37 protein-coding genes and 1 tRNA gene are annotated in these 43,339 nt (G+C 68.9%); 25 read left to right on the plus strand and 13 right to left on the minus strand.

Translation table 11 applies throughout. The annotated features are described in order from the left end of the window. Window positions 1-136: 136 nt before the first annotated feature. Both rpmA and rplU read right to left on the minus strand, forming a co-directional pair. Window positions 137-397, minus strand: a complete 261-nt coding sequence (gene rpmA, locus C996_RS0113010; RefSeq protein WP_018867867.1) for a 50S ribosomal protein L27 — start codon at window positions 395-397, stop codon at window positions 137-139. A 29-nt stretch (window positions 398-426) separates the two neighbouring features. Then, entirely contained in the window at window positions 427-738 is a 312-nt protein-coding gene (gene rplU, locus C996_RS0113015; protein WP_017941885.1) for a 50S ribosomal protein L21, read from the minus strand. A 348-nt stretch (window positions 739-1,086) separates the two neighbouring features. On the opposite strand from rplU, the gene ispB reads away from it, so the two are divergent. The 7 genes from ispB to C996_RS0113050 all read left to right on the plus strand — a co-directional run bounded on the left by ispB (window position 1,087) and on the right by C996_RS0113050 (window position 7,307). After that, window positions 1,087-2,055, plus strand: a complete 969-nt coding sequence (ispB, locus tag C996_RS0113020; RefSeq protein ID WP_018867868.1) for an octaprenyl diphosphate synthase — start codon at window positions 1,087-1,089, stop codon at window positions 2,053-2,055. A gap of 79 nt (window positions 2,056-2,134) precedes the next feature. Next, window positions 2,135-2,211: transfer RNA gene (locus C996_RS0113025), tRNA-Pro, on the plus strand. Window positions 2,212-2,314: 103 nt separating this feature from the next. Then, window positions 2,315-2,965: a guanylate kinase gene (gene gmk, locus C996_RS0113030; RefSeq protein ID WP_018867869.1), complete on the plus strand. Its 651-nt coding sequence runs from the start codon at window positions 2,315-2,317 to the stop codon at window positions 2,963-2,965. Window positions 2,966-3,026: 61 nt separating this feature from the next. Next, window positions 3,027-3,302 carry a DNA-directed RNA polymerase subunit omega gene (rpoZ, locus tag C996_RS0113035; RefSeq protein WP_018867870.1) on the plus strand — a complete coding sequence of 92 codons (276 nt, stop codon included), beginning with the start codon at window positions 3,027-3,029 and terminating at the stop codon, window positions 3,300-3,302. Window positions 3,303-3,315: 13 nt separating this feature from the next. Next, the gene (gene spoT / locus C996_RS0113040) at window positions 3,316-5,490 is read left to right on the plus strand and encodes a bifunctional GTP diphosphokinase/guanosine-3',5'-bis pyrophosphate 3'-pyrophosphohydrolase (protein WP_026279325.1); all 2,175 of its coding nucleotides are present in this window, start codon (window positions 3,316-3,318) and stop codon (window positions 5,488-5,490) included. Window positions 5,491-5,568: 78 nt separating this feature from the next. Then, window positions 5,569-6,645: an SO_0444 family Cu/Zn efflux transporter gene (locus tag C996_RS0113045; protein ID WP_018867872.1), complete on the plus strand. Its 1,077-nt coding sequence runs from the start codon at window positions 5,569-5,571 to the stop codon at window positions 6,643-6,645. After that, window positions 6,645-7,307, plus strand: a complete 663-nt coding sequence (locus tag C996_RS0113050; RefSeq protein WP_018867873.1) for a class I SAM-dependent methyltransferase — start codon at window positions 6,645-6,647, stop codon at window positions 7,305-7,307. The genes C996_RS0113045 and C996_RS0113050 overlap by 1 nt, the downstream gene beginning before the upstream one ends. A gap of 319 nt (window positions 7,308-7,626) precedes the next feature. On the opposite strand, the gene C996_RS14880 is transcribed toward C996_RS0113050, so the two are convergent. Further along, the gene (locus tag C996_RS14880) at window positions 7,627-8,031 is read right to left on the minus strand and encodes a hypothetical protein (protein ID WP_081619374.1); all 405 of its coding nucleotides are present in this window, start codon (window positions 8,029-8,031) and stop codon (window positions 7,627-7,629) included. Window positions 8,032-8,179: 148 nt separating this feature from the next. Here C996_RS14880 and C996_RS0113065 point away from each other — a divergent pair, with 148 nt between their 5' ends. The 3 genes from C996_RS0113065 (at window position 8,180) to C996_RS0113075 (ending at window position 11,647) form a co-directional block, all read left to right on the plus strand. Continuing rightward, window positions 8,180-8,761 (plus strand): hypothetical protein, encoded by a 582-nt coding sequence (locus C996_RS0113065; protein ID WP_018867876.1) that lies wholly within the window; start codon window positions 8,180-8,182, stop codon window positions 8,759-8,761. Then, on the plus strand, window positions 8,761-9,285 hold the full coding sequence (locus C996_RS0113070) for a cytochrome c (RefSeq protein WP_018867877.1): 525 nt from the start codon (window positions 8,761-8,763) through the stop codon (window positions 9,283-9,285). The genes C996_RS0113065 and C996_RS0113070 overlap by 1 nt, the downstream gene beginning before the upstream one ends. Window positions 9,286-9,568: 283 nt before the next feature. Beyond that, the gene (locus C996_RS0113075; RefSeq protein ID WP_196799354.1) at window positions 9,569-11,647 is read left to right on the plus strand and encodes a bifunctional diguanylate cyclase/phosphodiesterase; all 2,079 of its coding nucleotides are present in this window, start codon (window positions 9,569-9,571) and stop codon (window positions 11,645-11,647) included. 46 nt (window positions 11,648-11,693) lie between these two features. Here C996_RS0113075 and C996_RS0113080 read toward each other — a convergent pair whose 3' ends face one another. Together C996_RS0113080 and C996_RS0113085 are read right to left on the minus strand one after the other, a co-directional pair. Then, window positions 11,694-14,453, minus strand: a complete 2,760-nt coding sequence (locus C996_RS0113080) for a cation-transporting P-type ATPase (RefSeq protein ID WP_018867879.1) — start codon at window positions 14,451-14,453, stop codon at window positions 11,694-11,696. A gap of 88 nt (window positions 14,454-14,541) precedes the next feature. After that, window positions 14,542-15,084 (minus strand): outer membrane beta-barrel protein, encoded by a 543-nt coding sequence (locus C996_RS0113085; RefSeq protein ID WP_018875589.1) that lies wholly within the window; start codon window positions 15,082-15,084, stop codon window positions 14,542-14,544. 294 nt (window positions 15,085-15,378) lie between these two features. Here C996_RS0113085 and C996_RS0113090 point away from each other — a divergent pair, with 294 nt between their 5' ends. Together C996_RS0113090 and C996_RS0113095 are read left to right on the plus strand one after the other, a co-directional pair. Further along, a complete protein-coding gene (locus C996_RS0113090; RefSeq protein ID WP_018867881.1) occupies window positions 15,379-15,693 on the plus strand; it encodes a high-potential iron-sulfur protein in 315 nt (104 codons plus the stop codon). 235 nt (window positions 15,694-15,928) lie between these two features. Beyond that, window positions 15,929-19,150: an EAL domain-containing protein gene (locus C996_RS0113095; protein WP_018867882.1), complete on the plus strand. Its 3,222-nt coding sequence runs from the start codon at window positions 15,929-15,931 to the stop codon at window positions 19,148-19,150. Between the two features lie 27 nt (window positions 19,151-19,177). On the opposite strand, the gene C996_RS0113100 is transcribed toward C996_RS0113095, so the two are convergent. Next, a complete protein-coding gene (locus tag C996_RS0113100; protein WP_018867883.1) occupies window positions 19,178-19,891 on the minus strand; it encodes a hypothetical protein in 714 nt (237 codons plus the stop codon). A gap of 84 nt (window positions 19,892-19,975) precedes the next feature. Here C996_RS0113100 and C996_RS0113105 point away from each other — a divergent pair, with 84 nt between their 5' ends. The 3 genes from C996_RS0113105 (at window position 19,976) to C996_RS0113115 (ending at window position 22,359) form a co-directional block, all read left to right on the plus strand. Beyond that, window positions 19,976-20,629 carry a TetR/AcrR family transcriptional regulator gene (locus C996_RS0113105; RefSeq protein WP_018867884.1) on the plus strand — a complete coding sequence of 218 codons (654 nt, stop codon included), beginning with the start codon at window positions 19,976-19,978 and terminating at the stop codon, window positions 20,627-20,629. Continuing rightward, complete coding sequence (locus C996_RS0113110; RefSeq protein WP_018867885.1) at window positions 20,619-21,179, plus strand: carboxymuconolactone decarboxylase family protein; 561 nt, start codon at window positions 20,619-20,621, stop codon at window positions 21,177-21,179. The genes C996_RS0113105 and C996_RS0113110 overlap by 11 nt, the downstream gene beginning before the upstream one ends. A gap of 88 nt (window positions 21,180-21,267) precedes the next feature. Continuing rightward, window positions 21,268-22,359, plus strand: a complete 1,092-nt coding sequence (locus tag C996_RS0113115) for a DUF3524 domain-containing protein (RefSeq protein WP_018867886.1) — start codon at window positions 21,268-21,270, stop codon at window positions 22,357-22,359. Here C996_RS0113115 and mltF read toward each other — a convergent pair. Further along, a complete protein-coding gene (gene mltF / locus C996_RS0113120; protein WP_018867887.1) occupies window positions 22,346-23,812 on the minus strand; it encodes a membrane-bound lytic murein transglycosylase MltF in 1,467 nt (488 codons plus the stop codon). The two genes, C996_RS0113115 and mltF, sit on opposite strands and share 14 nt — an antisense overlap. A 270-nt stretch (window positions 23,813-24,082) precedes the next feature. Between mltF and C996_RS0113125 the strand changes: the two genes are divergently transcribed. From C996_RS0113125 to C996_RS0113135, 3 genes are all read left to right on the plus strand, one after another. Then, window positions 24,083-24,334, plus strand: coding sequence for a GlsB/YeaQ/YmgE family stress response membrane protein (locus tag C996_RS0113125; RefSeq protein ID WP_018867888.1), 252 nt, complete (start codon window positions 24,083-24,085; stop codon window positions 24,332-24,334). 3 nt (window positions 24,335-24,337) lie between these two features. Next, window positions 24,338-24,526: a DUF3185 family protein gene (locus C996_RS0113130; RefSeq protein WP_018867889.1), complete on the plus strand. Its 189-nt coding sequence runs from the start codon at window positions 24,338-24,340 to the stop codon at window positions 24,524-24,526. 131 nt (window positions 24,527-24,657) lie between these two features. Beyond that, window positions 24,658-25,956: an OmpP1/FadL family transporter gene (locus C996_RS0113135; RefSeq protein ID WP_018867890.1), complete on the plus strand. Its 1,299-nt coding sequence runs from the start codon at window positions 24,658-24,660 to the stop codon at window positions 25,954-25,956. 39 nt (window positions 25,957-25,995) lie between these two features. Here C996_RS0113135 and C996_RS0113140 read toward each other — a convergent pair whose 3' ends face one another. Beyond that, window positions 25,996-26,952, minus strand: coding sequence for a matrixin family metalloprotease (locus tag C996_RS0113140; protein ID WP_038035818.1), 957 nt, complete (start codon window positions 26,950-26,952; stop codon window positions 25,996-25,998). Between the two features lie 147 nt (window positions 26,953-27,099). Between C996_RS0113140 and C996_RS0113145 the strand changes: the two genes are divergently transcribed. Then, window positions 27,100-27,525, plus strand: a complete 426-nt coding sequence (locus tag C996_RS0113145; protein WP_018867892.1) for a DUF3617 family protein — start codon at window positions 27,100-27,102, stop codon at window positions 27,523-27,525. A gap of 190 nt (window positions 27,526-27,715) precedes the next feature. Here the strand turns inward: C996_RS0113145 and C996_RS0113150 are convergent, their stop codons facing one another. Then, on the minus strand, window positions 27,716-28,315 hold the full coding sequence (locus tag C996_RS0113150) for a DUF938 domain-containing protein (RefSeq protein WP_018867893.1): 600 nt from the start codon (window positions 28,313-28,315) through the stop codon (window positions 27,716-27,718). Between the two features lie 96 nt (window positions 28,316-28,411). Between C996_RS0113150 and C996_RS0113155 the strand changes: the two genes are divergently transcribed. After that, the gene (locus C996_RS0113155) at window positions 28,412-29,257 is read left to right on the plus strand and encodes a bifunctional nuclease domain-containing protein (RefSeq protein WP_018867894.1); all 846 of its coding nucleotides are present in this window, start codon (window positions 28,412-28,414) and stop codon (window positions 29,255-29,257) included. A 22-nt stretch (window positions 29,258-29,279) separates the two neighbouring features. Here C996_RS0113155 and pgi read toward each other — a convergent pair whose 3' ends face one another. Continuing rightward, window positions 29,280-30,923: a glucose-6-phosphate isomerase gene (gene pgi, locus C996_RS0113160; protein WP_018867895.1), complete on the minus strand. Its 1,644-nt coding sequence runs from the start codon at window positions 30,921-30,923 to the stop codon at window positions 29,280-29,282. A 129-nt stretch (window positions 30,924-31,052) separates the two neighbouring features. Here pgi and glgA point away from each other — a divergent pair, with 129 nt between their 5' ends. The 5 genes from glgA to C996_RS0113185 all read left to right on the plus strand — a co-directional run bounded on the left by glgA (window position 31,053) and on the right by C996_RS0113185 (window position 38,898). After that, entirely contained in the window at window positions 31,053-32,540 is a 1,488-nt protein-coding gene (gene glgA / locus C996_RS0113165) for a glycogen synthase GlgA (protein ID WP_018867896.1), read from the plus strand. An 81-nt stretch (window positions 32,541-32,621) separates the two neighbouring features. Further along, the gene (gene ppc, locus C996_RS0113170; RefSeq protein ID WP_018867897.1) at window positions 32,622-35,462 is read left to right on the plus strand and encodes a phosphoenolpyruvate carboxylase; all 2,841 of its coding nucleotides are present in this window, start codon (window positions 32,622-32,624) and stop codon (window positions 35,460-35,462) included. A gap of 108 nt (window positions 35,463-35,570) precedes the next feature. Beyond that, window positions 35,571-35,843 (plus strand): PP0621 family protein, encoded by a 273-nt coding sequence (locus C996_RS0113175; RefSeq protein WP_018867898.1) that lies wholly within the window; start codon window positions 35,571-35,573, stop codon window positions 35,841-35,843. A gap of 11 nt (window positions 35,844-35,854) precedes the next feature. Continuing rightward, window positions 35,855-37,492: a PAS domain-containing sensor histidine kinase gene (locus C996_RS0113180; RefSeq protein WP_018867899.1), complete on the plus strand. Its 1,638-nt coding sequence runs from the start codon at window positions 35,855-35,857 to the stop codon at window positions 37,490-37,492. Beyond that, the gene (locus C996_RS0113185; RefSeq protein WP_018867900.1) at window positions 37,489-38,898 is read left to right on the plus strand and encodes a sigma-54 dependent transcriptional regulator; all 1,410 of its coding nucleotides are present in this window, start codon (window positions 37,489-37,491) and stop codon (window positions 38,896-38,898) included. The genes C996_RS0113180 and C996_RS0113185 overlap by 4 nt, the downstream gene beginning before the upstream one ends. A 22-nt stretch (window positions 38,899-38,920) precedes the next feature. Here C996_RS0113185 and C996_RS0113190 read toward each other — a convergent pair whose 3' ends face one another. The 3 genes from C996_RS0113190 to C996_RS0113200 form a co-directional block, all read right to left on the minus strand. Further along, the gene (locus tag C996_RS0113190) at window positions 38,921-39,142 is read right to left on the minus strand and encodes a hypothetical protein (RefSeq protein ID WP_018867901.1); all 222 of its coding nucleotides are present in this window, start codon (window positions 39,140-39,142) and stop codon (window positions 38,921-38,923) included. Between the two features lie 162 nt (window positions 39,143-39,304). Beyond that, on the minus strand, window positions 39,305-41,830 hold the full coding sequence (hrpB, locus tag C996_RS0113195; RefSeq protein ID WP_018867902.1) for an ATP-dependent helicase HrpB: 2,526 nt from the start codon (window positions 41,828-41,830) through the stop codon (window positions 39,305-39,307). Window positions 41,831-41,839: 9 nt separating this feature from the next. After that, window positions 41,840-43,033, minus strand: a complete 1,194-nt coding sequence (locus tag C996_RS0113200) for an efflux RND transporter periplasmic adaptor subunit (protein ID WP_018867903.1) — start codon at window positions 43,031-43,033, stop codon at window positions 41,840-41,842. Window positions 43,034-43,339 lie beyond the last annotated feature (306 nt).

The raw sequence follows: 43,339 nt of genomic DNA on the forward strand, positions 1-43,339 counted from the left end.
GCCCCCTGTTCCCCGATCCTGCGTTGCGCCGCTTGCGGGTAGAACCACTACCCGCTGCACGACGCGCCTTGTCTCGGAAAACAGGGGGCACCAACGCGGACGTGCGATTCAATCAGCGTCTCCCTAGCCGGCCGGCTTACTGCTGCGGCTGGACGCTCACGAAACGACGGTTGTGCGGACCGCCCACCTTGAAGACGACCTGGCCGTCGACCTTGGCGAACAGCGTATGGTCCTTGCCGCAACCCACGCCCTCGCCGGGATGATACTGCGTCCCGCGCTGACGAACGAGGATGTTGCCGGCGCGCACGACCTGACCGCCAAAGCGCTTCACGCCAAGGCGTTTGCTCTCGGAATCGCGCCCGTTGCGGGTACTCCCGCCTGCCTTCTTATGTGCCATGGTTCAGTTCTCCTGAATGCCTGCGCCGATCAGCCGGCGATGCCGGTGATGCGCACGGTGGTGTAGTGCTGGCGGTGCCCCATCTGCTTCTGGGAATGCTTGCGCCGCCGGAATTTCATGATGTGGACCTTCTTGGCGCGGCCATGGTCTTCGACCTTGGCGGTGACCTTGCCACCGTCCACCAGCGGGGCCCCGACGCGGACATCGTCACCCGCACCGACCATCAGCACCTGGTCGAATTCGACCTCGGAACCGGCCTCGGCCTCGAGCTTTTCGATGCGAATCACGTCGCCTTCGGCGACGCGGTACTGTTTACCACCTGTTGCGATGATCGCGTACATTTCCCTGGGACTCCGTTGCGATACCTTGTGTGGACCAGCCGACGGGACTGGTCTCGCGAAAGGGCGGAAATGCTAGCAGCGCTTCGCTTGCGGGTCAATGCCGGGACAAGCCCATCACCGGCGCGCGCCGACGACCGCGACGCCGGGGAAACGCTGATGAATGTACACGGGCGCGCGCGCAGCGTTGCGGCTCCCCTGTGCAGAATGACTGCACGGCAGTCGCCGCGCATTAAACGCACGCAAGAGCGACTCGCGCGCGAGCTTGTACATTCGGTGGCGTTTCCCTAGCATGCCTTCGCCCCTCCCGACCACTCTACTTGTCCCGACAGAGCCCGCTTGCCTACCCCCATGTCCATTGACGCGATCCGAGAACTGGCGGCCGACGACATGCAGGCCGTCGATCAGTGCATCCGCGAGCGCCTGAGCTCGCCGGTGGTGCTGATCAACCAGCTCGGGCACTACATCATCCACTCGGGCGGCAAGCGCCTGCGGCCGCTGCTGGCCACGCTGTCCGCGCGCGCCTGCCACGTGCAGGGCCAGGACCCCGTGACGCTGGCGGCGGTGGTGGAGTTCATCCATACCGCGACCCTGCTGCACGACGACGTGGTCGACGCCTCCGAGATGCGCCGCGGGAACGAGACCGCCAACCACATCTTCGGCAACGAGGCCGCGGTGCTGGTGGGGGACTTTCTCTACTCGCGCGCGTTCGAAATGATGGTCGAGGTCGGCTCCATGCGGGTGATGGAGATCCTGTCCCACGCGACCAACGTGATCGCCGAGGGCGAGGTGATGCAGCTGATGAACTGCCACGACGCCGACGTCGACGAGCAGCGCTACATGCACGTGATCCAGTCGAAGACCGCCAAGCTGTTCGAGGCGGCCTGCCAGCTGGGCGCGATCCTGGGCGAACGCCCGCAGGCCGACGAACAGGCGCTGGCGCGCTACGGCATGCACCTGGGCACCGCCTTCCAGCTGATCGACGATGTCCTCGACTACTCCTCGGATGACGAAGTCACCGGCAAGCGCATGGGGGATGACCTCGCCGAGGGCAAGCCCACCCTGCCGCTGATCCACGCCCTGCGCGTCGGCACACCGGAGCAGCAGGCGATCGTGCGCCAGGCCATCGAGGACGGCGGGCGCGACCGGGTCGACACGGTGCTGCAGGTGGTGCACGGCACGGATGGCCTGGCCTATACCCGGTCCCGCGCGGAGGCGGAAACCGACGCCGCGATCGAGGCCATCTCCACCCTGCCCGACTCGCCGCACCGCCAGGCCCTGATCGACCTTGCCCGCTTCGCCGTCGGGCGCAACCACTGACGCCCGCGCCCGACCCGATTTTCATCCTGCGGGGGCATGGACACGCCCGGAGAGGCTCGGCATAATAGCGGGCTCGGTTCGGAGTGTAGCTCAGCTTGGTAGAGCACTGCCTTCGGGAGGCAGGGGTCGAAGGTTCGAATCCTTTCACTCCGACCAACCTTCTTCTTTGACCCTGGCGTACCCGCCTGTGGCTCGCCGCAAACGGCCCGCCCGGGAGACCGCCAGGACCCGATCACGTTCAGGTTCCGCGGACACGTCCATGACCGCCAGCACCCCGGCCGCTCGCGGCACCCTCTATATCGTTTCCGCCCCGTCCGGCGCCGGCAAGACCAGCCTGGTCGCGGCGCTCCTGGAGACGGTGGAGGCCGTGGAGGTCTCGGTCTCTCACACCACGCGCAAGCCGCGCGCCAGCGAGGTGGACGGGCAGCACTACCACTTCGTCTCCGCCGAGACCTTCCTCGGCATGATCGAGGACGGGCAGCTACTGGAACACGCCAAGGTCTTCGACAACTTCTACGGCACCGCGCGCGCCAGCGTCGACGAGCGCCTGGACGCTGGCGTCGACGTGATCCTGGAGATCGACTGGCAGGGCGCGCGCCAGGTGCGCGCGGCGGTACCGGACGCCCACTCCATCTTCATCTTGCCCCCCTCGCGCGACGAGCTGGAGCGCCGCCTGCGCGGCCGCGGCCAGGACGAGGAGGACGTGATCCAGCGCCGCCTGCGCGACGCCGAATCCGACTGCACGCATTTCCGCGAGTACGACTACACCGTGGTCAATGCCGATTTCGACGAGGCCGTGCGCGACCTGGCCTGTATCTTCCGCGCCAATCGTCTGCGCACCGTGGAACAGGAGACCCGAGCCGCACCCACGATCGGGAACCTGTTGGCGGCGGCGCCGGGGTCGGCGTAACATGCTAGTGAACTGCGGCTGTGCCGCATGGATTTCAAGAATTTACTGACCGGAGTATCCGATGGCACGCGTTACCGTCGAGGACTGCCTCGAAAATGTCGAAAACCGCTTTCAGCTGGTGCTGATGGCCGCCCGCCGGGCCCGCCACATCGCCCACGGCAAGGAAGCGCGTGTACCCGAGGACAACGACAAGCCCACGGTGATCGCCCTGCGCGAGATCGCCGCCGGCGTGGTCGGTCCGGAGGTGTTCGACGAACACGACGAACGGCCCCAGAACCAGATGCTGGACTTCAGCACCATCCGTCATCTGGAACAGCTGGAAGCCGACGAACGCTAGGCGAGGGTTTTCAATGGCCGCTGGGCAGCCAGCCGCGCCCGGGGCCGTTTCGGCGGCAACGGGTGATTCGACCCGATTCCTGATCAGCGATTTGTGTTCCGAGCTCGAGGCCTATCTCGAGCCGGAAGAGGTCGAGGAGGTCTATCGCGCCTATCTCCTGGGCGCGGAATCCCACGAAGGCCAGACCCGCAAGACCGGCGAACCCTACATCTATCACCCCCTGGCCGTGGCCCGCACCATGGCCGAGATGCGGATGGACCACCAGGCGATCTGCGCCGCCATCCTGCATGACGTGATGGAGGACACCGCTACCAGCAAGGACCGCATCCACGCCGAGTTCGGCGAAGAGGTCGCGGAGCTGGTGGACGGCGTCTCCAAGCTCACCCACCTGCAGTTCCAGACCAAGGCCGAGGCGCAGGCGGAGAACTTCCGCAAGATGATGCTGGCGATCACCCGTGATATTCGGGTGATCCTGATCAAGCTGGCCGACCGCCTGCACAACATGCGCACCCTGGGCGTGATGCGCCCGGACAAGCGCCGGCGCATCGCCAAGGAAACCCTGGAGATCTACGCCCCCATCGCGCAGCGCCTGGGCATGAACGCCATGCGCCGCGAGCTGGAGGCCCTCGGCTTTTCCGCCAAACACCCGTGGCGCGCGGCCGTACTGGAACGCGCGGTGCACCGTGCCGGCGGCAACCGCCGCGAGCCCATGCGCAATATCGAGCAGGCGATCTGCTCGCGCATGGAGGCCGCCGGCATCGTCGGGCGCATCTCCGGACGCGAGAAGGGGCTGTACAGCATCTACCGCAAGATGCGCGACAAGCACCACTCGTTCGAGGAGGTGTTCGACGTCTTCGCCATCCGCATCATCGTCGACGACGTCGATACGTGCTACCGCTCCCTGGGCGTGGTGCACAACCTCTACAAGCCGGTACCGGGGCGCTTCAAGGACTACATCGCGATCCCCAAATCCAACGGCTACCAGTCGCTGCATACCATCCTGTTCGGCCCGCAGGGCGTGCCCATCGAGATCCAGATCCGTTCCACCGAGATGGATCGCGTGGCCGAGAGTGGTATCGCCGCGCACTGGCAGTACAAGGCCGGGGGCGAATCCACCCGGACCGCCCAGAGCCGCGCGCGCGAATGGCTGAAGGATGTCCTCGAGATCCAGAACAGCGTGGGCAACTCGATCGAGTTCCTGGAGAACGTGAAGGTCGACCTGTTCCCCGACGAGGTCTACACCTTTACCCCCGGTGGCGACATCATGGTCCTGCCGCGCGACGCGACCCCGATCGACTTCGCCTACGCAGTGCACTCCGACGTCGGCAACCGCTGTGTGGCGGCCAAGATCGACCGTCAGTTGGCACCGCTGTCGGTGCGCCTGCAAAGCGGCCAGACGGTGGAGATCGTCACCTCCCCCGGCGCGCGCCCCAACCCGGCCTGGTTGTCCTTCGTGGTCACCGGCAAGGCCCGTACCGGCATCCGCCACTGCCTGAAGTCGATGCAGTCCGAGGAGGCCCGCACCCTGGGCGAACGCCTGCTGGAGAAGGCGCTGGAGTCGCTGGACACCAGCCTGCCGCGGATCTCGCCGGCACGCCTGGACCAGATGCTGGACGCGATGCAGCTGAAGGACCTGGACGCACTGCTGGTCGACATCGGCCTGGGCAACCGCATGGCCTCGCTGGTCGCCCGCCAGATGGCCGGCAGGGACGCCCCCGAGCCCGCGGCCGACGAGGCACCCACCACCCTCGCGGTCAGCGGTACCGAGGGCCTGGTGCTGAACTACGCCCGGTGCTGCCACCCGATCCCGGGTGACCCGATCATCGGCCAGCTGAGCGCCGGCCGCGGCCTGGTGGTCCACCGGGAAAACTGCCGCAACGTCCTGCACGAAAGCCGCGACCGCAGCGACCGCACCATCACGCTGGAATGGTCGCACGAGCCCTCGCTGCAGTTCACCGCCGCGGTGCGCACCCGCACGGCCAACCGCCGCGGGGCCCTGGCCGACATGGCTGCGGTCATCGCCGACCATGGCTCCAACATCGAGCACATCTCCTTCAACGAGCAGGATGGCCACTCCACCGCGATGACCTTCCTGCTGACCGTGCGCGATCGCCAGCACCTGGCCCAGATCATGCGCGGTCTGCGCCGCCTGACCGACGTCCTGCGCATCTCGCGCCAGCGCGGCTGACGCCCGAGACCTCGGCCGCACCGCCCGCCGGAGCGCGGGCTTCTTGCAGTTGCCCCCGCCGCGACGGAACATCGGGCCATGATCCTCGACATCCTCAGGCAGACGCTGAGTGTCGCGTTGACGGCGGCGCCCTGGCTGCTGCTGGGCCTGCTCGCGGCCGGCGGCGTCAAGGCACTGATTCCGGAGGCTGCCCTGCAGCGCTGGCTGGGCGGCTCGGGCATTCCCGCCACCGCGCGGGCCGCCGTGGTCGGCGCCCCCCTGCCCCTTTGCTCCTGCGGGGCCATCCCGACCGCACTGGCCCTGCACCGCGGCGGGGCCGGGCGGGGCCCCACCACCGCCTTCCTGATCGGCACGCCGGGCGTCGGCGTCGACTCGCTCGCCATCAGCTATGCCCTGCTGGGCCCCATGATGGCCGTGGCCCGGGCCCTGGGCGCCATTGTCACGGCCATCACCACAGGCCTGCTGGTGGGCCGCACCCGCGCCGCGACCGAGCGTCCGGACCCACCGCGGGGCGAACCGGACAGCTGCGGCGGATGCTGCGGGACCGCCGACGGCTGCGCCACACCCGAGGCCCCGGAGCGTTTGTCCGCACGGCTGCGCGCGGGCCTCGCCTATGCCTTTGGCGGCGTGCTCGACGATATCCGCCTGTGGCTGGTGATCGGCCTGCTGGTCGCCGGCGCCCTGCTCGCCCTGGTCCCGCCGGCCACGCTGGCCGCCTGGGGATCGGGCCTGCCGGCCATGCTCGTAATGGCCGTCATCGGCATCCCCATGTACCTCTGCGCGACCGCCGCAACACCGATCGCCGTGGGCCTGATCGCGGCCGGGGTCTCCCCCGGCACCGTGCTGGTGTTCCTGCTGGCCGCACCGATCACCAGCCTGGCGACCCTGGGCGTGTTTCGCCGCGAACTTGGCACGCCGGCGCTATTGCTCTACCTGACCGGTATCGCGGTCACCACCATCGCGCTGGGGCTCGCCCTGGACGCCGGACTCGCCCACACCGGGGTCGACGTCGCCACGCAGATGGGCACCGCCGGCGAGATGCTGCCCGCCTGGCTCGAGTGGAGCACCCTGGTCATCCTGATCGTCCTGGCCACACCGGTCCTGCGCCGATGGCTGGACCGTCTGATCCCTCACCCACAACCCCGGAGCGCGTGATGTCCAATCGTTCCATCGGACTCGATGGCCCCCTGTATGACTACCTCCTGGAGCACTCGCTGCGCGAGCAGGAGATACTCGCCGAGCTGCGTGCCGAGACCGCGAACCTGCCCGAGGCCAACATGCAGATCGCCCCGGAGCAGGGCCAGTTCATGGCGCTACTGGCGCGGCTCATGGGGGCGCGGCGCTATCTGGAGATCGGGACCTTCACCGGCTACAGCGCGCTGGCCATCGCGCTGGCCCTGCCGGAGGACGGCACGGTCGTTACCCTGGACAAGAGCGCGCAGTGGACCACCACGGCCCGGCGCTACTGGGAACGCGCCGGGGTCAGCGGTCGCATCCGGCTCGAGCTGGGCGAGGCCGGCAACACGCTGCAGGCACTGGAGGCCGAAGGCGAGACTGGCCGCTTCGACCTGGCCTTCATCGACGCGGACAAGACCGGCTACCCCGACTACTTCGAGCACTGCCTGCGCCTGGTCCGTGCCGGCGGCCTGATCCTGGTCGACAACACCTTGTGGCATGGCAGCGTCGCCGACCCGGACGACACGCGCGAAGACACCCGCGCGATCCGCGCCTTCAACGATGCCCTGCACCACGACGAACGCATCGACCTCTCGCTGGCCCCCATCGGCGACGGCCTGACCCTCGCCCGCCGCCGCTGAACCAGCCGCAAGTCTCGATTCACCACAGAGAACACGGAGGACTCAGAGAAGGGCTTCAAGGCTCAAAAATCAAGGGCCTGTTGATTCACCACGAAGCGCACGAAGGCACGAAGAAAATCCTTTTGTTGTAAGCGTTCCTGGTGGCGAACGGCTTTGTTCCAGCCCGCGGGTCATCCTGAACAATTATCCCGCCCCCCTTGTCCTTCTCCGTGATCTCTGTGCCCTCTGTGGTCGAACCGCTGTTGCCCTCGCCCTTCTTCGTGCCTTCGTGCACTTCGTGGTGAATATTCTTTTCCCTGCGCATATCCTCCACGAAGCGTTACAGGCAGAGGCCGCTGTCGGCGAGGCCGCGGCGGCAGATGGCCCGGCGTTCCACCGTGCGCACCACCCAGCCGGCCTCCGCCTGCTCCAGCTCCAGGCGGAATTCGTAGGCCTCGACGGCATCATCACGCAGCCCGGTCAGGCGGACCTCCGCGCGTTCCGGGCGCGGCTGGTCGATCTCCAGCCCCGCGTAGTCGACGGCCAGGCCGGATTTCCAGCCACTGGCCGCGAACCACTCCATCACCGCGGAACCCGGCATCACCCTCGGCTCAAGCGATGGCACCGCCTGGGCCTCGAAGGCCGTCGGCGCGGGTTCCCATCCTTCGGGCAACCCCGAGGACGTGCCGTCATCGCCCGGATCCGGGGTCGACGTGGCGCAACCCGCCAGAAGCAGCGCCAGCACACCCCCTGCAACCTGCCTTCTCCAGTACATCACGTGGACTGCCTCGCAAATCATCCGCTCCCTGGAAACATACCGGAGCGCGAAACGTCCTACCATGAGAGATCAACATCATTGGTCAGCCGCCCCGCGGCACCCCGGAGGACCCGACATGAACCTGCTCGAACTGCGCCCCATCCTGCTCGCCGGGCTGTGCGGTCTGATGCTGGCCGCAAGCCCCCTGTATGCCGCCGATCACGACACCCACGCAGGGGACGAACCCACGGCCAGCGACGAATCGGATGCCGCCATGGAGGACGATGCCACCGCCAGCGAGATGGAGGAACTGCGCGAGTCCTGGGCCGAGACCCGCGAGGAACTCCAGGAGGAAGGCGAGGAGGCCGGCGAGGCCACCCGCTCCCGTACCCGCGAGACCCTGGACGCGATGGACCGCGAACTGAGCCGCCTGGGCAACAACATCCGCGAGGGCTGGGACGACCTGAGCGACGCCACCCGCGAGCGCCGCGAACGGGCCTATGACGGCCTGGTCGAGGAACGGGACCGCCTGGCCGAATGGTCGGGCGAGATGCGCGAGCGCTCCTCCGGCGCCTGGGGCGGGGTGCGCGATGGCGCCCGCGACGCCTGGGGCGGCATCCGTGACGGCTCGCGCAAGGCCTGGGGCTCGGTACGCGACGCCTTCCGCGGGGACGACGCGCCGGCCGACGGCACCGGCGAGCCGGACGTTCAGGACTGATGCCGGACCCGCGTACCCTCCGCGCCGGTTTCGCCGGTGCGGTGCTGCTCCTGTCCGCTGCCACGCTGGCGGGCTGCGACGGCTTCGGCGGGGCCTCCGGCACCCCCGACCACCTCGAACGCACCACCGACCCGGAGATCCTGCAGCGCGGGGAACGGCTCTATCAGGAGCACTGCATCGCCTGCCACGGGGCCCAGCGCGAGGGCGCCGAGAACTGGCGCCAGCGCAACCCGGACGGCACCTTGCCACCGCCCCCGCTGGATGGCAGCGCCCACACCTGGCACCACCCCTATTGGCAGCTGAAGGACATGATCCGTTATGGCGCCGAGGCGCGTGGCGGCGCCATGCCCAGCTTCGAGGACACCCTGTCGGAGGCGGACGTCGAGGCGATCATCGCCTGGCTGCAGTCACACTGGCCGGACGAGATCTTCGAGGCCTGGAAACGCTACGACCGCAACCATCCCACCCAGGCGGACTGGGAGGAGGCCATGGGCGAACCCTGGGTCACCCACCCCGCCGACTGATGCGCCGCATGCGCCGGGGCCCTACAATGCGCACGGAATGGCACGGGACTCGGAGGCGTCTTCCGGATGAGACGCCTCCGCGTGTACCGGCTGGCAAGGGAAACACTGGTTAATGTCCACACTCGCGTTGGCACCCCAGATTTCCCGAGGCTAGGCGCGGTACGCAGCCGGGAGTGGTTCTACCGGCAAGGGACGCAGCGCACCATAACGGCCGGGAGTGGCCCATGCAGTACACCCAGACGCGCAGGCCTCGGACGCGCACAATTTGCCTCGCCCACGGGGGGTGCGCGTGAACCGACGCGCGCGCGACTTCGCGACGGATAGCGAACGGGATCGCCTGCAGACCCTGGTCGAGCAGGAACGCGCGGCTCGCCGCCGCGCCGAGACGCTGGCCGAGACCCGGCTGCAGGACGTTTACGCGAAGCAGCAGCAGATCGAGCTGCTCAACACCATTGCCTCCACCGCGAACCAGTCCGACTCCATCGCGCATGTACTGCGCGCGGCGCTGGCCGCGATCGGACGCTACCTGGACTGGCCGGTGGGGCATGCCTACCTGGCCCGACCGAACCAACACAGTGGCCACAGCCAGCTAGACCCCACCGGCATCTGGCATCTCGCCTCTGCTGAGCCCTTCACCGCCTTTCGCGACAGCACCGAGAACACGAGCTTCGGCCCCGGCGAGGGGCTGCCCGGCCGTGTGCTGGACCACGGCGAGCCCGCGTGGATCGAGGATCTCGCGGCGGACGACAACTTCCCGCGCGCGCCTCAGGCAACGGCCAGCGGCCTGCGCTCCGGCTTCGCCTTCCCGGTCATGGTCGGCCACGAGGTGGCCTGTGTCCTCGAATTTTTCGCCACCGAGCCCACCACCACCGACCCCGACCTGCTCTGGCTGATGTGGCAGATCGGCGTGCAGCTCGGCCGCGTGATCGAGCGCAACCGCCACGAGGAACGCCTGCTCCACAACGCCTCCCACGACCAGCTGACCGGCCTCCCCAACCGGCGCTTGTTCCACGACCGGCTGGCGCACGCGATCGCCCGTGCCACGCGAGAGCCCTTCAACCTGTTCGCGGTGCTGTTCGTGGACATCGACCGCTTCAAGGTCGTCAACGACAGCCTGGGCCATCCGGCCGGCGACGAGCTGCTGGTACGCGTGGGCCAGCGCCTGCTGACCGCGCTGCGCCAGAACGACACCGTCTCGCGCCCCAAGGGGGACGAGACCAATCGCCCGGACGATACCCTTGCGCGGCTGGGTGGCGACGAGTTCACCATCCTGCTGGAGGGCCTGCACGAGCCGGTGGATGCCCTGCGCGTGGCCGAGCGCCTGCAGGCCGTGCTGCACGAGCCGTTCTCCCTCGCCGGGCAGGACGTCTACGTCACCGTCAGCATCGGCATCGCGACCCGGCCCTACGGCCAGAGCTGCCCGGTCCAGGGGCCCGGCGAACCCGACGACCCGGCCCGTCCGGCCACCCCGGATGACCTGATGCGCGAGGCGGACATGGCGATGTACCGCGCGAAGTCACTTGGCAAGGCCCGGTGCGAGTTCTGCGACCCGGGCATGCAGACGCAGGCCCTGCAAAGCCTGGCGCTGGAGACCGACCTGCGCCTGGCGGTGGAACGCGGCGACTTCCGCGTCCACTTCCAGCCCATCATGTCGCTCGGCGAGGAGCGGATCACCGGCTTCGAGGCCCTGGTACGCTGGGAGCGCAACGGGGAACTGGTGCCGCCCGATCATTTCATCCCGATCGCGGAGGACACCGGGCAGGTGCACCTGATCGACATGCAGGTCCTCTACACTGCCTGCCGCCAGCTGGTGGAGTGGAACGCGGACGGGGCGAGAACGCCCCTGACCATCAGCACCAACCTCTCCGCCCGTCAGCTCACCCGCCCGGAACTCGTGGGGGACGTGCAGACCATCCTGGAAGGCACCGGCGCCCCGGCCGCGCAGGTGCGCCTGGAGATTACCGAGACGGCCACCCTCGGCAACCTGGACGAACTGATCGAGACCCTGCACCGGCTGAAGGCCCTGGGCATCAGCCTGGCGATGGACGACTTCGGCACCGGCTACTCCTCGCTCAGCTACCTGCACCGCCTGCCACTGGATATCCTCAAGATCGACCGCAGCTTCGTGGCCGGCCTGGATCGCGACGAATACAGCCAGCGCCTGGTGCAGACCGTGATCCACATGGCCCGCAATCTCGGGCTCGAGGCCGTGGCCGAGGGCGTGGAAAGCCACACCCACGCCGCCACGCTGCGCGCCCTCGGCTGCTCGCTGGCGCAGGGCTATTACTACTCGCCCCCGGTGGACGCGACACAGGCAACCGCCCTGCTCGGCGGGAAACTGCCGGCCCGGCCCGCCCACTGAGCCGGGGCTCCGGGAAACGCGCTCTGCCCGACCCGCGCGCGTTCGGTCAGACGGCGCGCGGCAACACGCCGCGCCGGCGTGCCAGCACCTGGCGCACCACCAGCTTTTCCAGTTCCACGATCACGAACACCGCCAGGCCAAAGGCCAGGATGCGCGCCCAGTCGTCCGCGCCGATGGCGGTGGTCCCGAACAGGGTGTGCATTACGGGCACGTAGGTGAACGCCAGCTGCAGCAGCACCAGGACCCCGATGGCCAGCCACATCGCGCGCGAGCGGAACAGCTCGCCGCCCGGCAGCACCGGTTGATGGATCAGACGCAGATTCAGCAGGTAAAAGGCCTGCCCGGCCACCAGGGTATTGATCGCCACGGTACGCGCGACCTCGTCGGCCACCCCGGCCAGGGTCTCCATGTAGACGAAATGCCCGAAGGTCCCGGCCCACAGCAGCAACGCCACGAACGGGATGCGCCAGAGCAGGAACCCGGACAACAGGGGCGTGTCCGGCGCCCGTGGCGGGCGCTGCATCACGCCCGGCTCGGCCTTCTCGAAGGCCAGCGCCATGGCCAGGGTCACCGAGGTCACCATGTTGACCCACAGCACCTGCACCGGGGTCAGCGGCAACGCCAGCCCCATCAGGATCGCCATCATGATGGTCAGCGACTGCCCGGCATTGGTCGGCAGCATATGCAGGATGGCCTTGCGGATGTTGTCGTAGACCGTCCGGCCCTCCTCCACCGCATGCGCGATGGAGGCGAAATTGTCGTCCGCCAGGACCATCTCGGAGGCCTCCTTGGCCGCCTCGGTCCCCTTGCCCCCCATGGCCACGCCAACATCCGCCCGCTTCAGCGCCGGGGCATCATTCACCCCGTCGCCGGTCATCGCCACGATACGCCCGCCCTGCTGCAGGGCACGCACCAGGCGCAGCTTGTGTTCCGGCGAGGTCCGCGCAAAGACGTCCGTACGCTCCGCGGCGTCGGCCAGCGCCGCCTCGTCCAGGGCATCCAGCTCGTGACCGGACCGCGCCTCGGCCTCGCGGCCCAGGCCCAGCTGCTCGCCGATCGCCCGGGCGGTCGCCAGGTGGTCGCCGGTGATCATCTTGACGTCGATCCCCGCCGCGCGGCACTCAGCCACCGCGCGGATCGCCTCGTCGCGTGGCGGGTCGATGATCCCCAGCAGGGCAAGCAGGGTAAAACCGCCAGCCTCGACATCATCGAAACGCAGCTCGCCGTGATCGGGTTCGGTATCGCGCACGGCCACGGCCAGCAGGCGCTGACCGCGGGCCGCCACGGCCTCCATGGCGACGTGCCAGCGCTCGCCATCCAGCGCCTCGCGGGTCTCGCCATCTACCTGCTGCTCGCTGCAAAGCTCCAGCACGCGCTCGGGCGCCCCTTTCAGGAAGATGCGGGCGTGACCGTCGTGGTCGTGGTGCAGGGTCGCCATGTAGCGATGATCCGACTCGAACGGGATCACGTCGGTGCGCGGCAGGCGTTCGCCTTCCAGGCGCGGGTCCAGCCCGGCCTTTTGCGCCAGCGTAATCAGGGCGCCCTCGGTCGGGTCGCCCTCCATCACCCAGTCGCCATCCTTCTGGTAGAGCCGGGCGTCATTGCACAGCAGCCCCGCCCGCAGCACCTCGCGCAACAGCGGGTCCTCGTCCGGGTCCAGATCCCGTTCGTCCTCGGAGAACTGCCCCTGCGGCGCATAGCCCACGCCGCTGACGAGGATCTCCCGGGTGGCCGTGCGCAGCGTCTGCGCCGTCATCTCGTTACGGGTGAGCGTGCCGGTCTTGTCGGAACAGATGGCCGAGACCGACCCCAGGGTCTCGACCGCCGGCAGGCGCCGGATGATCGCATTGCGCCGCGCCATCTTCTGCACCCCAATGGCCAGCGCGATGGTCATGATGGCGGGCAGGCCCTCGGGGATGGTGGACACCGCCAGGCTCGCCGCCGCGAGGAACATCTCGTCCAGCGGATAGCTGCGCACCCAGTAACCGAAGGCGAAGGTTGCCGCCGCGATCACCACGATCACCGCGGCCAGCCAGCGGCCGAACTGTTCCATCTGCCGGACCAGCGGCGTCTCCAGCCCCTCGACCTCGCCGAGCATGGTGGAGATGCGCCCGATCTCGGTATGCTCGCCCGTGGCCACGACAACGCCCGCACCGCGGCCAAAGGCCACCAGCGTCCCGGAGAAGGCCATGCCGCGCCGGTCCCCAAGGTCGGCCTCCCGTTCCACCGTGGCGGTATCCTTCTCGACCGCCACCGACTCGCCGGTCAGGACCGCCTCTTCCAGGCGCAGGTTCTTGGTCTCGAACAGCCGCAGGTCGGCGGGCACCCGGTCACCGGCCTGCAGGTGCACGATATCGCCGGGCACCAGCTCCTCGGCCGGGATCTCACGACGCTCGCCAGCGCGCGTTACCACCGCGCGCGGGGACAGCATGCGACGGATGGCATCCAGGGCCTTCTCCGCCTTGCCCTCCTGGACGAACCCGATCAGCGTATTGATCAGGACCACGGCCAGGATCACGCCGGTATCCACCCAGTGCCCCAGCAGCGCCGTCCCCAGCGCCGCGACCAGCAGGATGTAGATCAGTACGTTGTGAAAATGGCGCAGGAAGCGCCGGACGACGCCCGCCCGCTCCGGCGGACGCAACTGATTGGGGCCAAAGTGCGCCAGACGTTCCTCGGCCACGACCGCCGACAGCCCCTCGCGGTCGGAGCCCCAGTGCTCCAGCGCATCATCCGCGGACCGGCTGTGCCAGGCGGGGGCCTCCCGGTTGTCACCCGGATCGGTAGGGTCGGGGGTATCGGTCATGGGCAACGCCCTGCTGTGTCAACGTCGCCCTATCGTCGCCCGGCGCCCGGGGGCCGGCAAGGCCCCGGACGCCGGGCAACCCGCCGGATCAGAACTGCATGCCCACCTTGCCCATCACGCGCATGTTGTCGGCATCGGCGCGACGGCCGTCGAAGCGGTCACTCTCGGTGAACTGGTAACGCGCCTCCAGCCCCAGGAACCACTGCCGGTCCAGCTGGTACTTCAGGCTGCCACCCAGCTGGGCCGCCCACAGGCCATTGCGGTCGTCATCCAGCTTGGCCCGCACGTAGCCGATGCCGGGACCAAAGCCCAGCGACAGCCGTTCGTTCGGCTCGAACATCCAGTGGCTGTTCACCTCGGCGCTGGTCATCTTGAGCGGGTCGTCGCTGTAACGGCTCACGCTCAGATGATGGCGCAGCACGCCGGTGGCCGGCTGGAACAACTGACAGTTGGCGCCGATCTCGACCCCGTAGGCACCATCGCTGCTGGCATCCGACAGGTCCGGCGAGACCACACCGCCCAGCAGTGCCACGCTGGGCTCCATGCCGCGATCCACCGCGCTGGCCTGGGCCACCGGCATGGCCGCCAGCGCCCCCAGGGCGAACATCACCATCGTCTTACGGTACTGCATCGGGCACCCCCTAATTCGAATGAATAAGAAAACTCTAATGGTAGACCAGCCTGACGCGATCTTCATCACATCAGGCAGGACCCGGCGCTCGACATGGAATTTTTCCCGGCCCCGGTGCATCCCCTCTGCCGAACCACGATCGCCGGAAGGCTTCGGGGATCCCCGCAAAAATCGAGGGAACCCTCAAGGGCCCGAGGGCTCGAAGGGGTTGAGCCCGCACGTATCCAGCGTGCGTCGTTCGCTCCAACTGGCAACAAGAAGAACCATCCATTCAGAAAGCAAACGGAGGACCTCATGTCCGATCAACCGAATGCGAACCGTCGTAAGTTCCTGCGCCAGGCATCCGCTGCCGTGGCGGCCATCCCGGTCGTCAGCATGGTGGGCATCTCCTCGGCCAAGGCCGATACGAAAGCCGAAGACGGCCACGCCCACAACTACGTGAACGATGCGGCCGACGCCGACCACGCGGACTACTCCGAAGGCGAGAAGTGCAAGAACTGCGCCTTCTGGGGCGGAGGTGATGACCAGTGGGGTCAGTGCTTCCACGCCGACTTCCAGGGCGTTCAAGTGAACGCCGACGGCTGGTGCGACGAATACGTCGGAGCCTGATCCCGGCCCGCATATCCGGTCCGCGCCCGCGGGCCGGATACTCCCTCTCATGTCCCTCCCCGGCCATGGCTTGCATCCCCGCCACACAACCCCGCAAGCTAGACACCTGATTTCGTAGACCGGCTCCGGCGGGCTCCGCCCTATGGCCGAAAGGAAACTGCGTGTCCGACCCATTGACCCGGCTGACCCGCATCCCCGCCGGTAAGGCACCCTCCAATGCGAGCGGCTGCCACTGATGGATCTCTCGCTCGCCGGATTCACCGTCCTATACCTGGTCTATGGCCTGGCCTTCTTCTCCCTTGGCGTAGTCGCTTTCGTCCTGCCCCGCGGGGACGGATCCCTGCCGTTCGCCCGACATTTCTGGCTGCTGGGTCTGTTCGGCCTGATCCATGGCGCCTACGAATTCCTCCAGGCCGCGGGCTTGCACTATCCGGCGGCGCGCGACCCGTGGCTCAATGCCACCTGGCAACTGCTGTCCTACCTGCCGCTTCTGGAGTTCGGGCGCCGCGCCCTGCTCGCGAGTCCATCGCGCCTGCGCCTTGACGCCCTGTGGCTTTATCCGCTGATCGCCGTCGCGGTGCTCCTGCTCGTCGGTATGGCCGAGGACCCGGCGCGCGGGCTGGCCAATGGCGGGCGCTACCTGGTCGGCCTTCCGGGGGCCGTACTGTCCGGCCTGGCGTTCTTGCTTCTGCTGCGGGGGTCCCTCCAGCGCACCGCCGACGCCGACGATCATGCCAGCCAGTACCCGGCCCTGGCCGTCCTCGCCCTAGCCTTCCTCGGGTACGCCCTGATCACGCCGTTTCCGGGCACTGTCGACCCGGCTCTGCCCGAGTGGCTGCCGACCCATGCCGACTTCCTGGAGGCAAGCGGACTACCGGTGCAACTGCTGCGCATGTTCGCCGCCCTCCTCGCCGTCATCGGGATGATGACCCTGACCCGCTCGCTGGGCACCCAGCAGGGCGACGACTTGCTGCGGGTACTCGACACCATCGACGGCTTCGTCTATCGCTGCCGCAACAACCCGAACTGGGACGTGATCAACGCCGAGGGCGCCCTGGAGGAGCTCACCGGCTACTCGCGCGAAAGGTTCTTCGCCGAACGCCTCAGCTTCAACGATCTGGTGCACCCTGAAGACCGCGACCGGGTCTGGCGCGAGGTATCCGAGGGATTGCAGCGGACCGGCCAGTACCAGATCCAGTGGCGCCTGATCGGACGCAATGGCGGGGAGCGCTGGGTGTTCGAGCGCGGCGCCGGGATCTTCGACGATCGCGGGCGCCTTAAGTACTTGCAGGGGCATGTTATCGATGCCGACGAACTGGTCACCACCGGCGAGACCCTGCGGGCCCGGACCGACGAACTGGAATCCTTTCGCTCGACCCTGGACCTGACTCTGGACGCGGTCTTCCTGTTCGACGTCGAGACCCTGCGCTTTATCTATGTCAATCAGGGCGCGGTGGACCAGACCGGCATCCCGCGCGAGGAACTGCTCGAACTCCACCCCTATGACATCAAGCCGGACTACCCCGAGCCGCGCTTTCGTCAGCTGATCGAGCCGCTGCGCCGCGGCGAGCGTGACCAGTTCCGCTTCGAGACCAGCCATCGCCATCGCGACGGCTTCGAGGTACCGGTCGAGATCTCCCTGCAACTGGTCGCCCCGCGCGGCGAGACCGCACGCTACGTGGCGATCTCGCACGACATCACCCAGCGCAAGCGCAACGAGGAGGCCCTGCTCCAGGCCCTGTCCGAACTGGAAGCCTCGCGCGACGAGCAAACGCGCCTGCTGGAACTGACCCGGCGGGAGCAGGGGCGCATGGCCGCGCTGCTCTCGGCGATGAGCATCGGCATCCTGTTCGAGGACCGCGAGGGCCGGGTGGAATACGTAAACCCGGCCTTCCGGCGCATGTGGGCCATCGGCAGCGAGGTGGAACTGGTGGGTCGTCCCTCGCGCGAGGTACTGGAACATTCCACCCACCGCTTCGCGCGGCCGGATCACGCCTCGCGCCACGTGCTGCACGTGCTGGATACCCACGAGATCAGCGAACGCTTCGAGGTCGACCTGTACGACGGGCGCATCCTCACCCAGGTCTCCTACCCCGTCCACGACACCGACGAGCGTTCCATCGGTCGACTGTGGCTGTACGAGGACGTGACCCACGAGCGCCAGACCGCCCAGCAACTGGTCTACCTCGCAGAACACGACGCGCTGACCGGCCTGTACAACCGCCATCACTTCCAGAAACGCCTGGAACACGTGATCCACAGCGAGCGGCGGCGCAACGGGCGCTTCGCCCTGCTGTACTTCGATCTCGACGAGTTCAAGACCATCAACGACACCTTCGGCCACCGGGCCGGGGATACCGTGCTGGTGCGCGCCGCCGGCGAGATCGCCGCGCTGGTGCGCAGTCAGGATATCTTTGCCCGCCTGGGCGGCGACGAGTTCGCGATCCTGGTGGATCGCGAGTCGGAGCAGGAGCCGATCGAACTGGCCGAACGCGTGGGCCGCGCGATCTCGGCGATCCCGTTCCGCTTCCGCGGCCAGAACTACCGGCTCACCGCCAGCATCGGCATCGCCCACTTTCCGGAGCATGGCGACAACGTCGAGGACCTGGTGGCCCACGCCGACACCGCGATGTACCAGGCGAAGGACCTGGGCAAGAACACCTGGGCGGTATTCGACCGCAGCCGCAACACCGCCGAGCACATGCTGGAGCGGATGTCCTGGAGCCAGCGCATCGGCACCGCGCTGGAGCAGGGACACTTCGAGCTGCATTACCAGGGGATCTACGCGGTCGGCGATGGCCACCTGCACCACATGGAGGCCCTGGTGCGCATGCGCGACCCGGCGTCCCCGGAGGAAATCGCCATGCCCGGCCAGTTCATCCCGATTGCCGAGAAGACCGGGCAGATCCTCGACATCGATCGCTGGGTGATCCGCGAGAGCATCCGCCGACTGGCCGGGGACCCGGCCATCCCCGGGATCGCGATCAACATCTCCGGCCGCAGCTTCGACGAACCGGGACTGCCGCAATACATCGCCCAGCAGCTGGAACAGCAGGGGGTCGAACCGCGACGGCTGATCATCGAACTGACCGAGACCGCGGCGGTCTCCGAGATGCAGGATGCCCAGCGCTTCATCGAAGCGCTGCAGTACACCGGCTGCACCGTCTGTTTGGACGACTTCGGCTCCGGGTTCTCCACCTTCGCCTACCTCAAGTACCTGGGCGTGCAGGTCCTGAAGATCGACGGCATGTTTGTGCGCGACCTGCCCAACAACCGCGACAATCAGGCCTTCATCCGCGCGATGGTCGACGTCGCCCGGGGCCTCGACAAGCAGACCGTCGCCGAATGCGTGGAAGACGGCCCGACCCTGGAGATGCTGGCCGAACTGGGCGTGGACATGGCCCAGGGCTACCACCTGCACCGCCCGTCACCGGAGCTCCCCGCCGCCCATACATGAACGCTCCAGCGGGGTGCGCACGCCCCCTCAGTCATCCGTGATGGGCTGATACTCGTCGCGGCCCGCGGCCGGCTCCTCGAAGCGAAACCCCACCCCCGCAGGGGCGACCCGGAACACGCCGCGCGCGTGGACCCAGCCCTGATCCAGCACCGTGGCATCGACCTGTTCGAACAGCCGCTGCAGTGCGCGCGCGGTCGCGGCGCGGCGGGCGTAGTCCAGCCCGTGGCGTTCCCAGGCCTCGCGCGCGCCCGCCGCGAGCCCCCAGCCCGTCTCCACGAACCCGGCGATCCACAGCGCGCGCAGCACCGCGTCGCCCCATTGCTCGCGCAGGCGCGCCATTCCGGAGCGCGGATCCGGCGCCGCCTCCACCACCGCCATCAGCGACGCGGGCAGCAGCTCGCGCCAGTCGTCGCTTTCGAACGCCCCCGGCAGCAGATCCTCGTCGATGATCTGAACGAAGTCCGGCACCGGATCGGAGCCCGTACGTTCCGCCAGCTGAATCAGCGCCCCCGCCTCGTCGGTATAACCGGACAGGGCGAAGCCGCACAGGTGATGGTCGACGATGTCATGCACGAACACCGAGGTCGGGATACGCTCGCCGGTATACGGGGTCGCCGCGATCACGTCCGCGCCACGCCCCGGCAGATCCAGCTTCCAGCCACGCACCCCAAAGCCATCCTCCCAGGCATCCGCGTACTCCGCGGGAATGGATACGCCGGCGGCGTCAGTGGCCACATGCATGTCGGGAATTCGGGACATCGGCTTGTGCCCTCCTGGACGATTGCTCCTTGCACTTTACCGACCGGTCAACTAGTGTGCAAAGGCATGACAACGCCTCCGACCCCAACCCCGACCCACCGGGCCCGCGGCGACAGCCGCAACGCACTCCTGACGGCTGCGCGCGAACTGATCGTCGGTCGCAGCTACAGCGCCGTCGGCATCGCCGAGATCTGTGCCCATGCCGGCGTGCGCAAGGGCAGCCTGTACCACTTCTTCCCCGGCAAGGAGGCGCTCACCCTGGCGATGCTGGACGCCCTCTACGCGGACTTCGAGCGCGAGGTGCTGATCCCGGGGCTCGCCGGCGCCAACGGCCTGCACGCCCGGATCGAGGCGTTCGTCCATGCGATCCACGCCTTCGAGGCTCGCATGCAGGCGGAATCCGGCCAGTTGCCCGGCTGTCCCTTCGGCAACCTGGCCGTGGAGATGGGGACCCACAACCCGCCCCTGCGCCGGGCGATTCGGGGGCACCTGGACGCCGTCACCGCCCATTTCCGTTCCGTATTGGACGAGGCCGTGCAGGACGGCGAACTGCCCGGCGATACCAGCACCGAAGCGCTGGCCGAGCAGTGGCTGGCCCTGATGGAAGGGATCCTGGTGATGGCCAAGGCCGACCAGGACCCGGCGACGGTTCTGCGCCTGGGCCCGGCGCTGGTCACACTCCTGACCCACCCGCCCCCGGAGGTACCCCATGCGCGATGAACGCTTCCCCCTGCACGACGCCGCTAGCGCCCCGGAGGCGCAAGCCGTATTCGACCGAGCCGAACAAACCTTCGGCATGGTCCCCAACCTGATCTGCAAGATGGCCAGCGCGCCGGCCCTGGCCGAGGCCTACCTGGCGCTCCACGACCTGCTGCAGAAGACGTCGCTGAGCCCCACCGAACAGGGCGTCCTGCTGCTGACCGTCAGCCGCTACCACGAATGCGACTACTGCATGGCCGCGCACAGCATGACGGGTCGCATGACCGGCGTACCCGACGACATCATCGCCGCGCTGCGCGAGGACCGCGTGATCGGGGACCCCAAACTGGAGGCCCTGCGCCAGTTCACCCGCGCCATGCTCGAACAGCGCGGCTGGGTTGACGAGCCCACCCAGCAGGCCTTTCTGGACGCCGGGCACACTCCCGCGCAGATGCTGGAGGTCATCCTGGCGATCGGCCTGAAGACCCTGTCCAACTACACCAACCACATCGCCGGCACCCCGGTCGACGCGCCCATGGCCAGCGAACGCTGGAGCGCAACCGCGCGTTGACCGCGCATGCCGTAGCCGATGATGCGATTGCGGCATGCACCGCGCAGCGGCAAGGTAGGGCCTCGCTCCCGACCACCAGCCCGCCTGCATGCCGCCACGCTCGCGCATCCTCCTGCTCTCCGCCTACCGGGCCGACAGTCACGCCGCCTGGGTCGACTGGCTGACCACGACCTTCGGTCAATTCGACTGGGAGGTGCTGGAACTGCCCGGGCGGCACTTCCGCTGGCGCATCCGCGGCAACCCGGTCTCCTGGCTGGACCGGCTCGCGGGCGTGGAGGCCGATGCGGTCATCGCCACCTCGATGGTAGACCTGGCCACCTTGCGCGGCCTGCATCCGTCACTCGCCCGGCCACCCACGCTGTACTACGTGCACGAAAACCAGTTCGCCTACCCGGTCGGCCGCGACCAGGTGGATTCCGTGGACCCCCAGATGGTGCAGATCTACGCGGCACTGGCGGCGGACCGCGTGGCCTTCAACTCCGCCTTCAACCGCGCCTCGTTCCTGGATGGCATGGACGCCCTGCTCTCGCGGATGCCGGATCATGTCCCTGAAGGCCTGCGCACCCGGCTGCAGGCACGCAGCGAGGTCCTGCCCGTCCCGGTCGCGCCACCCACCGCGGCGGACAACCCGCGCGATCCGCGCCTGATCCTGTGGAATCACCGCTGGGAGTACGACAAGGCGCCGGAGGTGTTCGTCGAGGCGCTGCTAAGGCTGCGGGAGGCGGGCGTGGACTTCCGGCTCGCCCTGCTGGGGGCGCGGCCCGCGCAACCCCCCGAGGCCCTGCAGCGACTGCGCGCCGCCCTCGGGGACCGCATCGTGGCGGATGACAAGCTGCCGCGCCGGGAATACGAAGACCTGCTGGGCCGCGCGGGCATGGTCGTCAGCACCGCCCTGCACGAGTTCCAGGGACTCGCGGTACTGGAGGCCACGGCCGCCGGGGCGACGCCACTGGTCCCGGATGCCCTGGCCTACCGCGAGCAATATCCAGACACTTGCCGCTATCCCGCCGGCGATGGCGCGGCCCTGACCGAGCGCCTGCGACATTGGCTGCAACAGGGCACGCCGCCGGCACCGGACGTGCGCGCCTGGCTGCCGGCTCGGCTGGAACCGCGCTGGCAGCAGGCGCTGGATGCACTGGTCGCGGGCAACGCCCGCCGGCCCGGGATCAGTCGCGCCTGACCACGATCCGGTCGGACGGGAGCTCGTCCTCGGCCACGAAGACCGGGCGGATCACGTCGCGGTAGTTGCGAATGCGCTGCACGTAGTACACCGGCTGGTAGCCGCGGGCGTAGCCGAAGCGCAGGTTCTGGTAGTAGCGCTCCTCGGTCAGCAGCGGCAGGGTCTCGCGCATGTCGGCCCAGCGATCCGGATCACGCCCCAGCTCGCGCGCCAGCCGGCGCGCATCCAGCAGGTGCCCGCGGCCGATGTTGTAGGCCGCCAGCGCCAGGTAGGTGCGGTCGGGCTCGTCAATGTCGTCGGGCAGCAGTTCGTGCTGGCGCTGCAGGTAGCGCGCCCCGCCGTCGATGCTCTGCACCGGGTCCAGGCGATCCACCCCCAGGGACTCGGCCGTGCGCTGCGTCAGCATCATCAGGCCGCGCACACCGGTGGGGCTGCGCGCCTCCGGATCCCAGTGCGACTCCTGATAGGCCAGGGCCGCCAGCAGATCGGCCGGTAGATCGGTGCTTTCGGCCGCTTCCTCGAAATACGACTGGAACTGCGGCAGGCGGTCCTCGATGCGCCGGTTGAGCGCCCGCAGGTCGACAAAGTCGAACTGATCGATGTAGGCGTAGTAGCGCTCGTCCACGAGTTCGCGCAGTTCCCGGCCGCCATCGCCCTGCATCCAGTCGCCCGCCAGTTCAGCCAGCGCCTCCTGGTCCGGCTGTACGTACCAGCCCAGGGTGCGCGGCTCGGACAGATCGACGGCAATGTCGAGATGCGGGAAGGAGCGGCGGTTGTAGCGCACGATATGCGAGTCGGCCACGGTGCAGTCGATCTCCTGCCGGGCGACCTGCGCCATCAGCCGCTCGGTACCGATCTCGCGGACCTCGAACCCGGCCGCTTCCGGAAGCACTTGCTCCAGGGTCTCCACGTAGCTGCTGCCGGCCGAGACCACCAGATCCACCGAGCCCAGGTCGTCCGCCGATTCAGGCATGGCATCGAAGTCGCGATGGCAGACCACCTGCTCGGTGATCTCCATGTACTCCGGGCCGCGTCGGAAGCGCTCGTCCCGCGAGGCGAGATGGGTCAGCCCCGCCGCGGCCATATGCGCCTCGCCAGAGGCCAGCGTCTCGAGCACACCGGAGACCGATTCGGCCATGACCCACTCCACCTGCCAGCCATGCGCCTGGGCAAAGCCCTCGACCAGATCATGCTCCGTGCCCGCCGCTTCCAGATGCTGGTCAAAGTACCAGGTGGTGGGGGCATTGCGGGTCACTACGCGCAGCGTGCCGGTCTCCTCCACCGGCGCCAGCCGCTCGCCGGCGCTGGCATTCGAGACCATCGAGTCGGATTGCCCGTCCTCGGCGCCACAACCCGCGAGCAGCGCCAGCAGCGCGGCGGGCAGCAGCGCGCGGCCCTGTCCGCGGGATGACGGGCGCCAGCCCGCGGAGCAGCGATCATTCGGTTCATGCATTCCGGTTTCCTTCCCGTCGACAGGCCGCGCGGATTGGCTGACCCCGTCCATGACGGATCCATGAATGTCCGATACAGAGACTAGGGTTTTGCGGAATGGTTCTCAAAAATACCCACGACGAAGGGGTTGCCATCCCTTGCGGAGGTCACCGCTGGTGGGCGGCCCAGCCGCGTGCCCTGTACAGTCGAACCCTTCGCCACCGTGCTTTTCGGGGAACGCAGCGACCTCGGCACACTCCAACACTCCGTTACCCGCAAGGAGCGCGACATCATGGCCATCGAATCCCTTCTCCTCCTCCTGCTCATCGGCGGCATCGCTGGCTGGCTCGCCGGACTGCTGGTGCACGGCTCCGGGCAGGGCATCCTGCTCAATATCGTGGTCGGCGTGATCGGGGCCTTCCTCGGCGGCTGGCTGTTCACCCAGCTCGGGGTCCAGGCCGGCGGGCTGATCGGCAACCTCGCCGCCGCCACCGTCGGTGCCGTACTTCTGCTGGGCCTGCTCCGGCTGATTCACAAGGCCTGACCGATGACCCAGATCCTTGGAATCATCCTGCTGGTCGGGGGCCTGATCGCCGCTATTGTGGGCCTGCAGGATGCCTTCGGCATGCGCGAGCGCGCAGCGCGCCTGATCCTCGGCCGCTTTACCCGGCGCACCCTCGCGCTGCTGGTGGGCGGCGGCGTCGCCGCACTGATGGGCCTGATCCTGGTGACCTGACCGAAAAACGTGATGCGGTTGGCATCATCTCCCCGGAATCGGTAGTGTCCGCGGCGGGGGAGCTCGTGCCGGAAGCGCCATACCGCCCGCCGACGGTCCCCCCGAAAAAAGACCAATAAGGGGGAGACCGCATGACCTTGAAGCCTTCGCGCCGTCTGGCGCTTGCCGCCGCCGTCAGCACCGTCCTGTTCGCCACACCCACGACCCTGCTGGCCGCGGGCTTTTACCTGCAGGAGCAAGGGGTCTCCGGTCTCGGGCGCGCCTATGCCGGCGAGGCCGCCATCGCCTCCGATGCCAGCACCATCTACTTCAACCCGGCCGGCATGACCCGCCTGGAACGCAACGAGGTGCAGGCAGGCGTGTATCTGCTGGCCCCCGAGGCCAAGGTCAGGCGCAGCAGCTCCACCATCAATGGGGCCCCGTACGAGGGCCGCGACGGCAACAACCCCTACGACCCGACTCCGATCCCCAACCTGTACTGGGCGGAGCAGTACTCGGAACGTGTCTGGCTGGGCTTTGGCCTCAGCGCGCCCTTCGGCCTGAAGAACGAATACAACGATGACTTCTTCGCCCGCTACGACTCGCTGGAATCCGACCTGCGCGTGCTGAACCTGCAGCCCAGCATCGCCTTCGACCTGACCGACCGGATCTCCATCGGCGGCGGCCTCGACCTGCAGTACGCCGACGCGACCCTGCGCAGCGCCACTCCGGACCCGGGTGGCCCTAATCCGGACACCGACGGGGAATTCAAACTCGAGGGCGACAACTGGGATATCGGCTTCAACATCGGGATGCTGTTCGATCTGGGCGATGACACCCGCCTCGGCATCCATTACCGCGACGGCATCACCCACACCCTGAGCGGCACGGCGACCATCACCGAGCCCGCGGGCGGGCCTGTCTCCGTGCTGCCCGGGCAGGCCGACCTGAAGCTGCCTGATATCGCATCCATCGGCATCCGCCACCGCTTCAATGACCGCTGGACCGGCCTGGCTCAGTACACCTGGTTCAACTGGTCGAACTTCGACGAGATCCGCATCCAGCTGCCGCAGGGCAACGAACAGGTGCTGGAACAGAACTACCGCAACAGCTACGCCCTGGCGGTCGGAGCCGAGTACGAAATGAACCCGCGCTGGACCCTGCGCGGCGGCATCCAGTATGACCAGACCCCGACCCAGACCGACGGCCGCAGCACACGCACTCCGGATGGCGACCGCACCTGGTTCTCCATCGGAGCCACCTTAACCAGCAGTGACCGCTTCACCTTCGACTTCGGCTACAGCTACATCCACATCGGCAGCGAGGACCTGGACGTCACCCGGGGCTTCGATTCCAGCGGGGATGGACAGGCGGATACCTTTGTGAACATGCAGGGCACCACCTCGGGTCACGTGCACGTACTGGCCGCCGCCATGCGCTACCACTTCTAGCACCGATACCGGGACCGGGCATCCGCCCGACCCCGGCGGTCACCGCGCAAGCTCCACGTCGCAGGCCGCCGCCAGCGCGCGACGGTCGGCCTCGCTCAGGTCGCGCCGCCCGGCGTTGGCCTCCCCCAGCATCGCGTGCATCACGGCTGCCGGGTCGTCCACGTGATCGATCCCCAGGGCATGGCCCAGCTCGTGCGCCAGCGTCAGACGCAGCTCATCGGCGTCACTCGCCTTGAACACGGTGATCGAGCGCCGCGCCCCGTGCTGCTCGTACACCGCCATGTCGAAGGCCCCGGTCGTACCGATCTCGCGGTTGAGCTCCGCGACCCGCTCGTTGAACCCATCGATCTCGCGCTCCAGTGCCCGGATGTCACGGTTGAGCTCGTCACGGCGCTGTTCCAGCGTGCGCCGGCGCTGATCGAGGTCGTCACCCGCGCGGTCCAGCGCCCGGCGCTGCCGCTCCAGACGTTCGCGATTCCCCGCGCTGTGCGCCATGCGACCGGCATTCCAGGCGGCCACCGCCTGCTCGTATTCGCGCTGGCGCGCCTGAAAATCCTCGAGATGACGCTGATAGCCCGCGGCATCCGCCGCCAGCGCCGAGTGGCGATGATCCAGGCGCTCCTCGCGCTCGGCGATCCCCCGCTGGAGGCGGTCCAGTTCCGCGCGGGCACGGTCCCGGCTCTCGGCTCCTGCCTGGCGCTCGTCGAACACCAGCCGCACCGGCATACCCTCGCCTTCACGCTGGCGGAAGAGCACGTCCGGCGTCTGCCCGTCCCACATCCGGACGGCCGCATCCAGGGCCGTCTGCACCGCGTCGCGCTCCAGGCGGAAGCGCGGATCCACGCCCGCCAGGTGCAGGGCGACCGGCACCTCGCAGCGCGGCGCGGCCAGGTGCGCGTGCCCACCGGACGAGCCCGGCAACTGCCCCTCCTGCCACAGCACACCCCCCAGCGCGAGCGCGCCGACACCCCCGACCAGCCACAACGGCAATGCCATCGCGTTCCCTCCGAGTGAATCCTTGTAGAACCACTGATCAATGTTTCCTTAAGGTGCCAGTGCGCGGTCGCGGAAACCAGCGTTTGCCCCGTCATGGCGGGGCAGGCACCATTGAACGATCGCCTTACCCCGTTTCAGGAGACTGTCATGCTGCGCATCCTTTTCGCCGCCCTGCCCCTCGTGGCCCTGCCGCTGGCCGCCCAGGCCGACACCCCGAACATCCAGCCGGGCCTGTGGGAAAACCAGAACACCATGATCATGGAAGGCATGGGCAACATGCCGGACCAGACCGAGACCACGACCGAGTGCGTCACCCAGGAAGACATCGATCGCGGCGAAAGCATTATCGAGGCGCCGGAGGGCTGCACCCTGGATCAGATGGACATGACCGCCGAGCGCATGGACTACACCATGAGTTGCACGGACCCGCAGGGCGGCCAGATGCAGATGGAGGGCAGCATGCGCTTCATGGGCGATCGCGCCGAGGGCGAAATGACCAGCGAGATGGACACCCCGATGGGCCCGATGAACGTGCGCATGGAAATGCGCGGCCAACGCATCGGCGACTGCTGACCTCCGCTTTCGTCACGCGCCCTAAAAGGCGCTAACAGGAAGATGAGAAGGCTGGAAGAAAGACTGATTGGTGGGCTGGGGCAGGCCACGACCCACCAGGGCATTTCTTCCAAACTTCCCGTCTTCCTGTGAATATCCCTTAATGTTGTCCAAGGCTTTCGTGACGCCGTAATGACCATACCCCGGCTTTTCAGGCACGACGCCAGAGGAGGATCTGGTTGTTGGCCGGGAGGTTGATGACCGCCTCGGGTGCGAGACCGGCGGCGGTGGCGAGCGCGTCCAGGTGGGCGCGGTCGCGCACGCCCATGCCCGGGTCCTGCGCCCGCAGCATCTGGTCGAAGCGCGCGTTGGATTCGGCGGTGTGGGCCCCGTCGTGGGCGAACGGGCCATACAGGGCGAACAACCCGTCCGGCGCCAGCACCCGTGCCACGCCGGCGAACAGCGCCTCGACCGCCGGCCAGTGCATGATGTGCACAGTGTTGGCGCTGTAGACGTATTCGAACGGCCCCTCCGGCCAGGGGTCCCGCAGCACGTCCAGTGGCTGCGCCGGCCGCAGGTTGGGCACGGCGGCCTCGCGCCGCCAGGCCTCTACACCGGGCAGATTCTCGGCCACATCACTGGGATGCCAGTCCAGGTGGGGAAGCGCCGCGGCGAAGTGCACCGCGTGCTGCCCCGTTCCAGCGCCGACCTCCAGCACCCGACCGTGGGCGAGAAAACGCTCGCGCAGCACCTCCAGGATCGGCGTGCGGTTCTGTTCCGCCGCCGGGGCATAGGGCTTGTCACTGGCCATCGTATCCATCCATCCGGAAAAGCAGGCCGGGTATTCTGGACGCCTCGCGAGCGCACTGCCATGATCGGGAGACACCTTTTCCCAGGCACCCTGCCGATGCCCCGCTCCCGGTTATCCCTGCCCCTCGTACTCGTCCTGCTGCTGGTTCTGGCCAGCGATGCCCTGGCGCGAGAGATGGCCACTGATCCGGATCGCCTGCTGCCGGTCGAGCTGGCCACCGTCGGGGTGGACGCCAACTCCGGCGCCCCCATCGCGTTGCTGCGCCACCCGGCCTCCGGCGAGGTGGTGCCCATCGTGATCGGCACCGATCAGGCCCGCGCGATCCTGCTCGCGATGCACGAGGTCCCGCTGTCGCGCCCGCAGACCCACGATCTGATGATCGACCTGCTGGAGCAACTGAACGCCCGCCTGGAGCGGGTGATCGTGGACGGCCTGGAAAACGGCACCTATCTCGGCTGGCTGGAGGTGCGTGTGGCCGGCGACGACGAGCCGCGGATGATCGACACCCGTCCCAGCGACGCGCTCGCCCTGGCCGTTCGCAGCGGGGCGGCGATCCACGTCGCCCCGGAGATCCTCGAGGCGGAGGTGCCCTTCGACTACACGCCGCCGGGCGAGGACGAGGTCGTCACCGCCCTGGGCATCACCGTAGTCGAGGCCCGCGACGACCTGCGCGAGGCCCTGCAACTGCCCGACGAACCCGGCGTTCTGGTCAGCCGCGCGACCGGGCGGGCCGCCACCGCGGGACTGAGCCACGGGGCCCTGATCCTGGAGGTGAACGGCCGCGTGCCCGCCACCCCGATGGACTTCCTCGAGGCGGTGTCGGCCACCGCCGATGGCGCGGAGGCCGAGATCCGCTTCTGGCTGGACGGCGACACCCGGACGATCACCCTGCCCACGGACGTCCCCGCTATCGAGGAGTCCGACGACGCCCTGACCGTCTGAGCCAAGTCGGAACGGACGTGGGTCAGTCCCGCTGCGGTAACCGCGGGCGCAACCAGTCGAGCGTGGCGGTGGTCGCGGGATCGTGTGCGGCGGGTGTCGCCCCCGGCTCCAGATCCGCGAGGATCTGGCCGGCCAACTGCTTGCCCAGCTCCACCCCCCACTGGTCGAAGGCGTTGATACCCCACAGCGTGGCCAGCACGTAGATCTTGTGCTCGAACAGCGCGATCAGCGCGCCCAGCGTGGCCGGGTCCAGGCGTTCCAGCAGGATCAGCGTGCTCGGCCGGTTGCCGGGGAAGCTCCGGTGCGGCGCCAGGGCGTCGATCGCCTCCGGCGACTGTCCCGCCGCCGCCATCTCCGCGCGCACCGCGCCCTCGTCCTTGCCCGTCGCCAGCGCCTCCGCCTGCGCGACCAGGTTGGCCATCAGCAACGGATGCTGCGCCGGCAGGTCGTGCTCGGGGCGCGCCACGCCGATGAACTCGGCCGGGATGAAGCGCGTGCCCTGATGCAGCAGCTGGAAGAAGGCATGCTGGCCGTCGGTCCCCACCGCGCCCCAGACCACCGCGCCGGTATCGTCCGTCACCACCTGGCCGTCCAGCCCCACGCGCTTGCCCAGGCTCTCCATCTCCGCCTGCTGCAGGTACGGGGGCAGCAGCGAGAGGCGTTCGTCGTAGGGCAGCACTGCGCGCGACTGCGCGCCCAGCAGATTCTGGTTCCACAGATCCACCAGCGCCATGCGCACCGCCGCGTTGCCGGCGATCGGCGCGCGCCGGACGTGCTCGTCCATAGCGTGCGCGCCGCCGAGGAAGGCACGAAAGCCATCCATGCCCAGCAGCAGTGCCACCGGCAGCCCGATGGTGGACCACACGGAGTAGCGCCCACCGACCCAGTCCCAGAAACCGAACATGTTGTCCGGGTCGATGCCGAATTCGGTCACCCGGTCGCGCGCGGTGGACACCGCCACGAAGTGGCGCGCCACGGCCGAGTCGTCCGGTGCATGGCGCAGCAGCCAGGCGCGGGCCGCGCGGGCGTTGGTCAGGGTCTCCTGGGTGCCAAACGTCTTGGAGGCGACGATGAACAGCGTGGTCTCCGGGTCGGCCTCGCGCAGCACGGCGGAGAGGGCCGCGCCGTCCACGTTGGAGACGAACTGGACCGCCAGCGGCGCGCCTTCGGCCGTCGCCCGCGCATGCGGCGCCAGCGCCCGGCAGACCATGCGCGGCCCGAGGTCGGAACCGCCGATGCCAATGTTCACCACCCGCTGGATCGGACGTCCACTGTAGCCCCGGTGGGTACCGTCGTGGACCTGTTGCACGAAGGCCTCGACCCGGTCCAGCTGGGCATGCACCTGGGGCACGACATCGTGGCCATCCACCTCGCAGCGCGCCTCGCGCGGCAGACGCAGGGCGGTGTGCAGCGCCGCCCTGCCCTCGGTGGTGTTGACCCGTTCGCCGGCGAACAGCGCGCGCAGCGCCTCCGGCACCTCGCAGGCCGCGGCCCGCTCGAAGAGCGCATCCCAGGCCGGGGCGTCCAGGCGCTGACGCGTCCAGTCCAGGCGCATGCCGGCGATTTCCTGCACATCCCGCTGCACCCGGTCGGGATCGCGCGCGAACAGATCGCGCAAGGTCTCGCCCTCCAGCCGGCGGGCCTCGACCCGCAGGGCACTCTCCATCCCCGTATTCCGTCCTGTCGTCATTCCATGCCCCCGCTTGTCCTGTTCCCCAGAGTGCCGCCCGGTCCCCTGCGTTACAATCCATAGAAACCATCCGGCGCCGCCGGTTCCGTTCCCGGGGAACTCTTCATGCGCATCCTGTTCGCCAGCAGCGAGGCCTACAGCCTGGTCAAGACCGGCGGGCTCGCCGATGTCAGTGCCAGCCTGCCCGCCGCCCTGCGCCGCCGACGCCAGGATGTGCGCCTGGTCCTGCCCGGTTATCCCGAGGCCTGCCGCAATCTGGTGGATGCCACCCCGCGCCCGGGTCCGGACAACGCCCCGTGGCAGCTCCTCGAGGGCCGCCTGCCCGGCACTCGCGTGCCGGTCTACCTGATCGACTGGCCGGAGTACTTCCAGCGCGCCGGCAATCCGTACAGCGCCAGCAACGGCATGGACTGGCCGGACAACGCCCAGCGCTTCGCCGGTTTCGCCCGCGCCATCGTCGCCCTCGCGCGCGACGAGGCCGGGCTGGGCTGGACCCCGGAGCTCATCCACCTGAACGACTGGCAGACCGGCCTGGTGCCGCTGCTGCTGGACCCGGAGCGCACCGGCATCGAGCGCCCGCGGACCGTATTCACCATTCACAACCTGGCCTACCAGGGCCTGTTCCCGGCCAGCACCCTGCAGGAGCTGAACCTGCCCGCGGACCTGTGGCACCCGGAGGCGCTGGAGTTTCACGACCAGCTGTCGTTCATGAAGGCGGCCCTGGTCTTTGCCGACGCCATTACCACGGTCTCGCCGACCTATGCCCGCGAGATCCAGGAGCCAGCCTCCGGCATGGGCCTGGACGGCGTGCTGCGCGCCCGCGCCGCGGACCTGCACGGCATCCTCAACGGGGTCGACTACCGCGACTGGGACCCGGCGCGCGACCGCCATATTGCCGCGCGCTACAGCGCCGACGACCTCGCCGGCAAGGCCGCCAACAAGGCCGCGCTACAGACCCGCCTGGGCCTGGAACCGGACCCGGACATCCCGCTGCTGGGCCACGTCGGCCGCATGGTCGAGCAGAAAGGGGTAGACCTGCTGCATGCCGCCTGCACCCCGCTGCTGGAGGCCGGGCGCATCCAGCTGGCCCTGGTCGGCTCCGGCCAGAAGGACCTGGAACACGCCACCGGCGCCCTGGCGCGCGCCTATCCCGGCCGGGTCGGGGTGCACATCGGCTATGACGAGCCCCTGGCCCACCAGATCGAGGCCGGCGCCGACCTGTTCCTGATGCCCTCGCGCTTCGAACCCTGCGGTCTCAACCAGCTCTACAGCCTGCGCTACGGCACCCCGCCGGTGGTCCACGCCACCGGGGGCCTGGCGGACACCGTGGTCGACGCCACACCCGATCATCTGGACACCGGCACGGCCACGGGATTCAGCTTCTCGCCGGACAGCGTGGCCGCCCTCGGCGGCGCGCTGGAGCGCGCCCTGGGGCTGTACGCCGCCCGCGGCGACGGCCGCTGGGAACAACTGATGCGCACCGGCATGGCCCGCGACTTCGGCTGGAACGCGAGCGCCGACGCCTATCTCGCCCTGTACCGCGAACAGCTCCCGCGCCGCAGCCGGCGTGCGAAGGCCGCATCTGCGCTATAATCGCGTCCTTTTCGCGACCTCCCGACCCCAACCGGCAAGCCCAGGCAGCGGCGATCGTCGTCCTGCGCGCACAGGCCCGATATGACTCGAAGCGATCAACACGACCGATTCCTGCCCAAGGACAAGGAACTGCGCGCCCGCGTGCGGCTGTTCGGGGAACTCCTGGGCAACGTGATCCACAAGCTGGAAGGCCAGGCGGTATTCGACGCGGTCGAAAAGCTGCGCCGCGGCTTTGTCAGCCTGCGCAAGAACGAGGACCCGGACCTGCGCCGCCAGCTGATGGCGGACATCACCCACTTCGACGCCGCGCTCACCGAGCGCGTGATCCGCGCCTTCAGCATCTACTTCAGCCTGGTCAACATTGCCGAGGAAGACCTGTTCTACCGCTGGCGCCGGGCCCAGGTCTCCAGCGGCGAACCGCTGTGGACCGGCTCCTTCGACCAGACCCTGCGCCAACTGCATGACGAGGGGGTCACCGCCGAGGAGCTGGAACGGCTGCTCAGCGAACTGCACTACCAGCCGGTCTTCACCGCCCACCCCACCGAGGCCCGTCGCCGGACCACGATGGAGAACCAGCGCCGCGTGTTCGAGACCGCCGACCGGCTGAACCAGCCCGGTCTGGGCGAGGAGGAACGCCGCCTGATCACCGAGGAACTGGAAACCCAGATCCAGATCCTCTGGCGCACCAACGAGGTACGGGTAAAGAAGCCGCAGGTCCAGGACGAGATCAAGTACGGTCTGTTCTACTTCGAGGAGAGCCTGTTCGAGGCCATCCCGCAGTCCTACCGCTTCCTGGAAAAGGCCATCCGCCGCATCTACGGCGTCCACCCGGACGGCAGCCTGCCGGTGCGGATCCCGGCCTTCCTGCACTTCGGTTCCTGGATCGGCGGGGACCGCGACGGCAACCCGAACGTGACCCCCGAGGTCACCGAACTGTCCTGTCGCCTGGCGATGGAGCAGGTCCTGCGCGAATACATCAAGCGGGTCAACCACCTGCGCAACGTGCTGACCCACTCGTCGTTCATGTGCCAGCCGTCGCAGGCCTTCCTCGACAGCCTGGACTCCGACGCCAACATCGCGAACGCGGTGTTCCAGGGGGCCTCCGACCGCTTCGAGAGCGAGCCCTACCGGCGCAAGCTCTACATCATGCGGTATCGCCTGCGCGAAACCCTGGACACCGTGGTCCGGCGGGTACATGGCGAGGCCGCGGTGCTTCCGACCAACAGCGCCTATGCCGACGCCCAGGCCTTCCTGAGCGACCTGAAGCTGATCCGCGACTCGCTGATCAGCCACGGCGACCGCAATATCGCCAGCGGCGCGCTGACCGATCTGATCCGCCTGGTCGAGACCTTCGGCTTCCACCTGCACCACCTGGACGTGCGCCAGGAATCCACCGTGCATACCGACGCGATCGCCGAGATCCTCGGCCAGCTGGCCCCGGACACCGACTACGCCGCCCTGGACGAGACCGGCCGCCAGCAGGCCCTGAGCGACCTGATCGCCGCCGAACAGTTGCCGGAACTGGACCGCGACGCCCTGGGCGAAGGCACCCGCGAAACCCTGCGCGTGTTCGAGGTCATCCAGGGCATGCGCCGCGAGGTCGGCCCGGATGGCATCGGGACCTACGTGATCTCCATGACCCACGCGGCCTCGCATGTGCTGGAGGTCCTGCTGCTGGGGCGCCTCGCGGGGCTGGCCGGAGACAACGAAGACGGCAACCCCTTCTGCCACCTGCGCATCTCGCCGCTGTTCGAGACCATCGAGGACCTCCTGCATGTCGAGGACGTCCTCGAGGGCCTGCTGTCCAACCCGGTCTACGCCCGCCTGCTGGCCGCCTCCGGCAACATCCAGGACGTGATGCTCGGCTATTCGGATTCCTGCAAGGACGGCGGCATCCTCGCCTCCAGCTGGAACCTCTACGAGGCGCAGAAGAAGATCGTCGGCATCACCGACCGCTTTGGCGTGCGCTGCCAGCTGTTCCATGGCCGCGGCGGCACCGTCGGCCGTGGCGGCGGCCCGACCCATGAGTCCATCCTCGCCCAGCCCCCGGCCACCGTGCAGGGGCGCATCAAGTTCACCGAACAGGGCGAGGTGCTGTCGTACAAGTACTCCAACGTGGAGACCGCGGTCTATGAGCTGGGCATGGGCGCCACCGGTGTCATGCTCGCCTCGCGCAGCCTGATCCGGCCACCGCGCCAGGATCGCGACGACTACCGCGCCACCATGCAGGATCTCGCGCAATGCGGCGAGGATGCCTATCGCGAGCTGATCGACCGCACCGACGGTGTGCTCGACTACTTCTACGAGATCACCCCGGTGCAGGAGATCGGCTTCCTGAACATCGGCTCGCGCCCCTCGCACCGGCGCAAGACCGATCGTTCCAAGAGCTCGATCCGGGCGATCCCCTGGGTCTTCGGCTGGGCCCAGGCGCGCCACACCCTGCCCGCCTGGTACGGCATCGGCACCGCGCTGGAGCGCTGGCGTGGCGACGATCCCGAGCGCCTGGCCCAGCTCCAGCGCATGTACCAGGAGTGGCCGTTCTTCCGCTCGCTGCTGTCCAACTGCCAGATGGCGCTGACCAAGGCCGACATGCGCACCGCGGCCGAGTACGCCCGCCTGTGCAGCGACCCGGAACTGGCCGAACGCATCTATGCCCGGGTCCGCGACGAGCACAGCCGCACCGTGACCGAGGTGTTGCGGGTCGCCCAGCTGGACGCCCTGATGGACGAGACCCCCCTGCTGGCGCGCTCGCTGCAACGGCGCAACCCGTATCTGGACCCGCTCAACAGCATCCAGATCCACCTGCTGCGCGAATCCCGCGAGTTCGACGCCGAGGCCGGAGACGACGCCGACAATCCCTGGCTGTCGCCCCTGCTGCGCTCGATCAACGCCATCGCCGCCGGCATGCGCAACACCGGCTGACCCTTACGGGAGCGCGAGCTGGCCGGTCCGATGGTCCGCGACCATCATCGCGTCAGGGAAACGCTGATCAATGTGCACATTGACCAGCGTTTCCCCTAGAATCCGGTCATGCGCCTGCTGCTCCTGATCGTTGCCATCGTCGCCGTGTTCCTCGCGGTGCGCACCCTGGTGCGCTCCAGCAGCAACCGCAAGCAGGTCTCCCGCGGGGAACGCCCCGAACGCCTCAAGGAAGGTGGCGCGGTGATCCGCTGCGCCTTCTGCGGCGTGCACGTTCCGGAGGCCGAGGCCTACCGCGACGGGGACCGCCTGTACTGCTCGCGCCAGCACGCCGAGGTCGACCGCAGCCGCTCGGACGCCGACACCCACAGCGAAGACGACTGATCCCCGCGCGCATGGACGGCCAGAACGGGGCGCACACGCCGATCGACGCCGACACCCGGCGTTCCGCCTGGCTGTTCGCGCTCTACCGGGTCTTTGTCGCAGCGGTTCTGCTGCTGCTGGGACTGTTCCCGGATACCCCGCTGGGACTGCATGCGGTCGCCCCCCAGTTCTACGCGGTGATCGCCACGGCCTACCTCGCCTTCGCGCTGGCCGCGGCCGGCTTCGCCTGGCGTTGCACCCACAACCCGAACACCACCAGCCTCAGCCGCATCGCCCTGATCGGGGGCGCCGGGGACGGCATCGGCCTGATCGGGCTGCTGCTCGTCTCCGGTGGGGTCGGCACCGGGATCGGCCTCCTGCTGGTCCCCGCCCTGGTCGCCGCGGTACTGCTATCCAGCGCGCGCTTCGCGCTGAGTCTGGCGGCCATCGCCACCCTGGCGCTGCTGCTGGCCGAGACGGTCAGCGCCCTGCTCCTCCATCCTGGCGAGAGCGCCATCACCCAGGCTGGCCTGCTGGGCGCCACCCTGTTCGCGGCCGGCCTGCTGGCGCGCCACTTCGCCCGCCGGGCCGGCGAGACGCGCGCCCAGGTGGAACGCCAGGAGGCCGACCTGGCGAATCTGGCCGAGCTGAATGCCCAGATCATCGCGCGCATGAGCGCCGGGGTCATCGCGGTGGACCCGGAGGGCTACATCCGCTCCATCAACGAGGCCGCCCGCCGCCTGCTGCCGCCACGGCCGGGGCGCCACCTGTCGTCGCTGTCGCCCTCGGTGGCCCGCGTCATCCGCGAGTGGCAGCGCAGCGGCAGGCCCAACACCAGCCAGCAGTTGCCGGGCGATCGCGATCAGCCGGCCCTGCGCATCCGCCTGGCGCCGCTGGGCGATCGCGGCGACCAGGGCACGCTGCTGATCCTGGAGGACGCCGCCGAGCTTCAGCGCCAGGCCCAGGCCAGCAAGCTTCAGGCCCTGGGCCGGCTGACCGCCAGCATCGCCCACGAAATCCGCAACCCGCTCGGTGCGATCAGCCACAGCGCCCAGTTGCTCGGCGAGTCACCGGACCTCGCGCCTCACGACCAGCGCCTGCTCGACATCATCAACAACCAGAGCAAGCGGGTGAACGAACTGATCTCCAATGTCCTCAGCCTGTCACGCCGGGACGCCGGCGAGCGCGAACGCCTGAACCTGCAGGAGACCCTGGACCGCTTTGCCGAGGAGTTCTGCGGGGCCCTGCAACTGCCCCGCTCCACCCTGCATGCCCGGGTGGAACCGGGCGACTCCGAAATCCAGTTCGATCGCTCGCAGCTCAACCAGATCCTGTGGAACCTGTGCACCAACGCGCGCATCCACGGCGGTCACGACGAACCCGACAGTCCGCCCATCGTGTTGCGCGGGGGCGCCGGCCAGGTCGCCCGCGTGGTCAGCCTGGATGTCATCGATGCCGGTCCCGGGATCTCCACGGAACAGGAAAAGGACCTGTTCGAACCGTTCGTCTCCGGTCGCAGCGGCGGAACCGGGCTCGGCCTGTACATCTCGCGCATGCTGTGCGAAAACAACGGGGCCTCGCTGGAGTACATCCGGACGCCCACCGGCGGCTGCTTCCGGATCCTGTTCGCTCCCCTGGAAGACGAATCGCCAAAGGAACAAGGCGCATGAGTATCCGTCACGTGCTGGTCGTGGACGACGAGCCCGACATCTGCGAACTGCTCGAGATCACCCTGGCACGCATGGGCCTGGAAGCGACCACGGCCACCCGCCTGGAACCCGCCCGCGCCCTGCTCGCCGAACGCGACTTCGACCTCTGCCTGACCGACATGCGCCTGCCCGATGGCGACGGCCTCGAGCTGGTCCGCCACATCCAGTGCGAACGCCCGGAATTGCCGGTGGCCGTGATCACCGCCCACGGCAGCGTGGACACGGCGGTGCAGGCACTGAAACTGGGGGCCTTCGACTTCGTCAGCAAGCCGGTGGACCTGAAACAGCTACGCGAACTGATCGACGCCGCACTGCGCCTGGAGACCCGTGGCCCCGGGCCGGAAGAAGGGCCCGATGACGCGACCACGCCGGCCCGCCCCGACGACAGTCCCCTGCTGGGCCATTCCGAACCCATGCAGCGCCTGCGAGCCACCATCCACAAGCTGGCCCGCAGCCAGGCGCCGGTGTTCATCTCCGGCGAATCCGGCTCCGGCAAGGAGCTGGTCGCGCGCGAGATCCATCGCCTCGGGCCGCGCGCCGAGCGACCGTTTGTCCCGGTCAACTGCGGCGCGATACCCGGCGAGCTGATGGAAAGCGAGTTCTTCGGCCACCGCAAGGGCGCCTTTACCGGGGCAACCCAGGACCACACCGGCCTGTTCCAGTCCGCCGACGGCGGCACGCTGTTCCTCGACGAGGTTGCCGACCTGCCACTGCCGATGCAGGTCAAGCTGCTGCGCGCCATCCAGGAGCGAGCGATCAAGCCGGTCGGCGGCACCCGCGAGATCCCGGTGGACGTGCGCATCCTCAGCGCCACCCATCACGACCTCGAGAAGGCCGTACGCGAGGGGCGCTTTCGCCAGGACCTCTACTACCGACTGAACGTGATCGAGCTGAAGGTCCCCCCACTGCGCAACCGCCGCGGGGACATCGAGCGCCTGGCCGCGCGTATCCTGCGGCGCATCAGCGAGCAGTGGGAGACCGGCGACCTGGAACTGGCCCCCGATGCCCTCGCGGCCCTGCAGGGGCACGGCTTCCCGGGCAACGTCCGCGAACTGGAGAACATCCTGGAGCGCGCCGCCACCCTGTGCGAGGGTCGGCTGATCCACGCCGACAACATCGACCTTCCCGCCACTGGCCTGGGCACCGAACCCGTCATGGACCGCGCCCCGGACAGCCCGCCTGACCCCGACCACAGCGCCCGCAACGAGGCCGACCGCGCACTGGACGACCAGCTCGCCGCGCAGGAGCGCCAGGCCATCGCCACCGCACTGCAACAGACCGGCGGCAACCGTACGGCCGCCGCGCGCCTGCTCGGCCTCAGCTTCCGCCAGCTGCGCTACCGCCTGAAGAAACTCGGTATCGAGTAACGGTCCCTCGACCAGTCCGCCGCTACAGCAGATCCGCCCACTCGGTCAGGGCAAACCAGATCACGTAGCCGCCGTAGAGGATCAGAAAGATGATGCTGAGCACCGTGATCGGCCGAAACCCCTTCACGTCCACCTGGTAGGACACATCCTCCCCCTGCGCGCGGCGGCGGCGCACATCCATCCAGCGCGACACCCGCCACCAGACAAACAGCAGGATCAGGATCACGGTCAGGAACTTCAGCATCGCGGTTCGCTTCCTCGTCGGACGGCACTGAACGCGACACTACCCGAGAACGCCACCCTCCGCATTCTCTGATGACGGCCGCGCCTTTGCCCCGCAACCCTGGCGGGCAGAACGCTTGTGGGAGCCTGCTTGCAGGCGAAGCCCCCGCCAAACCCGGGCCTGCTACCCACGCCGCTTCGTATGCCGCGTGGCCGGCGCATTCCACGGATCCTCCGGCCAGGGGTGCTTCGGATAACGCCCCTTCAGCTCGCGGCGCACCTCCGGATAGCCGTTCTCCCAGAAGCTGGCGAGATCCTGGGTGACCTGCACCGGACGCCGCGCCGGCGACAGCAGGTGCAGCACCAGCGCCACGCGGCCGCCCGCGACCCGGGGCGTCTCGCCCAGGCCGAACAGCTCCTGCAGCTTCACCGCCAGCACCGGCGGGTCCTGCGTGTAATCAATCCGGTGGGCGGAGCCGGAGGGGACCTCGATGCGCGCCGGTGCCTCCCGCTCCAGTTGCTGCTGGTGGTCCCAGTCGAGCCACGCGCGCAGGATCGCCGCCAGATCCAGCCGCTTGAGATCCCGGCGCCGCGTGATCCCGGCCAGATACGGCCCCAGCCACTCCTCGAGGGTCATCCGCAGCGCGTCGTCGCGCAGATCCGGAAAACCGGACTCCGGCATGGTTTCGTGCAGCAGCTGGATGCGCGCGCGCAGCTGGGTCGCCGCATCATCCCAGGGCAACAGCGCAAGGCCCTCGCGGCGCAGCCGCTCGCACCAGCGCGGGATGGTGGCGGCGGGGTCGTCCAGCGCGACCATCTGCCGCTCCACCACCAGCGTGCCGATCCGTCGAATCCGCGCGTTCTCCAGCCGCGCGCCGTCCTCCACCCAGTCGCAGCGCGTCTCGCGGTGGAAGAGTTCCGGCGCCTCCTGCTCCAGTGCGGCCAGATCCAGCGCCACCGCGCAGCGGATGCGGGCCTCGCGGTCGGCATCCGTGCAATCCACCGCGACCAGGTAGTCGGCATGCGCCAAACGCTCGCGCGCCGGCAGCCACGCGCCGCGGCCGTTCCCCATCACGAAGCGCCCGGCCACCTCGCCGCGGCGGCGCGCGATACGCTCCGGCCAGGCCAGCGCCGCCAGCACGCCCAGCGCCGTGCTTTCGTCCAGTACCGCATCCCGGGCGCCGGCGCCATCCCCGACTCGGGCCAGTGCCTGTTCCAGACGCCGCAGGCCGGATTGCCAGGCCCGCCCACCCGAACGCCGCGCGCGCTCCAGGCGCGCACCCAGCTCCAGCGGCGCCTCCGGCCCGGCCACACCCGGCTCCTCTACCGCCACCGCCAATTCGCAGGCCAGGCGCGCCAGCCCCCGCTCCTGGCCCCGCAACAGCATGTGCGCCAGCCGCGGGTGGGTCGGCAGGCGTAGCAGGGCCCGCCCATGCCCGGTCATCCGACCGGTGGCATCCACCGCACCCAGTTCCGCGAGTACCGCCTGCGCGGAGGCCAGGCCCTGCGCGGGCGGCGGTTCCAGCCAGTCGAGTTCGGCCACTGCCTCGCCCCAGCCGGCCAGTTCCAGGGCCAGCGGCAGCAGATCCACCTGCTGCATCCCCGGGGTCGCGTAGTCCGGGCGCGCGACCTCGTCGGCCCGCGACCACAGGCGGATCGCTACGCCGGGCTCGGTGCGACCGGCACGCCCGGCCCGCTGTTCTGCGGCGGCCTTCGAGGCCGGGAGCGTCACCAGGCGCGAGAGCCCGGTCGCCGCATCGAAGCGCGGCTCGCGGGACAGCCCCGCGTCGATCACCACGCGCACGCCCTCGATGGTCAGGCTGGTCTCGGCGATGTCGGTCGCCAGCACCACCTTGCGCTCGCCCGCGGGCGCCGGGCGCACGGCCCGGGCCTGCTCCTGTGCCGACAGCCGGCCGAACAGCGGCGCGATGCGCGCGGGGACGGCGGACGTATCCACGCCGTCACCCACCCCCTCGCCCAGACGCGCGGCCACCTCGCGGATCTCGCGCTCGCCGGGCAGGAAGACCAGAACCGAGCCCGTCTCCGCCGCCAGCGCATCCCGCACCGCCTGCGCCACGCCGTCCGCCAGCGGCGCATCTTTCGCCATCGGGGCATAACGGACCTCGACCGGGAACTGCCGCCCACGCGCCCGCAGCACCGGCACGGCATCCGCCTCCGGGCCGGCCAGCAGCCGCGCCACGGCCTCGTCGTCGAGGGTCGCCGACATCACCACGATGCGCAGCTCCGGGCGCAGCAGCCGACGCACCTGCAGCGCAAAGGCCAGCGCCAGTTCGGCCTCCGGCCGGCGCAGGTGGAATTCGTCGAAGACCACGGTGCCAACCCCCTCCAGCAGCGGGTCGCCCTGGATGCGCCGCAGGAACAGGCCATCGGTGACCAGCTCCACCCGGGTGCGCTCCGAGACCTTCTGCTCGTCGCGGACGCGATAGCCGACCGTCTGCCCGGCCGCTTCACCGAGCTGCCCGGCCATGTAGGTCGCCGCCATGCGGGCGGCCAGCCGGCGTGGCTGCAGCACGATCACGCGATCCTCGGGGCTGGAGGCGGCCAGATGCAGCGGGACGCGGGTGGTCTTGCCGGCACCGGGTTCGGCCACCAGCACGGCGGCACCGCGCGTCTGCAGCGCGGCATCCAGGGGGGTTAGCAGATCTTCCAGCGCCCGAGCCGGCGGCGCCTCATTCAAGTCTTTGGCCATCTAAAGCGGTCAGTTCTCGACCACGCGCGTGCCGGCCTGCACCCGGTCCCCCGGGCGGGTGACCACACGCTCGCCCGCCTCCAGGCCGTCGAGGATCTGCGTGGCAAAGCCCGAGCGACGACCCACCTCGACCCGGCGCGGCTCGGCACGGCCGTCCTCGACCACGAACACCGACCACTCGCCGCGGTCGCGGAACAGCGCGCTGGTCGGGACCTGCAGCACGTCATCCCCTTCCCATAGCAGAAACTCGGCCTCCACACGGTAGCCCACCGCCAGTCCGGCCATGCGCGCCTCCACCGCGTCGAGGTCGAGGATCACCGGCACGCGCTGTTCGTCCACGCCCAGCGCGGAGATCCTGGTAAAGCCGAATGGCTGCACGCGGCGTACGGTGCCCTCCAGTTCGGCATCGCGGCCCCAGTCGGTCAGGCGCACGCGCATGCCCGGCACCACGCGCACCGCATCCATCGACAGCAGGTCCACCTGCACCTCGAGATCGTCGAGATCGCCCACGACCAGTACCGGCTCGCCGGCCCCGATCGTGCCCTCGCAGCAGCGATAGCGCTCCAGCACCACCCCCGAGGCCGGCGAGCGAACGGACAGGGTTTCCGCCTCGGATTCCGGCATCTGGCCGCTGGCAATCTCCAGCACGACCCGCGCGCTCTCGATCTCGCTGCGTGCGACCTCCACCGCGGATTCGCCGGCGCGCACCGCCGAACGCGCGCGGTCGCGCGCGGTCTCCATGCGCTCCACCTCGGTGGCCGAGACCGCCCCGCGCTCGAACAACTCCTGATGCCGGCGATACTCGGACTCGGCGAAACGCGCCTCGGCCCGCAGGTTCTCGAGGTTCGCCTCGGCGCTCTGCAGGCGCGACCGTGCAGCGGCCAGGTTCTCGCGCGCCTGCTCGCGCGAGCGCACATCCAGCGCCGGGGTCGGCAGGGGCTCCATGCGGAACAGCGTGTCGCCAAGCTCGACCGCGTCCCCCTCTTCCAGCTCGACGCGATGCAGGAAGCCGGCGATCGGCGCCGACACGGTGAAGGTGTCGCGCAACCGCGTGCGGCCTTCCTCGCGCACGGTCTCCTCGAACGGGCCGGCCTCGACCGTGGTCAGCGACACCGGTACCGGCTGCGGGCGCAGCGCCCAGACCAGCGCGGCCACCCCCGCCAGCACGATCAGCCCAACCGTAATTCGCTTTTTCATCGCCATAGCGTCAGTCTCGCAAATCCCGCCATCCGGCGCTTCCCCATCACCCCGTGTGGCGCAGATCGCGCTGGACGCATATCGGTTATCACCTGACTTACCGTTCATCTCAACCGTTGTGAGGCTGGTCCTGGTTCGTCCTCCGGTGTTTACGGTGCCTTCGGTCCACATACTGCCTGGCGCTGACTCGCCAGCGCGCCCCGAGGTCCTTTCTTGCTTGCCCAAGAAAGGACCCAAAGAAGGGCACCCGGATTTCGCCCGGGAACCTCGCTCCGGACGCGCTGGGCCGGCGGCGCTGAACTCGCTGCGCCT

Source organism: Thioalkalivibrio sp. ALE25 (genome assembly GCF_000377285.1).
Classification (GTDB): domain Bacteria; phylum Pseudomonadota; class Gammaproteobacteria; order Ectothiorhodospirales; family Ectothiorhodospiraceae; genus Thioalkalivibrio.

Coding starts and splice junctions, on each gene's coding strand:
- rpmA (WP_018867867.1), bottom strand. CDS start 397: ATGGCACATAAGAAGGCAGGCGGGAGTACCCGCAACGGGCGCGATTCC.
- rplU (WP_017941885.1), bottom strand. CDS start 738: ATGTACGCGATCATCGCAACAGGTGGTAAACAGTACCGCGTCGCCGAA.
- ispB (WP_018867868.1), top strand. CDS start 1,087: ATGTCCATTGACGCGATCCGAGAACTGGCGGCCGACGACATGCAGGCC.
- gmk (WP_018867869.1), top strand. CDS start 2,315: ATGACCGCCAGCACCCCGGCCGCTCGCGGCACCCTCTATATCGTTTCC.
- rpoZ (WP_018867870.1), top strand. CDS start 3,027: ATGGCACGCGTTACCGTCGAGGACTGCCTCGAAAATGTCGAAAACCGC.
- spoT (WP_026279325.1), top strand. CDS start 3,316: ATGGCCGCTGGGCAGCCAGCCGCGCCCGGGGCCGTTTCGGCGGCAACG.
- C996_RS0113045 (WP_018867872.1), top strand. CDS start 5,569: ATGATCCTCGACATCCTCAGGCAGACGCTGAGTGTCGCGTTGACGGCG.
- C996_RS0113050 (WP_018867873.1), top strand. CDS start 6,645: ATGTCCAATCGTTCCATCGGACTCGATGGCCCCCTGTATGACTACCTC.
- C996_RS0113065 (WP_018867876.1), top strand. CDS start 8,180: ATGAACCTGCTCGAACTGCGCCCCATCCTGCTCGCCGGGCTGTGCGGT.
- C996_RS0113070 (WP_018867877.1), top strand. CDS start 8,761: ATGCCGGACCCGCGTACCCTCCGCGCCGGTTTCGCCGGTGCGGTGCTG.
- C996_RS0113080 (WP_018867879.1), bottom strand. CDS start 14,453: ATGACCGATACCCCCGACCCTACCGATCCGGGTGACAACCGGGAGGCC.
- C996_RS0113085 (WP_018875589.1), bottom strand. CDS start 15,084: ATGCAGTACCGTAAGACGATGGTGATGTTCGCCCTGGGGGCGCTGGCG.
- C996_RS0113090 (WP_018867881.1), top strand. CDS start 15,379: ATGTCCGATCAACCGAATGCGAACCGTCGTAAGTTCCTGCGCCAGGCA.
- C996_RS0113095 (WP_018867882.1), top strand. CDS start 15,929: ATGGATCTCTCGCTCGCCGGATTCACCGTCCTATACCTGGTCTATGGC.
- C996_RS0113100 (WP_018867883.1), bottom strand. CDS start 19,891: ATGCATGTGGCCACTGACGCCGCCGGCGTATCCATTCCCGCGGAGTAC.
- C996_RS0113105 (WP_018867884.1), top strand. CDS start 19,976: ATGACAACGCCTCCGACCCCAACCCCGACCCACCGGGCCCGCGGCGAC.
- C996_RS0113110 (WP_018867885.1), top strand. CDS start 20,619: ATGCGCGATGAACGCTTCCCCCTGCACGACGCCGCTAGCGCCCCGGAG.
- C996_RS0113115 (WP_018867886.1), top strand. CDS start 21,268: ATGCCGCCACGCTCGCGCATCCTCCTGCTCTCCGCCTACCGGGCCGAC.
- mltF (WP_018867887.1), bottom strand. CDS start 23,812: ATGCATGAACCGAATGATCGCTGCTCCGCGGGCTGGCGCCCGTCATCC.
- C996_RS0113125 (WP_018867888.1), top strand. CDS start 24,083: ATGGCCATCGAATCCCTTCTCCTCCTCCTGCTCATCGGCGGCATCGCT.
- C996_RS0113130 (WP_018867889.1), top strand. CDS start 24,338: ATGACCCAGATCCTTGGAATCATCCTGCTGGTCGGGGGCCTGATCGCC.
- C996_RS0113135 (WP_018867890.1), top strand. CDS start 24,658: ATGACCTTGAAGCCTTCGCGCCGTCTGGCGCTTGCCGCCGCCGTCAGC.
- C996_RS0113140 (WP_038035818.1), bottom strand. CDS start 26,952: ATGGCATTGCCGTTGTGGCTGGTCGGGGGTGTCGGCGCGCTCGCGCTG.
- C996_RS0113145 (WP_018867892.1), top strand. CDS start 27,100: ATGCTGCGCATCCTTTTCGCCGCCCTGCCCCTCGTGGCCCTGCCGCTG.
- C996_RS0113150 (WP_018867893.1), bottom strand. CDS start 28,315: ATGGCCAGTGACAAGCCCTATGCCCCGGCGGCGGAACAGAACCGCACG.
- C996_RS0113155 (WP_018867894.1), top strand. CDS start 28,412: ATGCCCCGCTCCCGGTTATCCCTGCCCCTCGTACTCGTCCTGCTGCTG.
- pgi (WP_018867895.1), bottom strand. CDS start 30,923: ATGGAGAGTGCCCTGCGGGTCGAGGCCCGCCGGCTGGAGGGCGAGACC.
- glgA (WP_018867896.1), top strand. CDS start 31,053: ATGCGCATCCTGTTCGCCAGCAGCGAGGCCTACAGCCTGGTCAAGACC.
- ppc (WP_018867897.1), top strand. CDS start 32,622: ATGACTCGAAGCGATCAACACGACCGATTCCTGCCCAAGGACAAGGAA.
- C996_RS0113175 (WP_018867898.1), top strand. CDS start 35,571: ATGCGCCTGCTGCTCCTGATCGTTGCCATCGTCGCCGTGTTCCTCGCG.
- C996_RS0113180 (WP_018867899.1), top strand. CDS start 35,855: ATGGACGGCCAGAACGGGGCGCACACGCCGATCGACGCCGACACCCGG.
- C996_RS0113185 (WP_018867900.1), top strand. CDS start 37,489: ATGAGTATCCGTCACGTGCTGGTCGTGGACGACGAGCCCGACATCTGC.
- C996_RS0113190 (WP_018867901.1), bottom strand. CDS start 39,142: ATGCTGAAGTTCCTGACCGTGATCCTGATCCTGCTGTTTGTCTGGTGG.
- hrpB (WP_018867902.1), bottom strand. CDS start 41,830: ATGGCCAAAGACTTGAATGAGGCGCCGCCGGCTCGGGCGCTGGAAGAT.
- C996_RS0113200 (WP_018867903.1), bottom strand. CDS start 43,033: ATGGCGATGAAAAAGCGAATTACGGTTGGGCTGATCGTGCTGGCGGGG.